Source organism: Streptomyces spiroverticillatus, from assembly GCA_014650415.1.
Classification (GTDB): Bacteria; Actinomycetota; Actinomycetes; order Streptomycetales; family Streptomycetaceae; genus Streptomyces; species Streptomyces spiroverticillatus.
In genome coordinates, this window is sequence record BMUX01000016.1 from 169074 (window position 1) to 225284 (window position 56211).

53 protein-coding genes (1 of these 53 cut by a window edge) are annotated in these 56211 nt (G+C 71.3%); 28 read left to right on the forward strand and 25 right to left on the reverse strand.

Annotated features, from left to right (window positions below; translation table 11 throughout):
• Positions 1-86: 86 nt before the first annotated feature.
• The 3 genes from IE269_RS33090 to IE269_RS33100 are packed head-to-tail and all read right to left on the reverse strand — an operon-like array spanning position 87 to position 1976.
• Positions 87-539, reverse strand: coding sequence for a nuclear transport factor 2 family protein (locus tag IE269_RS33090; protein ID WP_189826936.1), 453 nt, complete (start codon positions 537-539; stop codon positions 87-89).
• Complete coding sequence (gene folP / locus IE269_RS33095) at positions 536-1474, reverse strand: dihydropteroate synthase (protein ID WP_189826937.1); 939 nt, start codon at positions 1472-1474, stop codon at positions 536-538. Before folP ends, IE269_RS33090 begins: the two co-directional genes overlap by 4 nt.
• Positions 1475-1490: 16 nt before the next feature.
• Entirely contained in the window at positions 1491-1976 is a 486-nt protein-coding gene (locus tag IE269_RS33100; protein ID WP_189826938.1) for a MarR family winged helix-turn-helix transcriptional regulator, read from the reverse strand.
• A 174-nt stretch (positions 1977-2150) separates the two neighbouring features.
• On the opposite strand from IE269_RS33100, the gene IE269_RS33105 reads away from it, so the two are divergent.
• A complete protein-coding gene (locus IE269_RS33105) occupies positions 2151-3077 on the forward strand; it encodes an NADP-dependent oxidoreductase (RefSeq protein ID WP_189826939.1) in 927 nt (308 codons plus the stop codon).
• A gap of 69 nt (positions 3078-3146) precedes the next feature.
• Here the strand turns inward: IE269_RS33105 and IE269_RS33110 are convergent, their stop codons facing one another.
• Positions 3147-4994: a phosphatidylglycerol lysyltransferase domain-containing protein gene (locus IE269_RS33110; protein WP_189826940.1), complete on the reverse strand. Its 1848-nt coding sequence runs from the start codon at positions 4992-4994 to the stop codon at positions 3147-3149.
• Positions 4995-5142: 148 nt separating this feature from the next.
• On the opposite strand from IE269_RS33110, the gene IE269_RS33115 reads away from it, so the two are divergent.
• Positions 5143-6258 carry an alpha/beta hydrolase gene (locus tag IE269_RS33115; RefSeq protein WP_189826941.1) on the forward strand — a complete coding sequence of 372 codons (1116 nt, stop codon included), beginning with the start codon at positions 5143-5145 and terminating at the stop codon, positions 6256-6258.
• Positions 6259-6271: 13 nt separating this feature from the next.
• Here IE269_RS33115 and IE269_RS33120 read toward each other — a convergent pair whose 3' ends face one another.
• Entirely contained in the window at positions 6272-7438 is a 1167-nt protein-coding gene (locus IE269_RS33120; RefSeq protein ID WP_189826942.1) for a betaine/proline/choline family ABC transporter ATP-binding protein, read from the reverse strand.
• 199 nt (positions 7439-7637) lie between these two features.
• On the opposite strand from IE269_RS33120, the gene IE269_RS33125 reads away from it, so the two are divergent.
• The 4 genes from IE269_RS33125 to IE269_RS33140 all read left to right on the forward strand — a co-directional run bounded on the left by IE269_RS33125 (position 7638) and on the right by IE269_RS33140 (position 11414).
• Positions 7638-8369, forward strand: coding sequence for an ABC transporter permease (locus IE269_RS33125; protein WP_229898412.1), 732 nt, complete (start codon positions 7638-7640; stop codon positions 8367-8369).
• 5 nt (positions 8370-8374) lie between these two features.
• Positions 8375-9043: an ABC transporter permease gene (locus tag IE269_RS33130; protein WP_189826943.1), complete on the forward strand. Its 669-nt coding sequence runs from the start codon at positions 8375-8377 to the stop codon at positions 9041-9043.
• 72 nt (positions 9044-9115) lie between these two features.
• The gene (locus IE269_RS33135; protein ID WP_189826944.1) at positions 9116-10120 is read left to right on the forward strand and encodes an ABC transporter substrate-binding protein; all 1005 of its coding nucleotides are present in this window, start codon (positions 9116-9118) and stop codon (positions 10118-10120) included.
• A 151-nt stretch (positions 10121-10271) separates the two neighbouring features.
• Positions 10272-11414 (forward strand): hypothetical protein, encoded by a 1143-nt coding sequence (locus IE269_RS33140; protein ID WP_189826945.1) that lies wholly within the window; start codon positions 10272-10274, stop codon positions 11412-11414.
• 46 nt (positions 11415-11460) lie between these two features.
• On the opposite strand, the gene IE269_RS33145 is transcribed toward IE269_RS33140, so the two are convergent.
• Together IE269_RS33145 and IE269_RS33150 are read right to left on the reverse strand one after the other, a co-directional pair.
• Complete coding sequence (locus IE269_RS33145; RefSeq protein ID WP_189826946.1) at positions 11461-12621, reverse strand: NADH-quinone oxidoreductase subunit D; 1161 nt, start codon at positions 12619-12621, stop codon at positions 11461-11463.
• A gap of 281 nt (positions 12622-12902) precedes the next feature.
• Positions 12903-13928: an SAM-dependent methyltransferase gene (locus IE269_RS33150; RefSeq protein ID WP_229898413.1), complete on the reverse strand. Its 1026-nt coding sequence runs from the start codon at positions 13926-13928 to the stop codon at positions 12903-12905.
• Positions 13929-14033: 105 nt separating this feature from the next.
• Here IE269_RS33150 and IE269_RS33155 point away from each other — a divergent pair, with 105 nt between their 5' ends.
• Together IE269_RS33155 and IE269_RS33160 are read left to right on the forward strand one after the other, a co-directional pair.
• Complete coding sequence (locus IE269_RS33155) at positions 14034-15227, forward strand: sensor histidine kinase (RefSeq protein ID WP_189826948.1); 1194 nt, start codon at positions 14034-14036, stop codon at positions 15225-15227.
• A 24-nt stretch (positions 15228-15251) separates the two neighbouring features.
• Positions 15252-15935, forward strand: a complete 684-nt coding sequence (locus IE269_RS33160; protein ID WP_189826949.1) for a response regulator transcription factor — start codon at positions 15252-15254, stop codon at positions 15933-15935.
• A 10-nt stretch (positions 15936-15945) separates the two neighbouring features.
• On the opposite strand, the gene IE269_RS33165 is transcribed toward IE269_RS33160, so the two are convergent.
• On the reverse strand, positions 15946-17064 hold the full coding sequence (locus tag IE269_RS33165) for a DUF5937 family protein (protein WP_189826950.1): 1119 nt from the start codon (positions 17062-17064) through the stop codon (positions 15946-15948).
• A 132-nt stretch (positions 17065-17196) separates the two neighbouring features.
• On the opposite strand from IE269_RS33165, the gene IE269_RS33170 reads away from it, so the two are divergent.
• Positions 17197-17478, forward strand: a complete 282-nt coding sequence (locus IE269_RS33170; RefSeq protein ID WP_229898414.1) for a hypothetical protein — start codon at positions 17197-17199, stop codon at positions 17476-17478.
• Here the strand turns inward: IE269_RS33170 and IE269_RS33175 are convergent.
• Positions 17475-18662, reverse strand: a complete 1188-nt coding sequence (locus IE269_RS33175; protein ID WP_189826951.1) for a threonine aldolase family protein — start codon at positions 18660-18662, stop codon at positions 17475-17477. The genes IE269_RS33170 and IE269_RS33175 overlap by 4 nt on opposite strands.
• A gap of 159 nt (positions 18663-18821) precedes the next feature.
• Between IE269_RS33175 and IE269_RS33180 the strand changes: the two genes are divergently transcribed.
• The 10 genes from IE269_RS33180 (at position 18822) to IE269_RS33225 (ending at position 27020) form a co-directional block, all read left to right on the forward strand.
• Positions 18822-19742, forward strand: coding sequence for a Rossmann-like and DUF2520 domain-containing protein (locus IE269_RS33180; protein WP_189826952.1), 921 nt, complete (start codon positions 18822-18824; stop codon positions 19740-19742).
• Positions 19739-20662, forward strand: a complete 924-nt coding sequence (gene panC, locus IE269_RS33185; protein ID WP_189826953.1) for a pantoate--beta-alanine ligase — start codon at positions 19739-19741, stop codon at positions 20660-20662. The genes IE269_RS33180 and panC overlap by 4 nt, the downstream gene beginning before the upstream one ends.
• The gene (locus IE269_RS33190; protein WP_189826954.1) at positions 20659-22359 is read left to right on the forward strand and encodes an L-aspartate oxidase; all 1701 of its coding nucleotides are present in this window, start codon (positions 20659-20661) and stop codon (positions 22357-22359) included. Before panC ends, IE269_RS33190 begins: the two co-directional genes overlap by 4 nt.
• Positions 22356-23378, forward strand: coding sequence for a carboxylating nicotinate-nucleotide diphosphorylase (nadC, locus tag IE269_RS33195; protein ID WP_189826955.1), 1023 nt, complete (start codon positions 22356-22358; stop codon positions 23376-23378). Before IE269_RS33190 ends, nadC begins: the two co-directional genes overlap by 4 nt.
• Entirely contained in the window at positions 23378-24178 is an 801-nt protein-coding gene (locus IE269_RS33200) for a type III pantothenate kinase (protein ID WP_189826956.1), read from the forward strand. Before nadC ends, IE269_RS33200 begins: the two co-directional genes overlap by 1 nt.
• Positions 24179-24611: 433 nt before the next feature.
• The gene (locus tag IE269_RS33205) at positions 24612-25202 is read left to right on the forward strand and encodes a hypothetical protein (protein WP_189827005.1); all 591 of its coding nucleotides are present in this window, start codon (positions 24612-24614) and stop codon (positions 25200-25202) included.
• 13 nt (positions 25203-25215) lie between these two features.
• On the forward strand, positions 25216-25410 hold the full coding sequence (locus IE269_RS33210) for a hypothetical protein (RefSeq protein ID WP_189826957.1): 195 nt from the start codon (positions 25216-25218) through the stop codon (positions 25408-25410).
• A 123-nt stretch (positions 25411-25533) separates the two neighbouring features.
• The gene (locus IE269_RS33215) at positions 25534-25977 is read left to right on the forward strand and encodes a BlaI/MecI/CopY family transcriptional regulator (protein WP_229898415.1); all 444 of its coding nucleotides are present in this window, start codon (positions 25534-25536) and stop codon (positions 25975-25977) included.
• Between the two features lie 9 nt (positions 25978-25986).
• Positions 25987-26541 (forward strand): amino-acid N-acetyltransferase, encoded by a 555-nt coding sequence (locus tag IE269_RS33220; protein WP_189826958.1) that lies wholly within the window; start codon positions 25987-25989, stop codon positions 26539-26541.
• 146 nt (positions 26542-26687) lie between these two features.
• On the forward strand, positions 26688-27020 hold the full coding sequence (locus IE269_RS33225) for a histone-like nucleoid-structuring protein Lsr2 (protein ID WP_189826959.1): 333 nt from the start codon (positions 26688-26690) through the stop codon (positions 27018-27020).
• On the opposite strand, the gene IE269_RS33230 is transcribed toward IE269_RS33225, so the two are convergent.
• The gene (locus IE269_RS33230; protein ID WP_229898416.1) at positions 26999-27625 is read right to left on the reverse strand and encodes an SCO3374 family protein; all 627 of its coding nucleotides are present in this window, start codon (positions 27623-27625) and stop codon (positions 26999-27001) included. The genes IE269_RS33225 and IE269_RS33230 overlap by 22 nt on opposite strands.
• Before the next feature lie 430 nt (positions 27626-28055).
• Between IE269_RS33230 and IE269_RS33235 the strand changes: the two genes are divergently transcribed.
• Positions 28056-30581 (forward strand): ATP-dependent Clp protease ATP-binding subunit, encoded by a 2526-nt coding sequence (locus IE269_RS33235; RefSeq protein ID WP_189826960.1) that lies wholly within the window; start codon positions 28056-28058, stop codon positions 30579-30581.
• Positions 30582-30689: 108 nt separating this feature from the next.
• Here IE269_RS33235 and IE269_RS33240 read toward each other — a convergent pair whose 3' ends face one another.
• The 4 genes from IE269_RS33240 to IE269_RS33255 all read right to left on the reverse strand — a co-directional run bounded on the left by IE269_RS33240 (position 30690) and on the right by IE269_RS33255 (position 34210).
• Positions 30690-33143, reverse strand: coding sequence for an NACHT domain-containing protein (locus IE269_RS33240; RefSeq protein ID WP_189826961.1), 2454 nt, complete (start codon positions 33141-33143; stop codon positions 30690-30692).
• A 100-nt stretch (positions 33144-33243) separates the two neighbouring features.
• Positions 33244-33588 carry a trypco2 family protein gene (locus tag IE269_RS33245; RefSeq protein WP_189826962.1) on the reverse strand — a complete coding sequence of 115 codons (345 nt, stop codon included), beginning with the start codon at positions 33586-33588 and terminating at the stop codon, positions 33244-33246.
• 80 nt (positions 33589-33668) lie between these two features.
• Positions 33669-33914 (reverse strand): hypothetical protein, encoded by a 246-nt coding sequence (locus IE269_RS33250; protein WP_189826963.1) that lies wholly within the window; start codon positions 33912-33914, stop codon positions 33669-33671.
• Entirely contained in the window at positions 33911-34210 is a 300-nt protein-coding gene (locus tag IE269_RS33255) for a hypothetical protein (RefSeq protein WP_189826964.1), read from the reverse strand. The genes IE269_RS33250 and IE269_RS33255 overlap by 4 nt, the downstream gene beginning before the upstream one ends.
• Before the next feature lie 552 nt (positions 34211-34762).
• On the opposite strand from IE269_RS33255, the gene IE269_RS33260 reads away from it, so the two are divergent.
• Entirely contained in the window at positions 34763-35365 is a 603-nt protein-coding gene (locus IE269_RS33260; RefSeq protein WP_189826965.1) for a M23 family metallopeptidase, read from the forward strand.
• A 33-nt stretch (positions 35366-35398) separates the two neighbouring features.
• Here the strand turns inward: IE269_RS33260 and IE269_RS33265 are convergent, their stop codons facing one another.
• Positions 35399-35983 (reverse strand): TetR/AcrR family transcriptional regulator, encoded by a 585-nt coding sequence (locus IE269_RS33265; RefSeq protein WP_189826966.1) that lies wholly within the window; start codon positions 35981-35983, stop codon positions 35399-35401.
• A gap of 125 nt (positions 35984-36108) precedes the next feature.
• On the opposite strand from IE269_RS33265, the gene IE269_RS33270 reads away from it, so the two are divergent.
• Positions 36109-37707, forward strand: a complete 1599-nt coding sequence (locus IE269_RS33270) for an MDR family MFS transporter (RefSeq protein ID WP_189826967.1) — start codon at positions 36109-36111, stop codon at positions 37705-37707.
• Positions 37708-37813: 106 nt separating this feature from the next.
• Here IE269_RS33270 and cseC read toward each other — a convergent pair whose 3' ends face one another.
• The 6 genes from cseC to IE269_RS33300 form a co-directional block, all read right to left on the reverse strand.
• Positions 37814-39118: a two-component system sensor histidine kinase CseC gene (gene cseC, locus IE269_RS33275; RefSeq protein WP_189826968.1), complete on the reverse strand. Its 1305-nt coding sequence runs from the start codon at positions 39116-39118 to the stop codon at positions 37814-37816.
• 71 nt (positions 39119-39189) lie between these two features.
• Complete coding sequence (cseB, locus tag IE269_RS33280; RefSeq protein WP_189826969.1) at positions 39190-39888, reverse strand: two-component system response regulator CseB; 699 nt, start codon at positions 39886-39888, stop codon at positions 39190-39192.
• A gap of 94 nt (positions 39889-39982) precedes the next feature.
• On the reverse strand, positions 39983-40720 hold the full coding sequence (locus IE269_RS33285; RefSeq protein WP_229898420.1) for a hypothetical protein: 738 nt from the start codon (positions 40718-40720) through the stop codon (positions 39983-39985).
• Positions 40721-40839: 119 nt separating this feature from the next.
• Positions 40840-41409 (reverse strand): SigE family RNA polymerase sigma factor, encoded by a 570-nt coding sequence (locus IE269_RS33290; RefSeq protein ID WP_189826970.1) that lies wholly within the window; start codon positions 41407-41409, stop codon positions 40840-40842.
• 167 nt (positions 41410-41576) lie between these two features.
• Positions 41577-42551: an HhH-GPD family protein gene (locus IE269_RS33295; RefSeq protein WP_189826971.1), complete on the reverse strand. Its 975-nt coding sequence runs from the start codon at positions 42549-42551 to the stop codon at positions 41577-41579.
• A gap of 159 nt (positions 42552-42710) precedes the next feature.
• Complete coding sequence (locus IE269_RS33300) at positions 42711-43337, reverse strand: phosphatase PAP2 family protein (RefSeq protein ID WP_189826972.1); 627 nt, start codon at positions 43335-43337, stop codon at positions 42711-42713.
• 184 nt (positions 43338-43521) lie between these two features.
• Here IE269_RS33300 and IE269_RS33305 point away from each other — a divergent pair, with 184 nt between their 5' ends.
• Positions 43522-44376 carry a hypothetical protein gene (locus IE269_RS33305; protein WP_189826973.1) on the forward strand — a complete coding sequence of 285 codons (855 nt, stop codon included), beginning with the start codon at positions 43522-43524 and terminating at the stop codon, positions 44374-44376.
• Positions 44377-44449: 73 nt separating this feature from the next.
• On the opposite strand, the gene disA is transcribed toward IE269_RS33305, so the two are convergent.
• Positions 44450-45589, reverse strand: a complete 1140-nt coding sequence (gene disA, locus IE269_RS33310) for a DNA integrity scanning diadenylate cyclase DisA (protein ID WP_189826974.1) — start codon at positions 45587-45589, stop codon at positions 44450-44452.
• A 102-nt stretch (positions 45590-45691) separates the two neighbouring features.
• Positions 45692-47104, reverse strand: a complete 1413-nt coding sequence (gene radA, locus IE269_RS33315; RefSeq protein ID WP_189826975.1) for a DNA repair protein RadA — start codon at positions 47102-47104, stop codon at positions 45692-45694.
• A 198-nt stretch (positions 47105-47302) separates the two neighbouring features.
• On the opposite strand from radA, the gene IE269_RS33320 reads away from it, so the two are divergent.
• On the forward strand, positions 47303-49099 hold the full coding sequence (locus tag IE269_RS33320) for a sigma-70 family RNA polymerase sigma factor (protein WP_229898417.1): 1797 nt from the start codon (positions 47303-47305) through the stop codon (positions 49097-49099).
• A gap of 181 nt (positions 49100-49280) precedes the next feature.
• Here IE269_RS33320 and IE269_RS33325 read toward each other — a convergent pair whose 3' ends face one another.
• On the reverse strand, positions 49281-50120 hold the full coding sequence (locus IE269_RS33325; protein ID WP_189826976.1) for a DUF3109 family protein: 840 nt from the start codon (positions 50118-50120) through the stop codon (positions 49281-49283).
• Between the two features lie 54 nt (positions 50121-50174).
• Here IE269_RS33325 and IE269_RS33330 point away from each other — a divergent pair, with 54 nt between their 5' ends.
• The 4 genes from IE269_RS33330 (at position 50175) to ilvD (ending at position 54651) form a co-directional block, all read left to right on the forward strand.
• The gene (locus tag IE269_RS33330) at positions 50175-51107 is read left to right on the forward strand and encodes a Ppx/GppA family phosphatase (protein ID WP_189826977.1); all 933 of its coding nucleotides are present in this window, start codon (positions 50175-50177) and stop codon (positions 51105-51107) included.
• Between the two features lie 63 nt (positions 51108-51170).
• Entirely contained in the window at positions 51171-52037 is an 867-nt protein-coding gene (locus IE269_RS33335; protein ID WP_229898421.1) for a sugar phosphate isomerase/epimerase family protein, read from the forward strand.
• Positions 52034-52651 carry a TetR/AcrR family transcriptional regulator gene (locus IE269_RS33340; protein WP_189826978.1) on the forward strand — a complete coding sequence of 206 codons (618 nt, stop codon included), beginning with the start codon at positions 52034-52036 and terminating at the stop codon, positions 52649-52651. The genes IE269_RS33335 and IE269_RS33340 overlap by 4 nt, the downstream gene beginning before the upstream one ends.
• A gap of 149 nt (positions 52652-52800) precedes the next feature.
• Complete coding sequence (gene ilvD / locus IE269_RS33345; RefSeq protein WP_189826979.1) at positions 52801-54651, forward strand: dihydroxy-acid dehydratase; 1851 nt, start codon at positions 52801-52803, stop codon at positions 54649-54651.
• 52 nt (positions 54652-54703) lie between these two features.
• On the opposite strand, the gene IE269_RS33350 is transcribed toward ilvD, so the two are convergent.
• Positions 54704-56211, reverse strand: partial view of a protein kinase domain-containing protein gene (locus tag IE269_RS33350; RefSeq protein WP_268253638.1) — the 3' portion only. 787 nt of this gene lie beyond the right edge of the window; 1508 of the gene's 2295 nt are visible here — the last part of the coding sequence; its start codon lies beyond the right edge, outside the window; the stop codon is at positions 54704-54706.

Below are 56211 nucleotides of genomic sequence, written 5' to 3' on the forward strand. Positions count from 1 at the left end.
CTTCTACCCACGCTTTGTGTGGATTCGCCGTCCCTCGGGAGGAGGAATCGAAGGGAGGGGGTTTCACCGGGTCGTGCCGTGGAGCCTCAGGAGTCGTCGGCGCCCTCGTCGTCATCCGCGTCGGCCAGCACGGGCGAGCCGTGGTGCGCCCACAGCCGCCAGCCGTCCGGGGTGCGCCGGAAGGCGTTGGTGGCGACCACCAGCTGGCCGACCAGCGGACCCAGCTCGCCGCTCTCCTCGTCGGCGGGGCCGCCGCTGAGGATGTTCTCGGTGCAGGTCACCAGGGCCGTGTCGGCCATCACGGAGACCTTCACGTCGGTGAGGAAGAACTGGATGTAGTCCGTGTGCGCCATGATCAGCGCGTACGAGCGGAGGACTTCGCCGCGCCCGGAGAGCACCGGCCAGCCGGGGTGCACGCAGGAGATCTCGTCGTCCAGCCAGAGCGCGGACAGCTCCTCGAAGTCACCGCGCTCCAGGCATTCGTAGAACGCCGTGTTGGCCAGCTCGACCTGCTCGATGTCGGTGCCTCGGGGGGTCACCGGGGGCCTGCCGCTGATGTGCTCGTACGTTGCCGACGGGCGCCGGCGACGGCGCGTGCGACCCGGACCGCGTCGGCGGTGGCCCGCACCTCGTGCACCCGCACCGCCCAGGCGCCCTCGTGCGCGGCGATGGCGGAGACGGCGGCGGTGGCGGCGTCGCGTTCACGGGCGGGCGGCGGGGCGGCGCCCTCGCCGGCCAGGACGTGGCCGAGGAAGCGCTTGCGGGAGGCGGCGACCAGCAGGGGCAGGCCCAGGGTGCGCAGGTCGCCGAGGTGGGCGAGGAGGGCGAGGTCGTGTTCGGCCTGCTTGGCGAAGCCGAGGCCGGGGTCGACGACGATGCGGCTCGGGTCGATGCCGCCCGCGACGACGGCGTCCACCCGGGTGCGGAGTTCGGCGAGGACTTCGGCGACGACGTCCTCGTACACCGCGAGGCTGTTCATGTTCTCGCTGAAGCCGCGCCAGTGCATGACGACGAAGGGGGCTCCGGTGGCGGCGACGGCCGGGATCATGGCCGGGTCGGCGAGGCCGCCGCTGACGTCGTTGACCAGCACCGCGCCGGCGGCGACGGCCTGTTCGGCGACGGTGGCGCGCATGGTGTCGACGGAGACGGTCACGCCCTCGGAGACCAGGCCGCGCACCACGGGCACGACCCGCTTCAGCTCCTCGTCGGCGTCGACGCGGCTGGCTCCGGGGCGGGTGGACTCGCCGCCCACGTCGACCAGGTCGGCGCCCTCCGCGACCAGGGCGAGGCCGCGCTTGACGGCCGCGGCGGTGTCGAACCAGCGGCCGCCGTCGGAGAAGGAGTCCGGCGTGACGTTGACGACCCCCATGACCGCGCAGCGGTCCCACTGGGGAAGACCCGTGGGAGAGGCCGCGGAGCCCTCGGGGAGTCCTTCCGGCAGTCCATCGGCGGGGCGCGTGCGCAACGTACTCATGCGCCAAGCGTAGGCGTCAGCGGGTGTTCTCCGGACCGCTCCTGCCGTCGGGGAAAACCCGGCCCAGGAGTGTGAAGAGGGCGGTGCGCTCCGAGTCGTCCAGGGTGTCCAGGGCGTCCAGTGTGGTGTGCATGCGGGCGCGGATGGCGTCGATGGTGACCTCGCCGGCGACGGTCAGGACGACGTTCTTGACGCGGCGGTCGGTGGGGCTGGGCTCGCGGCGCACCAGTTCGCGCTTCTCCAGCCGGTCGACGATGCCGGTGATGTTGGAGGCGTCACAGGCCAGCAGTGTGGCGAGGGCGCGCATCGGGGCAGGCGAGTAGCGCAGCACGCTGAGTGCCTTGGCCTGGCTGGGGGTGAGTGACTCGGTGGCGGCGGCGAGGGTGAAGTCGCCGTAGTAGAGGCCGAAGGCCCCGGCCAGCCGGTCGACGAGCTCGGCCTTGCTGGGCGGGGTGGTTCCGTCCTGGGATGCGGGGGCCGGGTGCGGCGGGTTGGCTGGCATGGCAATGAGTGTACGCCGGGAAACTTGACCATCTCAATGATTGAGGCTTACCGTTCCAGGTATTGCTTGAGATGCTCAAGTGTTGAGATCGCGGAGTTTCGTGGATGCGGAGCTTCGGCATCGTGGAGTTTCGCGACAGCGGAGTTTCGCGACAGCAGAGTTTGGAGTCATTCGATGAAGGCCATTACGTACAGCTCCTACGGCAGCCCCGACGTCCTGGAGTACGTCGAGCGGCCCGAGCCCAAGCTGGGCCCGGACTCCGTGCTGATCAAGGTCAAGGCGGCCTCGGTCAACCCGGTCGACTGGAAGATCCTCGGCGGCTACCTGGATCCGGTGCTGGACGCCGTTTTCCCGGTCGTGCCCGGCTGGGACGTGGCGGGAGTCGTCGAGAAGGCCGGTGCGGCGGTGACCGAGTACGCGGCGGGGGACGAGGTCGTCGGTTACGTACGGGAGGACCTCGTGGGACGGGGCACCTTCGCGGAGTACGTGGCGGCCCCCGTGCGGACGCTGGCGCGCAAGCCGGCGAACGTGAGCTTCGAGGAGGCGGCCGGGCTGCCGCTGGCCGGGCTCACGGCGTACCAGGCGCTGGTGAAGAGCCTGAAGGTGAAGTCAGGGGAGACCGTGCTGGTGCACGCGGCGGCCGGCGGCGTCGGCTCGCTGGCGGTGCAGATCGCGCGGGCGCTCGGGGTGAAGGTCGTCGGTACCGCGAGCGAGCGCAACCACGACTACCTGCGGTCGCTCGGCGCGGTTCCCGTCGCGTACGGGGACGGGCTGGAGGAGCGGGTGCGGGAGGTCGCGCCCGGCGGGGTGGACGCGGTGCTCGACCTGGTGGGCGGGGAGGCGCTCCAGGTGTCGCCGTCGCTGCTGGCCGAGGGCGGGCGGCTGGCGTCCATCGCGGACGGCGCGGTGACCGGGCTGGGCGGGACGTACGTCTTCGTCCGGCCGGACACGGCGGACCTCACCGAGCTGGGGGCGCTCGTGGAGCGGGGAGAGCTGAAGATCGAGGTGGCGTCGGTGTACCCGCTGGAGAGGGCCGCGGACGCCTTCAGGGAGAGCATGGGCGGGCACACGCGGGGGAAGATCGCGATTCGGGTGGCGTAGGGCCCGTACGACAGTGGCCGGGAACGGGACCGCACCTCGGTGCGGTCCCGTTCCCGGCCAGTTGTCGCCCTACGCGACCCGTTCCACCTCGCGGACCGGCTGGGCCGGTACATGGGCGCACGGCTGGGGGCCGCGGCGGACCGATGCCTTGCGGCGCAGGAAGCCGGGGAGGGCGAGGGTGACGAAGCCCTCCGCCTGCATCGCGGCGAAGCCGATGCGGGGCAGGTCCCGCGTGGTGCGGAAGACCACGAAGCGGGGCTCCCAGCGGGGGCGGAACTTCGCGTTGAACTTGTACAGGGACTCGATCTGGAACCAGCGGGACAGGAAGACGAGCAGGCCGCGCCAGCCCCGCAGGACCGGTCCCGCGCCCAGCTTCTCGCCGCGGGCCAGGGCCGAGCGGAACATCGCGAAGTTCAGCGAGACCTTCCTGATGCCGAGGGAGGGGGCGGCGGTCAGGGAGGCGACGATGAGGAGTTCGTTCATGCCCGGGTCGGCGCTGCGGTCGCGGCGCATCAGGTCCAGGGACATGCCGTCGGGGCCCCAGGGGACGAAGTGCAGGACGGCCTTCAGGTCGCCGTAGGGGCCGGGCTCGGCGCCCTCCTCGTCGGCCTTGTGGGCGGTGGCGATGAAGCAGTCCTCGTCGCCCGGCTCACCCACGCGGCCCAGCGCCATCGAGAAACCGCGCTCCGTCTCCGTACCGCGCCAGTCGGCGGCGGCGCGGCGGATGCGGATCAGCTCTTCCTCGTCCAGGTCGCCGACGCGGCGTACGCGGGTCTCGTAGCCGTTGCGCTCGATGCGCTTGACCATCTGGCGCACGTTGCGCATCGCGCGGCCGGTGAGGGAGAAGTCGGGGACGTCGACGATCGCCTCGTCGCCCAGCTCCAGGGCGTCCAGGCCCGTCTCGCGGGTCCAGACCTCGCCGCCCGTCTCCGAGCAGCCCATCACGGCCGGCGTCCAGGAGTGGGCCTTGGCCTCCTCCATGAAGCGCTCGATGGCGCCCGGCCAGGCCTCGACGTCGCCGATCGGGTCGCCGCTGGCCAGCATCACGCCGGAGACCACCCGGTAGGTGACGGCCGCCTTGCCCGAGGGGGAGAAGACCGCCGCCTTGTCGTGGCGCAGCGCGAAGTGGCCGAGAGAGTCGCGGTCACCGTGCTTGGCGAGCAGGGCGCGCAGCTGCGTCTCGTCCTCCTCGGTGAGGCGGGCGGCCGGGTGCTCGGGGCGGAAGGCCAGGTAGACCGTGGTGATCGCGGTGATCCAGCCGAGCGCGCCGAGGGAGTAGCCGACCGTCCAGGAGACCTGTCCGCCGTACGACAGCGGCCCCTCGAAGCCCACCAGCCCGTACAGCACGTGCTCCAGGCGCTCCAGCAGGCTCGGGTCGCCGATCAGCTTCCTCGGGTGCGAACTGACGATCAGCAGGCCCAGTGCGAGGGAGCCGATCAGCATCACGACGAAGTTGGTGAGCGCCTTCCAGCGGCTGCGCGGGTCCGGCAGCGCGGCGAATTCACTCCGATGGACTATCAGCAGCGCCAGGAGTGCGAGGGCGATCAGCACACCGAGGACGGAGTGCCGGTACGTGTACTGGGCGACCGCTCCGACGGGCAGCAGGAACACCACCGAGCGCCAGGCCCGGCGCTTGCGCCGCTTGAGCCCGTGCGCCAGCAGCAGGAGCAGCACGCCCACGGTGAGCGAGAACGCGGCCGCGAACGGCCCGAACGTCCCCGGCAGCACCTCGGCCAGGCTGTGCATGCGGCTGTGCCGGAAACGGGGGAAGACCCCGGCGGCGATGTCGAGCAGGCCCACGATCATGACGGCCGCGCCCACCAGCGAAGGGACCGACTCGGGACGGGGTCCGCGCAGGACCCGCCGAACCCGATCCGGAACCGCTCCGGACTTATCCCCATCTATTCTGATTGACATCGCTTCCCGAGGTTCCGCGAGAGGTTTTGTGCCCGTGGAACCTGGAGAAGGTCCGTCCGGACATTGTGCGTTCACTAGGACGGCGCTTGCGGGAGGTGGGTTCACTCAGCTCTCAGGAAATTCTCAGCCAGGAAGTAACGATCTCGACATGGGTCTCACCAGTACCAAGGTTCTCCTGCTCGCCGTTGTGGTGGCCGTACTGCTCTTCGCCGCCACGATCTGGCTCTGGCCGCGCCTGTCGGGGCGTACCTGGCGTTCCGTACTGGGCAGGATCGGCATGCTGCTGGCGACCCAGCTCGCACTGTTCGCAGCGGTCGGCCTCGCCGCGAACAAGTCGTTCCTCTTCTACGGCTCCTGGGCTGACCTCTTCGGGCAGGAGGACCAGATGGGTGTCGTCGTCGACCACGCGAGCGGCGGCGGCAGCAAGGAGGCCCAGCTCATCGGCACCCAGGCGATGGACGTGCCCGGCGGCAACAAGCCGGCCGTCGGCGGTCAGATACAGGAGGTGCGGATCGAGGGCCGCGCCTCCAAGATCGTCAGCCCGGCGTACGTCTACCTGCCGCCGGAGTACTTCCAGCCGGAGTTCAAGAAGAAGCAGTTCCCCGCCACGGTCGTGCTCACCGGCTACCCGGGCATCGCGATGAACCTGATCAAAGGGCTCCGCTACCCCCAGACCGCTCTGATGCAGGCCCGCGCGGGCAAGGCACAGCCGATGATCATGGTTCTGATGCGGCCGACCGTCGCACCGCCGCGCGACACCAACTGCGTGAACATCCCGAACGGCCCGCAGACCGAGACGTTCTTCGCCCAGGACCTGCCGCAGGCGATCTCCGCCTCGTACCGCGTGGGCACGAAGCCGCAGAACTGGGGCTTCATGGGGAACTCCACCGGCGGCTACTGCGCCCTGAAGATCGCCATGGCGCACCCGGACAAGTTCGCCGCGGGCGCCGGTCTCTCCCCGGACTACAAGGCGGCCGACGACCCCACGACCGGTGACCTCTTCGGCGGCGACGAGAACCTGAAGAAGCGCGCCAACCTGATCTGGGCGCTCGACCACCTGCCCGCGCCCAAGGTCTCCCTGCTGGTCACCACCAGCAAGAAGGGCGAGAGCAACAAGAAGCCGACGGCGGAGTTCATCAGCAAGGTGAAGCCGCCGACGAAGGTCTCCTCGATCACGCTCAACAGCGGCGGCCACAACTTCAACACCTGGAAGCGGGAGATCCCCGCCGTCATCGAGTGGATGAGCAAGAAGCTCACCGCCTGACGGACGTGAGGGGTCACCCCACCGTTTCCACTTCCACTTCCCTGCGGGAGACCCTGCGCCCGTCCGCGTCGATGGACCGGCGCAGGGCTTCGTGCAGCCGGGCCGGGGTGAGCACCCCGAGGAACCGGCCCTCGCCCGCATCGTCGATCACCGCGATCCATCCGGCGTCGTGCTGGAGCATCGTCGAGAACGCCTGCTTCAGCGAGGCCCCCACCGGCAGCCAGGCCTCCATCCGGCGCGCGTGCTCGCGCACGGTGCCGTCCTTGCCCCTCTGGTTCGCGGATTCGGCCGGGATCCAGCCGTGCAGGTTGTCCTCCCCGTCCAGTACGACGGCCCAGCGCGCCCCCTGGTCGGCGAGCCGCTGTGCGGCGGTGCGCATCGGGTCGTCCAGGTGCACCACCGGCGGCTGCTCCAGGTCGCTCTCCTCGATCGGTGTCACCGAGAGCCTCTTGAGGCCGCGGTCCGCGCCGACGAAGTCCGCGACGTACGGGGTGGCGGGTGCGCCCAGCACCACGGCCGGTGCGTCGAACTGCTCGATGGTGCCCTGCCCGTAGACGGCGATGCGGTCGCCGAGGCGGACCGCCTCCTCGATGTCGTGCGTCACGAACAGCACCGTCTTGCGGACCTGCGACTGGAGCTTCAGGAACTCGTTCTGGAGGCGTTCGCGGACCACCGGGTCGACCGCGCCGAAGGGCTCGTCCATGAGCAGTACGGGCGGGTCGGCGGCCAGCGCCCGGGCGACGCCGACGCGCTGGCGCTGGCCGCCGGAGAGCTGTTCCGGGTAGCGGGAGCCGTAGACCTTGGGGTCGAGGCCGACCAGGTCGAGGAGTTCGGCGGCCCGCAGGCGGGCCTCGGACTTCTTCACGCCGAGCAGGTGCGGGACCGTGGCGGTGTTGTCGAGGACGGTCTTGTGCGGGAAGAGGCCGACCTGCTGGATGACGTACCCGATCCGGCGACGCAGTTCGACGGGGTCGACCCCGGATATGTCCTCGCCGTCCAGGAATATCCGGCCGTCGGTGGGCTCGATGAGGCGGTTGACCATCTTCATGGTGGTGGTCTTGCCGCAGCCCGACGGGCCGACGAGCGTGACGAGTTCACCTGCGGCGACCTCGAAGGACAGGTCGTCGACGGCGGTCGTTCCGTCGGCGTAGCGCTTGGTGACGTGCTCGAACCGGATCATGGGTCCCCATTGTGGCGGCTGGTGGCGGGTGTTGTGTGAAGAGCGTGTTGCCGGGATGTGGCGGGCCGAACCGGGCCGAGTTCGTTGTCAGTGGTCGGCGCTATGGTCCTTCCACAGGCTTTGAACATACGTTCCCCGTCGGGGTATCGGTTCGGTCACCGGTCGTGTGGAACGGCCGGAGCGGGGGAGGTGGGGACGCGTGAGCGAGCAGAACTGTCTGGTGACGAACGACTGGATATGCGGGGAGTACCTGCGTTCCCGCAGCCAGGAGTTGACCGACGCGACCCTCCAGCACGTGGGGATCACGGTGGCGTCGGTGCTGATCGGACTGGCCGTGGCGCTTCCGCTGGCCGTCCTCGCACGGCGGCACAAGCGCTTCGCCGGACCCGTCCTCGGGCTGACCACGATCCTGTACACGGTGCCGTCGCTGGCGATGTTCTCGCTGCTGCTGCCGCTGTTCGGGCTGTCCTCGGCGCTGGTGATCACGGGCCTGGTGCTGTACTCGCTGACGATCCTGGTGCGGAACATCCTGGCGGGCCTGGAGGCCGTGCCGGAGGAGGCCAGGGAAGCGGCGCGCGGGATGGGGTACGGGCCGTGGCGGCTGTTGTGGGAGGTGGAGCTGCCGCTCTCGCTGCCCGCGTTGATGGCCGGGGTGCGCATCGCGACCGTCTCCACGGTGGCGCTGACCACGGTCGGCTCCATCGTCGGGCGCGGCGGCCTCGGCAACCTCATCGAGGACGCGCTGCCCACGTTCTTCAAGGCGCAGGTGCTCGCCGCCTCCGTGCTGTGCGTGCTGCTGGCGCTGCTCGCCGACCTGCTGCTGCTCGGGCTGCAACGGCTGCTGACGCCGTGGACGCGGGTGCCGAAGGCCCGGCGGGAGCCGCTTCGGGACCGAATACGCAAGTCTTCTGCGGCTGTTGAGGCGGGCTGATCGCGATGGGTGTGCTCGGTGATGCCTGGACCTGGCTGGTCACGGGCTCCAACTGGTCCGGCGAGGGCGGGATCTGGACCCGGCTGACGGAGCATCTGTACGTCAGCGGGGTCGCGCTCGGCATCGCGTGCCTGATCGCGCTGCCGGTGGCCTTCCTGCTCGGGCACCTCGGCAAGGGGGGTGCGCTCGCGGTCAACGTCTCCAACATCGGGCGGGCCGTGCCGGTGTTCGCGGTGCTGGCGATCTTCATGGTCTCGCCGCTGCGCTCCGCCGGGTACGTGCCGACGATCGTCGCGCTGGTGCTGTTCGCGGTGCCGCCGCTGCTGACCAACGCCTACGTGGGGATGCGGGAGGTGGACCGGGCCGTCGTCGAGGCCGCGCGCGGCATGGGCATGAGCGGCCCGCAGCTCTTCCTGCGGGTCGAACTGCCCCTCGCGTACCCCCTGGTGATGACCGGTCTGCGCTCGGCCGCCGTGCAGGTGGTGGCCACCGCCTCGATCGCCGCGATGGTCGGGCAGGGCGGGCTCGGGCGGATCATCACCGCCGGCTTCAACACGTACGACACCGCCCAGGTCGTGGCGGGGGCGGTGCTGGTGGCGCTGCTCGCGCTGGTGGTGGAGGGGGCGCTGGTGCTGCTCGGCCGGGTCTGCTCGCCGCTGCGGAAGTCGGCGTGAGGTGGGTTTCGTAATGCTGTGTCCTCTCGTTCTGTTCCCGCACTTTGTGCATCTCACGGATGGTGAATCCTCATGACCAAGACCTCACGCCTCGCGGGCGCGGTAGTCGGCCTGGTGGCCCTGACCGGTTCGCTCGCCGCGTGCGGCGGCGACAGCCTGGAGAAGGAGAAGCCGGGCGCGGGCGGGGCCTCCGCCGGTGCCGGTTCCGCATCCGGTTCCGGCGGCGGCAAGAAGGGCGAGCTCGTGGTGGGCGCCGCCGCCTTCACCGAGTCCAAGGTGCTGGCGGAGATGTACGCGCAGGTGCTCAAGGACGCCGGGTTCACCACCTCGGTGACCGTCGTCAAGAACCGTGAGCTGTACGAACCCTCCCTGGTGAAGGGCGACATAGACGTCGTACCGGAATACGCGGCGACGCTCGCGGAATTCGTCAACGCCAAGTACCGCGGCCCCAAGGAGGCCGAGAAGAATCCGGTGGCCTCGCCCGATGTCGAGGCCACGGTCAAGGGGCTGAAGGAGCTGGCCGAGCCGGTCGGGATGATAGTCCTGCCGCACGGCGAGGCCGTCGACCAGAACGCCTTCGCGGTGACCAAGGAATTCGCCGAGAAGAACAAGCTCAAGACCCTTTCCGACCTCGGCAAGTCCAAGATCAAGGTCAAGATCGCGGCGGGCGACGAGTGCGCGATCCGGCCGTTCTGCGCTCCGGGTCTGAAGAAGAAGTACGGCATCGACGTCGCGGGAATCGACCCCAAGGGCGTCGGCACCCCGCAGGCCAAGCAGGCCGTGAAGGACGGTGAGGACCAGCTCGTCCTCACCACCACGACCGACGCCACGATCGACAGCTTCGGCCTGGTCTTCCTGGAGGACGACAAGAAGCTCCAGAACGCCGACAACGTGCTGCCCGTGCTCAGTGCCAAGGGCGCGAGCGACCCGGCGATAGCCGAGGCGCTGAACAAGCTCACCAAGGTGCTCACCACGGCCGACCTCGGTGAACTGAACCGCAAGGTCGACATCGAGCGGGCCAAGGAGGCCGACGTGGCAAAGGCCTATTTGGAGTCGAAGGGGCTCCTCAAGAAGTAGCGGAAGAAGCATCAGGAGACGGCCGGAGGGGCGTCAAGAAGCGGCCGAAGTGGAATGTGGGGTACCGCTCGACGTGTTCACCGCGTAACGGGCGGGAACAGATTTACGGGTGGTACCCCATACGTGTCGCGCACACGGTAAATTTCAAGCCATGCCACGTGGACGCCACCGCCATTCCCCACCCCTGCACAAACTGCTGCCGCCTTCGACGGTCGCGGGCGCCTCGCTCGTGATCGCCGGTGGGGCCTGGTTCGTGGCGGAACCTCTGGTGCTGCGGATCCTGGTCGCCGCAGCCGCAGCGGCGGCCGTCACCGGGGCCGCCCTCATGCGCAGTTGGGACCGCACGGCCGGCCGCAAGGTCGCCGAGCTGAACCGCGCCCGCGAGGCCGACGTATGGAAGGCCGAGGAGCGGGTCGCCGATCTGGAGGGCGACCTGGAGGAATCCCGCGCCCTGCGCATCCGGCTGGAGAACAAACTGCGCGCCAAGCGCATCGAGCTGGCCGGGCTGCGCAACGAGCACGCCGCGCTGCTGCGCCGGTACGCGACCGCCGAGACCGAGCGGGCCACCGCGCTGGAGCGCCGCCGTCTGCTGGAGCTGGAGGCGGCGTCCACCGCGCCCAAGGAGCTGACCGCCGCCGCCTCCACGCCGACCCCGGCCGCCTATGCGCGGGCGGCTGCGGCGCTGGAGAAGCTGGCGTCGGGTGCGGGGCGCGAGGTGGAGGTGCGGGCCGTGGCCCAGGCGCCGGCGCGGGTGGAGGAGAAGCCGCAGGACGAGACCCCGGCGGCCGAAGAGGCCCAGGGGCGCACGGGGGCCACGGGGCCCACGGGCTCCACGGGCGTGGAGGCGCTGGCTCCGGTTCCGGCGCCGACCCCGGCGAGTGCGGCGAAGCCGCCCGTACGGACGCCCCAGGTGCCCCAGGTGCCCCAGGCACAGCAGACCCCCCAGGCCCGTCAGACCCCCCAGGCCCCCGTCCCGACCCGCGAACTGCGGGAGCACATGCGCCCGTCCGCCGCGCTCGCCCCGTACGCACCCCAGAACCTGCCCGCCGTCCGCAAGCAGGGCGGATTCGACTTCTTCGGCACGGGCAAGGGAGCCGGCACCCCGGCCGAGCGGGCCGTGCAGGAGGCCGACCGTTCCGACCTGGCCGATGTCGTCGGCGAGGAGGCGCTCGCCGAGCACCGCAGCGCCCGGGGCGTCGACGGGGACGCGGTCGGCGAGGTCATCGACCTCACCGCGCACGACGAGACGGAGCAGCTGGACGTGGTGGGGCTCAGGAGCGTCGCCGGGTCCTGAAACCCCGTACAGCAACCCCCGTACACCAACCCCCGTACGGCATGCCCTACTTGTCGATGTCGCCGACGACGAAGAACAGCGACCCGAGGATTGCGACCATGTCGGCGACCAGCGTGCCGGGCAGCAGCTCGGTCAGCGCCTGGATGTTGTTGAAGGACGCCGACCGCAGCTTGAGGCGGTACGGCGTCTTCTCGCCCTTGGACACCAGGTAGTAGCCGTTGATGCCGAGGGGGTTCTCGGTCCAGGCGTACGTGTGGCCCTCGGGGGCCTTGAGGACCTTCGGCAGGCGCTGGTTGATCGGGCCCGGCGGCAGGTCGGCGATCCGGGTCAGGCAGGCGTCGGCCAGGTCGAGGGCGTTGTGGGTCTGTTCGAGGAGGCACTCGAAGCGGGCCAGGCAGTCGCCCTCGGTGCGGGTGACGACCTTCAGGGTGTCCTGGAGGTCCCCGTACGCGAGGTACGGCTCGTCGCGGCGCAGGTCGAAGTCGACACCGGAGGCACGGGCGATCGGCCCGGAGACGCCGTACGCGTGGACGGCCTCGGCTGACAGGACGCCGACGTTCCGGGTGCGGCCGCGGAAGATCTCGTTGCCGAGGACCAGGTCGTCGTAGATGTTCATCCGGGAGCGGACCGAGGCGACGGCGTCGCGCACCCGGCCCAGCCAGCCCGCCGGGAGGTCCTCCTTGAGGCCGCCGACGCGGTTGAACATGTAGTGCATGCGCCCGCCCGAGACCTCCTCCATCACGTGCTGGAGTTCCTCGCGCTCGCGGAAGGCGTGGAAGACCGGGGTGATGCCGCCGAGTTCGAGGGGGTACGAGCCCAGGAACATCAGGTGGTTGAGGACCCGGTTCAGCTCGGCGAGCAGGGTGCGGGTCCACACCGCGCGCTCGGGGACCTCCATGCCGAGCATGCGCTCCACGGCCATGACGACGCCGAGCTCGTTGGAGAACGCGGAGAGCCAGTCGTGGCGGTTGGCCAGCATGACGATCTGGCGGTAGTCGCGGGCCTCGAAGAGCTTCTCCGCGCCGCGGTGCATGTAGCCGATGACCGGCTCGGCGTGCTGGATGCGTTCGCCGTCGAGGACGAGCTTGAGGCGCAGGACGCCGTGGGTGGAGGGGTGCTGGGGGCCGATGTTCAGCACCATGTCGGTGGATTCGGCGGCACCGCCGATGCCGACGGTGGTCGTCTGCGGGGGCGTCTGCGGTGTCATGGGGGTCAGTATCTCTCGCCTGCGGGGCGGGTGGGGGTGCGGTGCCTGTGCCTGTGCCTGTGCCCGTGCCCGTGCCGGGGGTGTTCGGCGTGGGACCTGGTTCCGTGCCGGGGGTGTTCGGCGTGCGGCCCGGTTTCGGGTCGTACCCGGTACGGCGGGCGCCTGCGGCGGGCTTTCTCCCCGCCCCGCCCCTTCCCGTAAGCGCTCGCCGCACGGCTGGGTGGGGGGGCCGGTGTTTTGCGCAGTTCCCCGCGCCCCTGGAAGCGCCCCTAACAGCGGCCCTAACAGCGGCCCACCCTCTGCTCCAGCCACCCGAAGTCGCCCAGGCCGCCCCGGGCCAGCAGTTCTCCGGCGCTGCTCGCTGCCGAGAGGGCCCGGACGTACGCCGCCGGATCCGTCGACGCCAGCGTCAGCGGGGGACGGGCCCCCGTCACTCCGAGCCGGGTCAGCGCCTCCCGCTGTGTGAGGAGCTCCGTGTGCGCCGCGCCGGGGACGGCCGCCGCGCACGCGTCCAGCGCCACATGCGCCGTCACGTCGCACGACCCGTCCGGAACCGGCCGCACCTCCTGGCCCCCGGCGAATCCGCTCAGCGTGCCGAACGGCGGCCGGGCGTCGAGCGAGTGCGCGTAGTCCACCGCCACCGCCAGGCCCTCCGCCAGCGTGCCCACCGCCGCCGCCCAGGCCTCGTCCCTCGGGCGTCCGATCTCCGCCCGGTGACCGGGCTGTCCGGCCAGCGGCCACCACCGTTCCAGCCATCGCGCGTCCTCGCCCGCGACCGGCGTCCCCAGGCGTTCGGCGCCGTCGTCGGTGCGCACCTCGACGTACCGGGGGACACCCGCCGGGTCCGCCTCCGCGACGTCCGCGGGGACGTTGTCCAGCCACTCGTTGGAGAAGACCAGACCCCGCACCCCCCGGGGCGGCTCCGCGCACCACTCGATGCGGTGGTCGAGCCCGGGCGGGCGGGGCGCCTTCTCGACACCGTACGGGTGTACTTCGACGTCCGGAGGGAGCGCCGCCAGCACCCCCGTCAGCAGCTCCCCGCGACCGGCGCCGATGTCGACCAGGTCGATGCGGGCGAGACGGCGCGGGCCGCCCAGCTCCTCGTACGTCCGCAGCAGGAGCCGTGCGACGGCCTGAGCGAAGAGCGGCGAGGCGTGCACCGACGTACGGAAATGGCCCGCCGGGCCCTCGGGGCGCAGGTAGAAGCCGCCGGGACCGTACAGCGCGCGCTCGGTCGCCGTACGCCAGCCGTGCCACTCGGCGGCGTCCGCGCCGCCCTGCCTGGAAGGTGAAGAACCGTCTCTCACCCGGCAAGTCTCCCCTGCGTCTCCACCTTGGGGAGTAGGGGCCGCACTCTCGGATCGCTCCTCCGGTTGACCCTTCGACCTCTGCTGTTTCCCTACGCTGGACATGTGCAGCGCCTCTACGACTTCATCCGCAGACACCCGACGAGCGTCGACAGCTTCTGGGCTGTGATTCTCTTCGGGATGTCCGCGTTGTCGGAGGGCACGGCCTGGGACGGGCACAGCGTCTCGCTGGGCCTGCTCAGCGTGCTGGTGATGTGTCTGGTGCTGGCACTGCGCCGGCGCTTCCCGGAGCGGATGCTGCTGCTCGCCGTCGCGTGCGGGCTGGGACAGGTGGCGCTGGGCATCGAGCCGCACCTGGCGAACTTCGCCATGTTCATCATCGTCTACACCGTGGCCGCCAACGGGGCCCGCTGGGCCTCCCGGCTGGCGCTCGGCGGCTCCCTGCTGGCGGCGACGATCTCGCAGCTCCGTTGGCCGGTGGACAAGGGCGACGCGGTCGCACCCATCGCGTACGCGGTCTTCCTGACCATCCCCTTCCTCCTCGCCTGGGTGCTCGGCGACTCGCTGCGCACCCGGCGCGCCTACTTCGCGCAGCTGGAGGAGCGGGCGTCACGGCTGGAGCGGGAGCGCGAGGCGCAGGCCAAGGTCGCCGTCGCCGCCGAACGCGCCCGTATCGCCCGCGAACTGCACGACGTCGTCGCGCACAACGTGTCCGTGATGATCGTCCAGGCCGACGGTGCCGCGTACGTCATGGACTCCTCGCCCGACCAGGCCAAGCAGGCGCTGGAGACGATCTCCACGACCGGGCGTCAGGCGCTCGCCGAGATGCGCCGGCTGCTGGGCGTGCTGCGCAGCGGGGAGGCGCCGGAGAGCGGCGAGTACGTGCCGCAGCCCGACGTCCAGCAGATCGAGGACCTGATCGAGCAGGTACGGACGGCCGGGCTCACCGTCGACTTCCGCGTCGAGGGCACCGCCCGCCCGCTGCCCAGCGGCGTCGAGCTGACGGCGTACCGGATCGTGCAGGAGGCCCTCACCAACACCCGCAAGCACGGCGGCCCCGACGCCGGTGCGAGCGTGCGGCTGGTGTACTTCGACGACGGGCTCGGCCTGCTCGTCGAGGACGACGGCCGGGGCGCCGCGCACGAGCTGTACGAGGACGGCGGCGCGGACGGCCAGGGCCACGGGCTGATCGGCATGCGCGAGCGGGTCGGTATGGTCGGCGGCACGCTGGACGCGGGCCCGCGTCCTGGCGGAGGCTTCCGGATCAGCGCGCTGCTGCCGCTCAAGCCCGCACACTGACACCCCTCTGGAAGGTCTCCTCTTATGCCGCCGATCCGCGTGATGCTCGTCGACGACCAGATGCTGCTGCGCACCGGATTCCGCATGGTGCTGGCCGCCCAGCCCGACATGGAGGTCGTCGCCGAGGCGGGCGACGGGCAGGAGGCGCTGGACGTCCTGCGCACCACCGCCGTGGACGTCGTCCTGATGGACGTGCGCATGCCGAGGCTGGACGGGGTGGAGGCGACCCGGCGGATCTGCGCGCAGGAGGATGCGCCGCGGGTGCTCATCCTGACCACCTTCGACCTGGACGAGTACGCCTTCTCCGGGCTCCAGGCGGGGGCCAGCGGCTTCATGCTCAAGGACGTGCCCCCGGCCGAACTGCTGGCCGCGATCCGCTCCGTGCACAGTGGCGACGCGGTCGTCGCGCCGTCCACCACCCGGCGTCTGCTGGACCGCTTCTCGCCGATGCTGCCGAGCACCGGCAAGGAGCCGCAGCACAAGGAGATCGAGAAGCTCACCGACCGCGAGCGCGAGGTGATGCTGCTCGTCGCGCAGGGCCTGTCGAACGGCGAGATCGCCGCCCGCCTCGTCCTCTCCGAGGCCACCGTGAAGACCCACGTGGGCCGCATCCTGACCAAGCTGGGGCTGCGCGACCGGGTGCAGGTGGTCGTGCTGGCGTACGAGACGGGTCTGGTCCGGGCCGGGGGCTCGCCCGGCATCGCCTAGCGCGCGCCGCCTACCGCAGCACCCCCTCCAGGAAGTCGCTGCCGAGGCGGGCCACCACCGTGGTGTCCAGGTGGTGCAGGACGTACCGGCCGCGGCGGCGGGTGGTGAGCAGGCCGGCCTTCTTCAGGACGCCCAGGTGCCGCGACACCTCGGGAGCGGTGATCCCGAGCGTGTCCGCCAGCTCGCCCGTCGTGTACGGAGTCCGGGCCAGGAACCGGCACAGCCGCATCCGCATCGGGTGGGCCAGCGCCTCCAGCCGCTGCTGCAACAGCTGTACGGAAGCGGGCGAGGGCAGCTCGGGGGCGCCCACCGGGTAGTGGATCACCGGCCGCCAGCCGGGGGCGTGCAGCACCAGCAGGTGCGGCCAGCCGAAGCTGCTCGGCATGACGGTCAGACCCGCGCCGACCTCCGGGTCCACCGCGGTGGTGTGGCCCTCGGCGAGCTTGTCGGCCCGTATGCGGTGGGCGCTCTCGTCCAGGGTGAGCGCGGGAGACACCGCGTGCAGCGCCTCGGCCAGGCCCCGGCGCTGGAGCAGGTCGTGCTTGTGCCGGGCGTCGGCGGCGAGCTGGACCCGGACCCGGTTCCAGGTGTCGGCGAAGAAGGCTTCGTTGCAGTCCTCGAACAGCCGCCGCAGCCAGACGCGGACGCAGCCGGGGTCGGAGAGCAGTCGCTCGGTGAAGTCCAGCTGCTTGGGGCCGCGGGCCGCCGCCAGGTCCAGCGAGCGGCCGCGCAGCGACGCGTCCGTCAGCGGCGAGGGGCCGCCCAGCGCGTACATGCTGGAGCAGGTGAACTCCAGGGCCGCCGACACGAACGCCTCGTCGTCCAGCCGGTCCAGGAGGTCCAGGTCCTCGGCGAGCGTCGCACCGGGCCTGCCCGGCCCGCCCTTGACGCCCGCGAAGGGCTGGAACACGTCCGAGAACGTCGTGCGCCACAGGAAGTCGGCCTCGGTGAGCCGGTCTGCCAGGTCCGGCTTGAGCGCGGAGGCGGTCGCCGTCGCCCAGCCGTGCAGGCCCGGGTGGTGGCCCGGCTCGGACAGGGCGTGCAGCGCCATGCCCAGCTCGCCCAGCGGCGAGATCGCGAAGTCGATCCGCTCGGGCGGGAGACCGGTGATGTCCACGGAGACGCTCATGGCCCCATGGTGCACGCCCCCACTGACAATCGGTCCTTCGATTGACGGCGGCCGTCAATCGACGGCGATCCAATTGGCGGGTCCCGTCAATCGGTTGTGCGCGGCGGCGGGGACCGGCGCAGCGTGAGGGACATGACCGCATCCCAGCAGCACCTCTTCGACGCCTACCGTGCCGCCCAGCAGGGCGCCCCGACCCCGCCCGCCCCCGGCCGGCACGACTGGCGGACCGTCCGCGAACTGCGCGACACCGTCCGCGACGACCTCCGCTTCCGCGCGGTCGTCGCCGAGCGGCCCGCCGGGTCGTACGTCCGGGCCGCCCTCGCGCGGGTCGTGACCCGTTTCCGTACGGTACGGAGCAGGCCCGCGACCCCTGCCGCACGGCCCGCCCGTACCCGTACCGCCGACTGCAACTAGCAGCCGGCAGCCAGCAACCAGCCGATACGGCCGAGGAAGCCGGCCAGCGCCTCCCGTACGTCCTCCGCGCTCCACTCCAGCCCCTGCGACGCCACCGTCACCTCGGTCACCGCCACCCCCGGAGGGCCCTCCGGGGCGGTGAACCACCGCTGGAACAGCGCCACTCCGCTCTCCTCCGCCTGCCGCACCGCCGCCTCCGTCAGCGCGTCCGCGTCGTACGGCAGCCACACCTGGAACTGGTGCGTGTGCGGCACCTCGGGATGCACCCGGAACCACGGCGTCCCCGCCTCCCGGAAACCCTCCTCCAGCGCCTGCGCCACCACCTTCGCGTGCGCCACGTACTCGGGCAGCCGGGGCAGCGCCTGCTCCAGGCCGATCAGCGCGCTCAGTGCCGCCGGGTACTGCTGGAACAGGGTGCCCCCGTAGCGGTGCCGCCAGGTGCGCGCCTCGTCGACCAGCGTCGCGGGACCCGCGAGCACCGCACCGGACATCCCTTCCAGCGACTTGTAGAACGACACGTACACCGTGTCGGCGAGCGCCGCGATCTCCTCAAGAGGGCGCTCGAAATGCCCGGTGCACTCCCACAGCCGTGCCCCGTCGAAATGCACCACCGCGTCCCGCTCCCGGGCCGCCTCCACCACCTCCGTCAGCTCCTCCCACGACGGGAGGACGAAACCGGCCTCCCGCAGCGGCAGTTCGAGCATCAGCGTGCCGAAGGGCTCCTCGAAATCGCGCACCTCGTCGGCGTTCGGCAGCCGCGGCTCGCCGGTCGGGTGCACGGTGCGCAAACCGCTCACCTCATGGAAGGCGTTGCGTTCGTGCAGCTCCGGGTGCGCGCGGGGGTGCAGGGCGACGGTGTTGTTCCCGGTGCGCGCCGCCCAGCACCGGAGCGCGATCTGCTGCGCCATGGTGCCGGTGGGGAAGAACACGGCGGCCTCCTTGCCCAGCAGCCGTGCGGTGCGCCGCTCCAGCTCCGCCACGACGCCGTCGCCGTAGATGTCGGCGCCGGCGTCGAGGTCGTACACACTGCCCGCGTGGGCGCTCAGGTGTGCCAGCTGCTCCCCGATCCGGTGCTGGGCGGAGTGCCGGGCGAGCACCCTCTTGGCGCTGTGGAAGGCCGCGCGCCTGCGCTCCTGCGGGTCCGTGTCCGGGGCCGTGCTCGCGTCGTTCGCTTCGTCGCTCATCCGCCGATGATCGCGTACGTCGCGCAAGGGCGTCACCGGGGTTTTCCACCGCCTGTGGACAGGGAACGGCTCACCCAGAGAGGGGCCCGAAACGCTGGCGTAGCATGACGAGCAATCGTCCGGTACCCCCTGCGGACTGGAACGGAAGGCCGTTTCCGCGTGAACCCAACTCCCCATTTTGGCTCTCCCGACCCCGCCGACCGACCCGCCCGGCTCACCGTCGGCGTCGTCGGAGCGGGCCGCGTCGGCTCCGCCCTCGCCGCCGCCCTGCGCCAGGCGGGACACCGCCCGGTCGCCGCCTCCGGTGTCTCCGACGCCTCCGTGCGCCGCGCCGCCACCCTGCTGCCCGAGGTCCCCCTGGTCACCCCCGCCGAGGTGCTGGCCCGCGCCGACCTCGTCCTGCTGACCGTCCCCGACGACGCCCTGCCCGGCCTCGTCGAGGGCCTCGCCGACACCGGTGCGATCCGCCCCGGCCAGCTCCTGGTGCACACCTCCGGGCGGTACGGAACGGACGTCCTGACCCCCGCCCTGCGCGCCGGGGCGCTGCCGCTGGCCCTGCACCCGGTGATGACCTTCACCGGCACCTCCGTGGACGTCCAGCGCCTCGCCGGGTGCTCCTTCGGGATCACCGCCCCCGAGGAGCTGCGGCTCGCCGCCGAGGCCCTGGTCATCGAGATGGGCGGCGAGCCCGAGTGGATCGCCGAAGAAGCCCGCCCGCTCTACCACGCGGCCCTCGCCCTCGGCGCGAACCACCTGGTCACCCTGGTCGCCCAGTCCATGGAACTGCTCCGCACCGCAGGCGTCGAGGCCCCCGACCGGATGCTCGGCCCGCTCCTGGGCGCCGCCCTGGACAACGCCCTGCGCTCCGGCGACGCTGCCCTCACCGGGCCCGTCGCACGCGGCGACGCGGGCACCGTCGCCGCGCACGTCTCCGAACTGCGCAAGCACGCCCCGCAGACCGTCGCCGGCTACCTCGCGATGGCCCGCACCACCGCCGACCGCGCCCTCGCGCACGGCCTCCTCAAGCCCGAACTCGCCGAAGACCTGCTGGGCGTCCTGGCCGAAGGGGACCTGCGATGACCGTTCTCGTCCGTACGGCCACCGAACTGGCCGCACTCGCGCGCACCGGCCGCCGCTGCGTCGTCATGACCATGGGCGCCCTGCACGACGGGCACGCCACCTTGATCCGTACCGCCAGGGAGCGCGCGGGAGCCGAGGGCCAGGTCATCGTCACCGTCTTCGTCAACCCCCTCCAGTTCGGCGCGAACGAGGACCTCGACCGCTACCCGCGCACCCTGGACGCCGACTTCGCCCTCGCCCGGGAGGCGGGCGCGGACGCCGTGTTCGCCCCCGCCGTCGACGAGGTCTACCCCGGCGGCGACCCCCAGGTGCGGCTGTCCGCCGGACCCATGGGCGAACGCCTCGAAGGCGCCACCAGGCCCGGGCACTTCGACGGCATGCTCACCGTCGTCGCCAAGCTGCTCCACCTGACCGCGCCCGACCTGGCCTTCTTCGGCCAGAAGGACGCCCAGCAACTCGCCCTGATCCGGCGCATGGTCCTCGACCTGAACTTCCCCGTCGAGATCGTCGCCGTACCTACTGTGCGCGAGGCCGACGGCCTGGCCCGCTCCAGCAGAAACCGCTACCTGTCACCGCAGGAGCGCACGGCCGCCCTCGCACTGTCGCAGGCACTGTTCGCGGGTGCGCGCGAGACGACTCCCACAGCGGTACGGGAAACCGCGCACCGTCTCCTCAAAGAGGCACCGGGACTGGAGCTCGACTACGTGGCACTGGTGGACCCCTCCGACTTCACCGACGCCGGTGACGGGCACCAGGGCGACGCGGTCCTCGCCGTCGCCGCCCGGGTCGGCTCCACCCGGCTCATCGACAACCTGCCGCTGACCTTCGGCGACGTACCGCAGGACGCCCCAGACGTACCGCAGGACGACACCGACGTACCGCAGCACTCGCAGCAGCACACCCCTGGAGCAGCACCGTGACCGGCATACGTCTCGCCGCCCCCGCCCCCGGCTGGTCCATCGACGCCGACGTCGTGATCGTTGGCTCCGGCGTCGCGGGCCTCACCTGCGCCCTGCGCTGCACCGCCGCGGGCCTGCGCACCGTCGTCGTCACCAAGGCCCGCCTGGACGACGGCTCCACCCGCTGGGCACAGGGCGGCATCGCCGCCGCCCTCGGCGACGGCGACACCCCCGAACAGCACCTGGACGACACCCTGGTCGCCGGCGCCGGTCTCTGCGACGAGACAGCCGTACGCACCCTGGTCACCGAAGGCCCCGACGCCGTACGGCGGTTGATCGCCACCGGGGCGCACTTCGACACCGACCCCGACAGCGGTGCCATCCAGCTCACCCGCGAAGGCGGCCACCACCGCCGGCGCATCGCGCACGCGGGAGGTGACGCCACCGGTGCGGAGATCTCCCGCGCACTGGTGGACGCCGTGCGCGCACAGGCGGTGGAGTTCATCGAGAACGCCCTCGTCCTCGACCTCCTGCGCGACGCACAGGGGCACACCGCCGGTGTCACCCTGCACGTCATGGGCGAGGGCCAGCACGACGGCGTCGGCGCGGTCAACGCCCCCGCCGTCGTCCTCGCCACCGGCGGCATGGGCCAGGTGTTCGCCGCCACCACCAACCCCGCCGTCTCCACCGGCGACGGTGTCGCGCTCGCCCTGCGCGCGGGCGCGGAGGTCTCCGACCTCGAATTCGTCCAGTTCCACCCGACGGTGCTCTTCCTGGGCGCGGGCGCGGAGGGCCAGCAGCCGCTGGTGTCCGAAGCGGTGCGCGGCGAGGGCGCGCACCTCGTCGACGCCGACGGCGTGCGCTTCATGCTCGGCCAGCACGAACTCGCCGAACTCGCCCCCCGCGACATCGTCGCCAAGGCGATCATGCGCCGGATGCAGGAGCAGGGCGCCGCCCACATGTACCTGGACGGGCGGCACTTCGGCGCGGACATGTGGGAGAACCGCTTCCCGACCATCCTGGCCGCCTGCCGCTCCCACGGCATCGACCCGGTGACCGAGCCGATCCCGGTGGCCCCGGCCGCGCACTACGCCTCCGGCGGCATCCGCACCGACCTGCACGGCCGCACCACCGTGCCCGGCCTGTACGCGTGCGGCGAGGTCGCCTGCACCGGTGTGCACGGCGCGAACCGGCTCGCCTCCAACTCCCTCCTGGAGGGACTGGTGTTCGCCGAGCGCATCGCCGCCGACCTCGTCGAGGCCGCCGGCCGTACCCCCGGTGTCCCCACCGAACCCGCCACCGTCCTCCCGCTCATCGCCCCCGACGCCCGCCACGGCATCCAGCAGACGATGTCGCAGGGCGCGGGCGTCCTGCGCTCGGCCCAGAGCCTGGGCGACGCCGCGGACGCCCTGGAGGCCGTGCACCTGGGCGCCCGGCACGACGCCGCAGGTTCCGGCAAGTCCGCCGAACCCGGCGTCGAGTCCTGGGAGACCACGAACCTGCTGTGCGTCTCGCGCGTACTGGTCGCCGCCGCCCAGGAGCGCGAGGAGACCCGCGGCTGCCACTGGCGCGAGGACCACGCCGACCGCGACGACGCCCAGTGGCAGCGCCACCTCGTCGTACGGCTCACCGACGACCACCGCCTGGTGGTGTGCCGGACCGACACCGCCGCATTCGAGCCCGTACAAGAAACCCTCCCGAAGGAGCAGCACCAGTGAGCACCCCCGAGAACCCCCAGCTCCTCCCGCAGGCGGGCGGCTGCGGCGACGCCTGCGGCTGTTCCGGTGGAGCAGCCCCCCAGGAGGACGGCACGTACGACCTCTCCGACTGCGGCCTGGACCCCCACCTCGCCCAGCTCCTCCTGGACTGCGGCCTGGACCCCATCGAGGTCGAGGACATCGCCAACGTCGCCCTCGCCGAGGACCTCGCGCACGGCGTCGACGTGACCACCGTGGCGACCGTCCCCGAAGAGGCCGTCGCCACCGGTGACTTCACCGCCCGCGAGGCGGGCACGGTCGCGGGCCTGCGCGTCGCCGAGACGGTGCTGTCCATCGTCTGCACCGAGGAGTTCGAGGTCGAGCGGCACGTCGAGGACGGCGACCGCGTGGAAGCCGGCCAGAAGCTCCTCACCGTCACCACCCGCACCCGCGACCTCCTGACGGCCGAACGCAGCGCCCTGAACCTCCTGTGCCGCCTCTCGGGCATCGCCACCGCCACGCGCGCCTGGGCGGACGTCCTGGAGGGCACCAACGCCAAGGTCCGCGACACCCGCAAGACCACCCCGGGCCTGCGCTCGCTGGAGAAGTTCGCGGTGCGCTGCGGCGGCGGCGTCAACCACCGCATGTCGCTCTCCGACGCCGCCCTGGTCAAGGACAACCACGTGGTGGCCGCCGGGGGAGTGGCCCAGGCCTTCAAGCTCGTACGGGACGCCTTCCCGGACCTCGCCATCGAGGTCGAGGTCGACACCCTCGCGCAGGTCACCGAGGTCCTGGAGGCGGGCGCCGACCTGATCCTGCTGGACAACTTCACCCCGGAGCAGACCGCCGAGGCCGTCGCCCTGGTCGCCGGCCGGGCCGCCCTGGAGTCCTCCGGCCGCCTCACCCTCGACACCGCGCGCGCGTACGCCGACACGGGCGTCGACTACCTCGCCGTGGGCGCGCTCACGCACTCCTCGCCGATCCTCGACATCGGCCTGGACCTGCGCGAGGCGCACACCGACACCGGGGTCGGCGTCTGATGCTCCTCACCATCGACGTCGGCAACACCCACACCGTCCTCGGCCTGTTCGACGGCGAGGAGATCGTCGAGCACTGGCGCATCTCCACCGACCCCCGCCGCACCGCCGACGAACTGGCCGTGCTGCTCCAGGGGTTGATGGGCATGCACCCCATGCTCGGCAACGAACTGGGCGACGGCATCGAGGGCATCGCCATCTGCGCCACCGTCCCCTCGGTCCTGCACGAGCTGCGCGAGGTCACCCGCCGCTACTACGGCGACGTCCCCGCCATCCTGGTGGAGCCGGGCGTCAAGACCGGTGTGCCGATCCTCATGGACAACCCCAAGGAGGTCGGCGCGGACCGCATCGTCAACGCGGTCGCCGCCGTCGAGCTGTACGGCGGCCCGGCGATCGTCGTCGACTTCGGTACGGCCACCACCTTCGACGCGGTCTCCGCCAAGGGCGAGTACGTCGGCGGCGTCATCGCCCCCGGCATCGAGATCTCGGTGGACGCCCTCGGCGTCAAGGGCGCCCAGCTCCGCAAGATCGAGCTGGCCCGCCCGCGCAGCGTCATCGGCAAGAACACCGTCGAGGCCATGCAGTCGGGCATCGTGTACGGATTCGCCGGGCAGGTCGACGGGGTCGTCGCCCGCATGGCCCGCGAACTCTCCCCGCAGGACCCGGACGACGTCACCGTCATCGCCACCGGCGGCCTCGCCCCGATCATCCTCGGCGAGGCCACCGCGGTCGACGAGCACGAGCCCTGGCTCACGCTGATCGGCCTGCGCCTGGTGTACGAGCGCAACATCGCCCGTATGTGAGCCGGCTGCGCCCCGGCCGTGAGCCGACGGCGGTCCGACGCCCCCGGGACTTCCCCGCGAAGCCCCGGGGGCTTCCGCTTGTAAGGGAGCCGCGCAGCCCGCCCGCCCCTGTGCAACCCCCGCCCGCTCCTGCGGGTCGTACTCCGCATGGACCGCCGGACGCTCTTCCGCAGTACTTACTGTGCGAGGCCCCGCGCAACAGCGGCGACCGCAGCCGCCCGTCGGCAACGGCGGCCCCGACCCCGACCCGGCGAACAACTCCGCCCCGATCCGCGTCGAGGTCCTCCGGTGACCGCCGGATCGCGTCGAGGCCGCCCGACGGCCGTCCGTGCATTCCGCCCGGCAACGCGCCACCGATCACCCGATAAACGAAATTTGTCCGCTTAGCACTTAAAGTCACCACATGCCCACGCCATACGGTTCCCGCGGCGGCATGGCGTTCAGCGCAGACGAACTGCGTGTGCTCCGGCGCGCCCTCGCCCTCGCCCTCCACCCCGCCCCCCTTCCCTCCGACGAGGTGCGCGAGTGCCTGCGCCTGGCGGAGTCCGTCGACGAGGCCATCCGCGAGGCGGGCAGGCTGCGCGCCTTCCTGCTCGCCGACCTCGCCCGCTACCGGGCCGCCCTCCCCGGCTCCGCCACCGGCTACCTGGAGCTCCTCCAGGACGCCCTGGCGGCCGGCTACCGCCCCCAGCCCGACGACCTTGCCGCCCTGCGCAACCTGCGCAAGCTCCCGCTCGCCGCGGCCCTCCTCGGCCGCTGCCAGGGCATCGCGGAGCGTTCGGTACGGGCCAGGCTCGCCCGTACGAGCACTCCCTCGGTCACCCCCGCCGCCCCCGCACCCCGCACCCGCCTCACCGCCCTCCCGGGCGGCCGCGCCGACACCGGACCGGTGCGGCCCGCCGCCCCCAAGGAACCGGCACCGGCCGACACCCCCTCGCGGGGCCGCCCGATGCCCACCCCCTCCGAGGCCTTCCCGCCCCGCAAGCGGCCCGCGCCCCCCGGGGAACGACGCGAAGCGAGCTAGCTACTCTGGAGGCATGGACTATGTCTCCGCGCTTCTGCCCCCGGTGGTGATGGCCGCCTTCTTCATCGGTCTCGTCGTGACGATCGTCAAGACGCAGGGCGGCGCCAACAAGACCAAGGAAGACCGCATCGCCGACGCCGCCGTCGCGGCCACCACGGCTCCCGGCCGGCCCGTCGACACCACGGCGAAGCGCGACAGCGACAGCTAGACCGTCAGCAGACGCACCGAAGAGGGGCGTGCGATCCGGAACTCACCGGACCGCACGCCCCTCTTTTCCTGCGCCCCGCCCGAATAGCCAGGAATTCCTGATATCTCCCACTAGGGTGGCGCTGTGCCACGCCGATTGGGAGAGCTGGAAGACGCCGTCATGACGCGCGTGTGGCAGTGGAACCGTCCGGTCACCGTGCGGGAAGTCCTCGAAGATCTTCAGAAGGACCGTTCCATCGCCTACACCACCGTGATGACCGTAATGGACAATCTCCATCAGAAGGGCTGGGTGCGCAGGGAAGTCGACGGCAGGGCCTATCGATATACCTCGGTCTCCACGCGCGCCGCCTACTCGGCCGCACTGATGAACGAAGCCTGGTCGACCAGTGACAACCCGGCGGCCGCCCTTGTCGCGTTCTTCGGGATGATGTCCGCCGAGCAGCGCGAAGCACTTCAGGACGCGATGCGCGTCGTGCGGCGCGACGACGACACGGAAGATTCGGCTCCAGTCCCGGATGTCCCGGAAACGGAACTCCCCAGTGAGGGTGCGAACCCGACGGGGCGATAGCGTCCGGACATGGCCCCAGATCGTATTGCGCCCGCAAAAACCGGCACGGCAGCCAAGCCGGAAGCCATCACCGTCCGCAGGGCGCGCACCAGTGATGTGCCGTCGATCCGCGCCCTTGTGGACGCCTACGCACGCCAGAGCATCCTGCTCGACAAAGCGAACGTGACCCTTTACGAGGACATCCAGGAGTTCTGGGTCGCCGAACGCGACGAGGACGCCCGGGTGATCGGCTGCGGCGCGCTGCACGTCATGTGGGAAGACCTCGCGGAAGTGCGCACTCTCGCCGTGGACCCCGACTTCAAGGGCGCGGGTGTGGGACATCGTGTGCTGGACAAACTTCTGCAGACCGCCCGCTGGATCGGAGTGCGCCGGGTATTCTGCCTGACCTTCGAAGTCCAGTTCTTCGCGAAGCACGGCTTCGTGGAGATCGGTGAGTCGCCGGTCGACGGAGATGTCTACAGCGAGCTGCTGCGTTCCCATGACGAGGGTGTGGCGGAGTTCCTCGGTCTCGAACGAGTGAAGCCCAACACCCTGGGCAACAGCCGGATGCTTCTGCACCTGTGAAGCGTCAGTAGTCGCCTGTTGTCCTATGTCCGAATCGCGCACGTTTCCCGTGTTCTTGCGGTACTGAACCTCCCACAGGGGTTTGTGTTTTCCCCGGAAAAGCGGTTTCCTTTCCGCGTACTGCATTTTCGATGAAAGGAAATCCGGTGGCGCAGAAGGTTCAGGTCCTTCTTGTTGACGACCTCGACGGCGTCGAGGCGAACGAGACGGTGACGTTCGCTCTGGACGGCAAGACCTATGAGATCGACCTCACCACCGCGAACGCGGAGAAGCTCCGCGGGCTGCTCGACCCGTACACCAAGAACGGCCGTCGCACGGGCGGCCGCAGCGCCGGCCGCGGCAAGGCGCGCGTTGTTTCCGGTGGTGCCCAGAACACGGCCGAGATCCGTAAGTGGGCGAAGGACAACGGCCACGATGTGAGTGCCCGCGGCCGTGTTCCCGCAGCGGTGCGCGAGGCCTACGAGAAGGCCAACGGCTGAGCCTGCCGCATTTTCGGCAGTCCCGTATTCAGGTCGAGGTCCTTGTCGTTCGCGTTGATCAATCGGGTCCGGTGGCATTCCGTCGCCGCCGCGGCCAGAAGGCGTACGAGATCGGGGGCATCCCCACTGCCCCCGATGCCGGCGAAGGCCGGAAGCGCCCGGGTTCCCCCGCACCCCGGCATTGGGGGCCGCAGCCACACGGCGGCCCCGTCCGCAGCCGGGGCGTCGAAGCCCGGCGGGGCGGGAGCGGCGATCAGGCCGCCCGTACCGGTCGCCCGCAGGTCCAGCGCGACGGAGCCCCACTCCAGCCAGTCCAGGAGTGACGGCACTTCGTCCGCGCTCCCCGCGGCGACCAGCAGCCGCATCCGCCGCCCCAGCAGGGCGACGGGCCCGGTGGGTCCGATCCGGCGCAGTACGGCGTACCCCGCTTCCGCGGGAAGTTCCAGTACGTCGAAATGCCTGCCGGTGGGCAGCAGAACCGGTTCTCCGGGGGCGTGGACGGTGGCCCAGCCGAGTTCCTCCTCGTACCAGAGGGCCAGCAGGGCCCGCTGTGCGTCGTCGCCGCAGGGCTGCGACGGGCGGGGGCGGGGAACGGAGGGGGCCATGCCCGGAGCAACTCCCGAACCGGCCGGTGGTTACGCTGAGTCCGTCACCGGATGCGCTCTGTGGGCGAAATGGGGGCGTGTGCGCGCATCCGACGGCGCAAGGATGTTCGCCCGTAGCTGAGGGAACCGGCGTGCGCCGCATGGAGTGTCAGTGCTTGCGGGTAAGACAGTCCTAGTGGGGAGGGGCGACACGCACGCAAAGCGGTCCCACGTTCGCCATCGGCGTAGTGGCGATAGGGGTAACTGCTTGGCCTGCGGGAACATCGTCTCGCACCATCGAGTTGAGGAAGTAGTCGGCTGTTCAGGCCGGGAGGCAAGAACGGGTGTCGGCAGTTGGAATGAGCTGTCCCGCCCCGCGGGACTAGCATGCGGAAGGACAGGGAGGGGACCGACCCCTTAACTGCCCGACCGCTCTGAGGAGCGAATAACGATGTTCGAGAGGTTCACCGACCGCGCGCGGCGGGTTGTCGTCCTGGCTCAGGAAGAAGCCCGGATGCTCAACCACAACTACATCGGCACCGAGCACATCCTCCTGGGCTTGATCCACGAGGGTGAGGGTGTCGCCGCTAAGGCCCTGGAGAGCCTCGGCATTTCGCTTGAGGCGGTTCGCCAGCAGGTCGAGGAGATCATCGGTCAGGGGCAGCAGGCCCCGTCCGGTCACATTCCCTTCACCCCGCGTGCCAAGAAGGTCCTGGAGCTGTCGCTCCGCGAGGCCCTCCAGCTCGGCCACAACTACATCGGCACCGAGCACATCCTGCTCGGCCTGATTCGCGAGGGCGAGGGCGTCGCCGCCCAGGTCCTGGTGAAGCTGGGCGCCGATCTCAACCGGGTGCGGCAGCAGGTCATCCAGCTGCTCTCCGGATACTCGGGCAAGGAGACCGCCGCAGCCGGCGGCCCTGCGGAAGGCACGCCTTCCACGTCCCTGGTGCTCGACCAGTTCGGCCGGAACCTCACCCAGGCCGCTCGTGAGTCCAAGCTCGACCCGGTCATCGGGCGCGAGAAGGAGATCGAGCGGGTCATGCAGGTGCTGTCCCGCCGCACCAAGAACAACCCGGTCCTCATCGGCGAGCCCGGCGTCGGCAAGACCGCCGTCGTCGAGGGCCTCGCGCAGGCCATCGTCAAGGGCGAGGTGCCCGAGACCCTCAAGGACAAGCACCTCTACACCCTCGACCTCGGTGCGCTCGTCGCCGGTTCCCGCTACCGCGGTGACTTCGAGGAGCGGCTGAAGAAGGTCCTCAAGGAGATCCGCACCCGCGGCGACATCATCCTGTTCATCGACGAGCTGCACACGCTCGTGGGTGCGGGTGCCGCCGAGGGCGCCATCGACGCGGCCTCGATCCTGAAGCCGATGCTGGCCCGCGGTGAGCTCCAGACCATCGGTGCCACCACGCTCGACGAGTACCGCAAGCACCTGGAGAAGGACGCCGCTCTCGAGCGCCGCTTCCAGCCCATCCAGGTCGCGGAGCCGTCGCTGCCGCACACCATCGAGATCCTCAAGGGTCTGCGCGACCGGTACGAGGCCCACCACCGTGTCTCCATCACGGACGAGGCCCTCGTCCAGGCAGCGACGCTGGCGGACCGCTACATCTCGGACCGCTTCCTCCCGGACAAGGCGATCGACCTGATCGACGAGGCCGGATCCCGCATGCGCATCCGCCGGATGACCGCGCCGCCGGACCTCCGCGAGTTCGACGAGAAGATCGCGAACGTCCGCCGCGACAAGGAGTCGGCCATCGACTCCCAGGACTTCGAGAAGGCGGCCTCCCTCCGCGACAAGGAGAAGCAGCTGCTGGCGGCGAAGGCCAAGCGCGAGAAGGAGTGGAAGGCCGGCGACATGGACGTCGTCGCCGAGGTCGACGGCGAGCTCATCGCCGAGGTCCTCGCGACCGCGACCGGCATTCCCGTCTTCAAGCTGACGGAGGAGGAGTCCTCCCGTCTGCTGCGCATGGAGGACGAGCTGCACAAGCGCGTCATCGGCCAGAAGGACGCCATCAAGGCGCTCTCCCAGGCGATCCGGCGCACCCGTGCAGGCCTCAAGGACCCGAAGCGTCCCGGTGGCTCGTTCATCTTCGCCGGCCCGTCCGGTGTCGGTAAGACCGAGCTGTCCAAGACGCTCGCCGAGTTCCTCTTCGGCGACGAGGACGCGCTGATCTCCCTCGACATGTCGGAGTTCAGCGAGAAGCACACGGTCTCGCGTCTCTTCGGTTCGCCCCCCGGCTACGTGGGCTACGAAGAGGGCGGCCAGCTGACCGAGAAGGTCCGCCGCAAGCCGTTCTCCGTCGTCCTCTTCGACGAGGTGGAGAAGGCCCACCCGGACATCTTCAACTCGCTGCTGCAGATCCTGGAGGACGGTCGCCTGACCGACTCCCAGGGCCGCGTGGTCGACTTCAAGAACACCGTCATCATCATGACGACGAACCTCGGCACCCGGGACATCTCCAAGGGCTTCAACCTGGGCTTCGCCGCCCAGGGCGACGTCAAGACCGGGTACGAGCGGATGAAGAACAAGGTCAACGAAGAGCTCAAGCAGCACTTCCGCCCCGAGTTCCTCAACCGTGTCGACGACACGGTGGTCTTCCACCAGCTCAGCCAGGAAGACATCATCCAGATCGTCGACCTGATGATCGCCAAGGTGGACGAGCGCCTCAAGGACCGCGACATGGGCATCGAGCTCAGCGGTGACGCGAAGCAGCTCCTCGCCAAGAAGGGTTACGACCCGGTGATGGGCGCCCGGCCGCTGCGCCGGACGATCCAGCGCTCGATCGAGGACGTCCTCTCCGAGAAGATCCTCTTCGGCGAGCTGCGCCCCGGTCACATCGTGGTCGTCGGCACGGAGGGCGAGGGCGACGCGAAGGAGTTCACCTTCCGCGGCGAGGAGAAGGCGACCCTGCCGGACACCCCGCCGATCGAGTCCGCGGCCGGTGGCAACGGGCCGAACATGACCAAGGACGCGTGACGCTTGGCGCTTGCGTCGAGGTGAGTGCGTAGGGGTCGGCCCCGGAAACCTGACGGTTTCCGGGGCCGACCCCTTTGCGTTTGCCGGAGGCTCCTTGTGCCGCCGCCTTCACCCGGTGCCGGACCGCTGTGCCAGCGCCAACAGGAAGGACAGCTCCCTCCCTCGGTAGGTGCCGCCGGGTACGACCGCCTCGTGGTGCCGCTCCAGAAGAGGGAGCTGCGTGAGCTGCTCGGCTGTGCTGATGCGGAGTTCGTGCGGGGAGGACTGGAGTTCGGCGAGCACGGTCCGGGCGTACGCGTCGATCGGGAACATGGTCCAGACGTCCGTGAGGAACTGGGCGGTGTCCTCGTTCGCCACCCGGGCGAGTGAGGCGGCGTACGTCATGGCCTCCGGGCCGCCGATCCGGCCGAGCATGCGGACCGTGTAGTCGGCCTGGGTCATGCTCAACTCCCCGGGGGCGGGCAGCAGCGGGATGACGGACGGGCCCAGACGGGCGAGTTGCGCGGCGTGGTCCAGCCCGGCCGGCGGGACGACCGTGCGCAGGAGGTTGCGGATGTCGCGGGCCAGGGTCTCGTCCAGCCAGGTCGCGTGCTGCGCGCACAGGGCGGTGAGGACCGGGCGGCTGCCCACTTTCAGGAGGCCGCGCAGGAGTTCCGTCATGTCGCGACGGTTGCAGTGGCCGGCGGACAGGAGGATCACGTCCTCCCAGCGGGAGTCCTCGGCGTGGGTGAGGAGTTCCGGGAGGTGGCCGCCCTCGACGAATTCCTTGGCGGCGAGGAAATCCTGGAAAGTGCGGTGGGTGAATTGGAAGAAGTCGTCCACCCGCTCCTGGAGGAGCCCGGTCCGGTTCACCAGGTGATTGAGGATCTTGTCGGAGTCGGCCTGCTGCCGGATGCGTTCCATTCCGGCGAGGGCGGGCTGGATTTGGCGGATCGCCTGGAGCCGGGTGAATTCCGATTGGCCGCCCCTGACCTGCCACACCGCTATCCGCTGGAGGAGCTGGGTGTGTTCCTCGACGGTCATGTCGATGCCCTCGGGGCTGCCGATGCGGCGGCGTTTGTCGCGGTTGCCGAGGAGCATGTGGAGGGCGGACTGGTAGAGGGCCCAGCGGGTCTCCGGGAGGAAGCCCTGCCGGACGCGGTGCACGGCGCAGATCACCGCGCAGAGCAGTGGCGTACGGGCGAGGTCCGCGAGGGCGGGGTTCTGGCGGAACTGGTGGGAGAGGTCGTGTTCGAGGACGGGGAGGTCTTCGTGGGGGTCGGTGCTGCTGAGTGCGGCGGCCTTGTGCCAGGCGGCGACGAAGGACTGGATGTCGTTGTTCCGCATGGGGAGAAGGCGTAATTCTTCGAAGCCCTCGGAGCGGAGCCAGTCCGGGGCGACGGCCAGGGGGCGGGACGTGACGATGCAGCGGTTGTCGGGGAAGCGGGCCAGGAGATCCGCGAGCCAGGTGTGGGCGTCCTCGCGGTCGTCCTGCGAGACCTCGTCCAGGCCGTCCACCAGGATCAGCGCCCGGCCCGCCTTCAGGACCCGGCCCGCCCAGCCGTCCGGGGCCTCGTCGACCATCAGGCGGGAGGCGGAGGGCAGCCCGGCCGGGGTCGGGAAGGTGCGGCCCTGGGCGCGCAGCGTGCGCAGGGGGACGACGTACGGGACGAGGCCGTTGAGGTCGGCCAGCTCCGGGCTGAGCGTCCCGGCGGCGGCGTGCGCGGCGAGCCACCAGACGAGGGTGGTCTTGCCGGCTCCGGCGTCTCCGCGCAGGAGGACCCGGGGGCGCGAGGTGAGGAGGGTGTCGATGCGCTGCGGGGTGCGGGCGGACTCGGCGCCGGAGTGGGCCTCCAGGGTGAGGTAGGCGGTGTCCAGGTCCCATTCGGCGTCCTGCTTGCCGAGCTCGTCGAGGCCGAAGATCTTGGTCTTGCGGTAGGCGGCGCGGAGGGCGAGGGCGTATTCGCGTTCGTACGGGGGGTCTTCGGGGTGGGAGCCGGTGATGTGTTCAAGGGGCGGCAGCTCCCGGCCCGTGACCAGGCGGCACGCCTCGCGGAATCCCGCGCTCCCGGCGACCGACTCCAGCGGGACGCACAAGGCGCGGAGTCGCCCGCGGCCTCTCGGTACGGACTTGACCAGGCCGAGCAGATTGGCCCCGGAGAAGAGCGGAGCCCCGGAGAGCCCGGCCAGCGGCTCGGAGCCGTCCTCGCGGTCTTCCGCGGGCGGGCGGTCGAACTCGAAGACGAGGTCACGGTGGAGCAGACTGGCCGAAGGCAGGACCGTGCCGACGAAGTGGTCGGTGTCCAGCTTGTTGCCGTACCGGCTGATGTCGGGGAAGCCGACCACCTCGCAGTGGGGAAGCGACCGACTGGTGTCCAGAACGCTCAATCGGGTGCTGGACGGGGTCGTCGCGAGCCGCCGTTCCCGCAGGCCCGCCACGGACGTCGGCCGGCGCCACAGCAGCGCGGCGTCAATGTCCGCGTCATACCAGACGACCTTGAACAGGAGCGACTCGGCAGACCCGGGCCGCAGTATCCGTGCCTCCGCGTCAGGCTCACCGCCGACTATGTGTGCGCAGGTCAAGACCGTGTCCTCACCCAGGAGGATTCCGCTGCCCTGCCGACGCCCCAGAACGGCGACCAGGGACGGCCTCCGATGGATTCTGCCCATGGCTCTGTGCCTCTCAGCCCGCCTCGCCGGAGTTGCTCAGGTCCACCGGGGCGTCGTTGCCCACCTCCACCGGGTCGCCGGTCGAGGCGCGTTTGGGGGTGAGGGTCAGCGCCACCTTGTGCGTCCGTCCCGTCGCCGCGCCCACGTCCGTCCCCGCCTCCACCACCCACGCCTTGAACTTGGCCCCGCCCTTGGCTTCCCTGCGGAGCTCCACGAGGAACTCCATCTGGATGTCCCCCACGGCGAACGTGATGTCCTTGCCCGTCGCGCGTGCGGACGCGGCTAGCAACTGGTTGCGGACGGACTCCACCGCGTCCGCCAGTTCGATGCCGTCGTACGGGTGTGATGCGTCAGCCATTCCAGCCCCCAAGTGAAGACGAACCCTCCACCTTTACAACGGAGTTGGACGCTCCCCCGGTTCCCGCCCGCGCCCAGCGATCACGCGTGCACGATCCGCACCACCGTCACCACCAGCACCGCCGCACTCACGTAATAGACGACCACCGCCCCGCCCGCGACCCCCTGACGCCGGTCCTTCTCGCCCTTCACGTCACGCGTGCCCTGACCGTACGGATCACGCGCCAGTGCCCGCATCGCGTGCTCGAAGCGCTGGCGGAGGTCGGGGTGCATCGCGTGCCGGGCCGTCTCCGCGGCCGGGGCGTACTGGATGCGCAGACGGGTCATGAGGCTTCCGGTCGGGGCTCGTCGGACCCGGCGGACACGCAGTCGGAGAAGTCGCCCGAGGCCAGCCGGGCGAAGACCGCCTCGTCCTCCTCGGCGGCGTCCGTCGGCGCCAGCGCCCAGCGGGCCAGCACTAAGGGGAGGTCCAGGGCGGGGGTGCGGGCGATCTCGGCGTCCAGGTCGGCGGCCTGGGCGGGGGTGAGGGCGGCCCTGATGGTGGGGAGCGTGGCCGGCAGGTCGACGGCCCGGCCGCTCACCACCGTGTGCCACACGACGTCCGGTTCGCTGTTGTCGCCCATCCGGTGCCCCTCCCGCCCCGACGGCACTGCCCTCCGCCACCACCGTACGCCGACGCCCCTCATGCGGTTGAGACTTGCGCACGAGGGACGTGTGGGCGAGCGAAAGGACGAGGAGTCGTCCGTACGAGTGGGGCAGGCATGCCCGATTGACGCCGGATGTGCCCGTACGGAAAGGGAGACGCGGCCTGCTCGTGACAAGGCGCACAGGCCTTACGGGGCCTACTAGGGCCGGTAGTGGACCCTGCGGGGCCTTCGGCGGGACTTCGGGGGCGGCCGTGGAGTGACCTTCGGTCCGAGGGGAGGGGACCCTTCCCCGGCGAGGGTGAATGTCCGATTCAAGGTGCTCTGGCTAGGGCGTAAACCCGTTTCGCCGATGATTTTCCGGGTCGGCCGCAGGGGGTGCGAGGTCGTCAAGGGACCGAATTCCGGGGGTCTGGCTACGAGGCAGGGTCGTAGATGGGCCGTTTGGGGCTCCGTGGGGCAGCGGGTTACCAATGTGGAGCAAGCCCGGCGAACCCGCCGGGTTCTCCCGTCTCCGGAGGTTTCTCCCGTATGTCGAAGCTCGTGTCCCGCCGCGTCCGTAACGCCGTCGTCGCCGCCACGGTCGGCGCGGCGTGCGTGGCCGGAACCGGGAGCGCCTTCGCTGCGAGCGGCGCTCCGGTCAAGACCGCCCCCGCCAAGGCCGCAGCCGAGAAGAAGGCCCCCGCCGCCCAGGCGAAGGCCGCCAGGACCAAGCTCTGGGCCAAGCCCCTCCAGGGCGGCTACGCCCTCTCCGCCACCTTCGGCAAGGGCGGCAACATGTGGTCCCACAACCACTCCGGCCAGGACTTCGCCGTCCCCGTGGGCACCGTCGTGAAGGCCGCCTCCGCCGGCACCGTCGTCAAGGCCGGCCCCAACGGCGGCGGCGACGGCCCCGCGTACGGCAACGCGATCGTCGTCAAGCACACCAACGGCACGTACTCGCAGTACGCCCACCTGTCCCGCATCCAGGTCAAGATCGGCCAGCCGCTCGCCGCTGGCCAGCAGATAGCCCTCTCCGGCAACACCGGAAACTCCTCGGGCCCGCACCTGCACTTCGAGATCCGCACCACCCCGAACTACGGCTCCGCGGTCAACCCGGTCGCCTTCCTGCGCTCGGTCGGCGTCAACGTCTGACCCCGCGCGCGAAGAAAGCCCCGAAGGCCGTTCTCAGGACGCGTCCGCCTGTGTCACCAGGTCGATCGCGACTTCGAGGACGGCCTTCCGCTTGTCCTCCTCGTCGCCCTCGACCTCCTTCAGCGCGAACATCCCCGCGTGCATCGTGAACAGCGCGCTCATGCACCGCACCTGGTCGACCAGCGGCGCTTCCGGCTCCTTCATCAGGCCCATCATTTTGATCATCCGGCTCTTGAAGCTGTCGCCGATGCTCAGGTCCCGCACCGTCCCCTGGTTCTCCTGCATGAAGCGGAAGAGCGGGCCCGCGTTGGTCAGTGCGGCGCTGTAGCGGTTCAGCAGTTCCTTCTTGGTCTCCAGTGTGCGCGGCTGACCCTCGCCCCACTCGATCAGCTCGTCCATCGGCCGGGTCAGGTCCTGGAAGAGGCTGACCAGGATGTCTTCCTTGGTCTTGAAGTGGTAGTACAGCGCCGCCTTGGTGACGTCGAGTTCCTCGGCGATCTCCCGCAGCGAGGTCTTCTCGTACCCCTGCTCGCCGAACAGCCGCAGCGCCACGTCCTGGATGCGCTGGCGCGTGTCACCTCGGCGCTGCCGACCCGTTCCGCTGGCGCTGCTGGTCATCCTCGTACTCCCAAGGCTTGTTCAACTCACCGAAACTTACTTGACGACCGGCAAGTTAGCGGTCTACCTTCCTGAAGTGTAGCCAACTTGCCGGGCGGCAAGTAAGTACCCAAGGGGAGCGGAACATGACCACCACAGCGCCGCAAGCGGCGATACCAAAGCCTGAACAGGCGGGAAAGCAGCAGCGCAGCGTGCGTGTCGTGCTCCTCGCCCTCATGATCGCGATGTTGCTCGCGATGCTGGACAACATGATCATCGGCACCGCGATGCCGACCATCGTCGGCGAGCTGGGCGGCCTGGAGCACCTGTCCTGGGTGGTCACCGCCTACACCCTGACCACCGCCGCCTCCACCCCGATCTGGGGCAAGCTCGGCGACCTCTACGGCCGCAAGGGCATCTTCCTCACCTCGATCGTCGTCTTCGTCCTCGGCTCCGTGCTCAGCGGAATGGCCCAGGACATGGGCCAGCTGATCGGCTTCCGGGCCGTGCAGGGCCTCGGCGCGGGCGGTCTGATGGTCGGCGTCATGGCGATCATCGGCGACCTGATTCCGCCGCGTGAGCGCGGCAAGTACCAGGGCATGATGGCCGGCGTGATGGCGCTCGCCATGATCGGCGGCCCGCTGGTCGGCGGCGCGATCACCGACCACCTCGGCTGGCGCTGGTCCTTCTACATCAACGTGCCGCTCGGCGCGCTCGCCCTCGTCATGATCACCACCGTGCTGCACCTCCCGAAGAAGGAGCGCACCGGCAAGGGCTCGATCGACTACCTCGGCGCGGGCCTGCTGACCGTCGGCATCACCGCGATCGTGCTGGTCACCACCTGGGGCGGCACCGAGTACGCCTGGGGCTCCGGCCAGATCCTCGGCCTGATCGCCCTCGGCCTCCTCGCCATCGCGAGCTTCCTGTACGTGGAGACCAAGGCGGCGGAGCCCATCATCCCGCTGCACATCTTCCGCAACCGCAACTTCACCCTGATGTCCGTGATCGGCTTCATCGTCGGCTTCGTGATGTTCGGCGCGGTGCTTTACCTGCCGCTCTTCCAGCAGTCCGTGCAGGGCGCCTCGGCCACCAACTCCGGTCTGCTCCTGCTGCCGATGCTGCTGTCGATGATGGTCGTCTCGCTGGTCGTCGGCCGGGTCACCACCAACACCGGCAAGTACAAGCTGTTCCCGATCGCGGGCGGTGCGCTGATCACCGTCGGCCTGTTCCTGCTCGCCCAGATGGACACCGACACCTCGCGCCTGACCTCCGGCATCTACATGGCGGTGCTCGGCGCGGGCATGGGCTTCCTGATGCAGATCACGATGCTGGTCGCGCAGAACAGCGTCGAGCCCAAGGACATGGGCGTCGCGTCCTCGTCCACGACCCTTTTCCGTACGCTCGGCAGCTCCTTCGGCGTCTCGGTGATGGGCGCGCTGTTCACCGCCCGGGTCACCGACTCGATGGTCGCCCAGGGCGGCTCCACCGGCGGCATGTCCAAGGGTGCGGCGCTCGATGCCGCCAGCCTGGAGAAGCTGCCCGCCGCACTGCGGGAGATGTACCAGTTCGCCGTCTCCTCCGGCACGCACGGCGCGTTCCTGCTGGGGGCCGGCATCGCGGTGATCGCCCTGGTCGCGGCGTTCTTCGTCAAGGAGGTCGAGCTGAAGGGCGCCGGCCCGCAGAAGAAGGCCGACTCCGCCCCCGACGTCTCCCTGGAGAAGGACGCGGTGGCCGCCCAGGCGTAGGCGGTACGCCGCCCGGTTCAAGGGTTACGAGGAAGGGGCGTCCGGCACTCACCAGTGCCGGACGCCCCTTCCCCGTACCCGTACGAAGTCTCCGTACGAAGCCCGCTCAGCGCTTGCGCGGCGGCAGGTCCGCCAGGCTGACGATGGGGAAGCTGCCCGTCGCCGTCGGGGCGTGCTCCGGCAGCCACAGCACGGCGATCGCGCCCCCGTCCGCCTGCGCGTTGCGGAACGTCAGCCGCGCCCCCAGCACCTTCGCCTGGCCCGACGCGATGGTCAGCCCGAGGCCGTGCCCGTGGCCCGCGCGGTCGGTCGATCCGGTACGGAAACGGCTAGGCCCCTCCCGCAGCAGGTCCGCCGGGAAGCCCTTGCCGTGGTCACGGACCCGCACCACCCGGCCCTCGACGGTCACCTCGAACGGCGGCTTCCCGTGCTTGGCGGCATTGCCGAGGAGATTGCCGATGATGCGCTCCAGGCGGCGCGGATCGGTGTTGACCCAGCTCTCGTGCACCACCGTGACGACCGCGTCCGGATACAGCGACGCCACCCGCCGCGAGACGAACTCGCCCAGCGCGATCTCCTGCAGCTCCGCCCGCTCGGCGGCGCTGTCCAGCCGCGCCACCTCCAGCACGTCCTCCACCAGCGTCCGCAGCGCTTGCGCCCGGTCCCGCACCAACTCCGTCGGCCGGGACGGAGGCAGCAGTTCCGCCGCCGTGAGCAGGCCCGTCACCGGGGTGCGCAGTTCGTGCGCGATGTCGGCGGTGACCCGGCGCTCGGCCTCCACCCGCTCCTGGAGGGCATCGGTCAGCGCGTCCACCGCATGCGCCAGGTCGTCGGTCTCGTCCCGTACGACACCGCTGATCGCGTCCAGCACCCGTACCTGCGTATTGCCCTGCGCCACATCGGTGGCCGCGGAGGCGGCCCGGCGCAGGCGGCGCGAGATGGAGCCGCCGATGAGAATGCCCAGCGCCGTGCCGCCCACGACGACCGCGCTCGACGCGATGACCAGCGACCGGTCGAGGTCGTCGACGACGGCCGCGTTGTTCGGGAAGCGGGTGTGCAGGGAGAGGATGTCGCCGCCCGGGTAGGGGACCGCCGCCCACACCTCGGGCACGCCCTTCGGGTCCTCCTGGACATGGGTGGCGCGGCGGCCGTGCGCCAGCTTGGCGCGCAGTTCGGCGGGCAGGTCGGGGTCGTTCAGCTTGGAGCCGACCTTGGGGTCGCGGGAGGACTCGTACAGCCGCTGGGCGAACTGGAGGCGCTCCAGTTGCAGGTCACGGGCGTTGTCGAGCATGGAGACGCGCGCCGAGTTGTGCACGACGAGGCTCAGCAGCACGGCGATCAGGGCGCTCACGCCGGCGATCGCGAAGCTGATCTTCCAGCGGATGCCGGTGCGCAGGGCGAAACGTCTCATGCGGGGCTCTCCGCGCTTCACAGGCATGTCTTCACAGGCAGGACTTCACAGGCAGGTCTTCACAGAAGGGGTCAGGCCTTCAACTTGTAGCCGAAGCCGCGGACCGTCTCGATCCGGTCCTGGCCGATCTTCGTGCGCAGCCGCTGCACGTGGACGTCCACGACCCGGGTGTCGCCGCCCCAGCCGTAGTCCCAGACCCGCTCCAGCAGCTTGTCGCGGGAGAGCACGGTGCCGGGCGCCGAGGAGAACTCCAGCAGCAGCCGCATCTCGGTCGGGGTCAGCGCGACGGGCTCGCCGTTCTTGCGGACCTCCATGCCCTCGGTGTCGACCTCCAGCTCGCCGAAGGTCAGCACCCCGCCCTCGCCGCCCTCCACAGGCTCCGGAGCGCCCCCGCCCGACGCATGGCCGAAGCGGCGCAGCACCGCGCGGATGCGGGCGACCAGCACCGACCCGTCGAAGGGCTTGGTCACGTAGTCGTCGGCCCCGGCCTCCAGGCCCAGCACCACGTCGATGGAGTCGGCCCGCGCCGAGAGCATGATCACCGGCACGGTCGACTCGTCACGGATGCGCCGGCACAGGCTCACCCCGTCCATGCCCGGCAGCATCACGTCCAGCAGCGCGATGTCCGGCTGCTGCGCGCGGAAGGCCTCCAGGCCCGAGAGACCGTCGGGCATCGCGGTGACGGTGAACCCGTCCCGCTCCAGGGCGAGCTGGGTCGCCTCACGGATCACATCGTCGTCCTCGACGAACAGAACGTGCGTATCGGCCATGCGGTGCTCTCTGCTCTCTCGGTCCGGGCCTCTCGCGGTCCGGTCTCACTCGGCCCGGAGGCAGGGGTGATGTTCCACGTGAAACATCACCCGGTCAGCCCTCGGGGGACGGCGTGTCGTCGGCCCTGCCGGTCGGTTCGGTCGCGGCGGGGGTCGGGTCGGCCCGCCTCTTCTTCTCCTCGTCCTGGTCGGGGCTCTGCACCTCGCCCTGCTTGTCGCCGTTGCCGACGGCCTTGCTGTAGTTGTTCTCCACCTTGTCGTGCTCGACGAACTTCTGCCCCATCCAGCGGTACGTCACGATCACCTCGCCGGAGGGGAACGCCACCGCGTCGCCCTTCTTGTACTCCGGACGGGTCACCACCAGGTCGCCCCGGTCGATCGACGCGTACACCGCGGGCTCCTCGGCCACGAAGACGTTGGTGTAGCGGCCATTGTCCTCGCGGAAGACATAACTGCCGATCCCCACGGCATCCCCGCAGGTCATCACGTTCACGATGACATCGTCCGAGGTGTTGCCGGTGACCTTCCCGTAGGAGGCGTCGACCGGGTAGATGTCCTTCACACAGGGTTTGAGGTCGCGCTTGACCGTCTCGCTGACCTTCGGGTCGTTCTTCAGCAGCTCGACCGGGTCCATCCGGGCGGCCGGGACGGTCGAGGCCGGTGCGTCGGCCTCCGTGGAGGAGGTGGCCTGCGGCGTCGGGTCGACCTTGGCCGCGACCGGGTCACTGCGGGCCGGACCCTCGTCGCGCGTGCCGGTGCCGACCGCACTGCACGAGACTCCGAACAGGCCGACGGCGGCGAGGCCGGCCATCGCCGTTCCACTCACCGCCAGTACGTTCCGGTGGGACTTCTCCCGGTCCCGGGAACCGGATTTGTGCCCGATCGTGGTGCAGTCGTCGGGGGAGGCCCCTCGGCCGTCCCCCTCCGCCGTACCCAGATCGCTCCGCCTGCCTAGGCCGCGCACCGCTCCTGCCCCCGTTCGACCCGCACTCCGCCACGCATGTCTTCGCGCTCCAGGGCCCTGGCGTCCAGGTCCCTGCTCTCCAGTTCCTGCCGGAGCCGGGCGAGTGCCCGGTGCAGGGTGCTCTTGACCGTACCGGCAGACATGCCCAGTGCGGCAGCGGTCTCCTCGGTGCTCATCTGCTCCCAGTGCCGCAATACGACCACGCTGCGCTGCTTCGGCGCCAGCACCCCGAGGATGTCCATGAGCAGGGCGCGGTCGGCGCGCTGCTCCGTGCCGTCCTCGACGCGGGCGTCGGGCAGCTGCTCGGTGGGAACCTCGTCCAGCTTGCGGGCCCGCCACCACTCCGTACGCGTGTTGATCATGACACGTCGCAGGTAGGCGTCGGCCAGCGACTTGTCCTCGATGCCGTCCCAGCGGCCGTAGGTGCGGGCCAGCGCGGTCTGGAGGAGGTCCTGGGCGTCGACCGGGTCCGGGACGAGTCGGCGGGCACTGCGCAGCAGGGCCTCCTGCCGCGTGCGTACGTACTCCTCGAATCCGAGCACCTCGCCGTGCGCCATTCGAACCGCCTCCGTCCCGTCCCGTTTTCAGCCGGTGGTCAATTCCGGCTGCCGTTCCCCTGTGTCCATGAAGTTACGGAGGCGTTGTCACGGGGTTGTGCGGGTCAGCGCTCGGAGGGCGCACGGCTGTCCATCGGTTGTGTAACGACGGAACCCCTCCAGGAGGTTTAACTCTGCGGAAGCCGGTAAACGCCACCCTCCAGCGGCTCCACCAAACCGTCCGAAACCAGCCCGTCCAGGGCACGTGCCCGCTGCACCGGCTCATGCCACACGGCGTCAAGTTCCTTCTGCGGTACGGGAGTCACGGACTCCCGCAACACGGCCAGCAGCCGCCCGCGCACCTGACGGTCGGTACCGGCGTACGTCTGCGCCTTGCGCGCCGGGCCCTCGTGCGGAGGCTTGCCCGCCTGCAGCCAGGCGCACTTCGCGGAGATCGGACAGCGCCCGCACTCCGGGTTCTTCGCCGTGCACACCAGTGCGCCCAGCTCCATCGAGGACGCCGCCCAGCGGGCCGCGGTCTCCGTCTCCTCGGGCAGCAGCGCGCGGGCCAGCTTGCGCTCGGCGGCGGTGGTCGCGTTCGGCGGGTACTCGACGCCGGTCACCGCGCGGGCGATCACCCGGCGGACGTTGGTGTCCAGCACCGCGTGCCGCTGTCCGTACGCGAAGGAGGCCACGGCGGCGGCCGTGTACTCGCCGATGCCGGGCAGCGACAGGAGCTGTGCGTGCTCGGACGGTACGTCGCCGCCGTGCCGCTCCGTTATGGCGGTGGCCGCGCCGTGCAGCCGCAGCGCCCGGCGCGGGTAGCCGAGCCGGCCCCAGGCGCGGACGGCCTCGCCGGAGGGCTCGGCGGCCAGGTCGGCGGGGCGCGGCCAGCGGGCCAGCCACTGCTCGTACACCGGAAGCACCCGGCTGACGGGGGTCTGCTGGAGCATGAACTCGCTGACCATCACCCCCCACGGGCCCGCCTCGGGGCGCCGCCAGGGGAGGTCGCGGGCGTTGGCCGTAAACCAGAGGTTGACGTCGGGGTGGAGGACGGGCAGCTCGCCGCCGTGCTGGTCGGGCACGGTCGCGGCGGCCCTGGACGGGGTCGCGGACATGGGCTCGGACGGGGTCTGGGGCGTGAACTCAGTGGTCGCAGTCATGGCACTTCCGATCCTGGCACGAAACGGTGTGCGGACGGCCGAGGCGGGACACGGAACCGCCCGCCGATGTGAGCGCGCTCATGTCAGGTCCGCCGGTACGGGCCGTCGTCCCGGGGCCTTCGGCAAGGGCCCTCGTCCCGGGGCCTTCGGTACGGGCCCTCATGTCAGGCTCCTGGACCGGCGGGCCGCACCGGGCCCCGCGAACCACACCAGCAGGCCCAGGCTCGACGCCCGCATCCACATGATCGCGCCCTGTGCCAGCCGCGCCGACACCCACACCAGCACCGCCGCCCCGATCCCGCCGAACAGCAGCCCGACCAGCACGTCGTGCGGGTAGTGCACGCCGACGAACACCCGCGAGAACGCCATCAGCACCGCCATCGGCGCGACGAACACCGCGAGCCGGGGCCAGGCCAGGATCAGCCCGGCCGCCGCCGCGCCCGCGATCACCGAGTGGTTGCTCGGGAACGACCAGTCGCCCACCGCGGGGCACTCCACCAGCGGCTTCGCCGCCCGCGCCACCGCCCGGCAGGGCCGGTCCTCGTTGATGAACGACTTCAGCAGCTCGCTCGCCACGTACATCACCCCGGTCGCCAGCGGCGCGAGCACCGCGACCGCCACGGAGGCCGCGCTGTCGCCGCGCGAGCGCCACCACACGACGAGGAAGAGGCCGGCGAAGACCAGCAGCCCCAGCTCCGTCCATATCTCGGCGAGGAACTGGAACCAGCCGGGGGTGGAGTGCGCGAAGTTGAGGATGGCGCGGTAGAGCGCGCTGCTGGTTTCCATGCCCCCAGACGTTACGGAATGGACGGGCGGCGTTCACAATCGCCGATCGTCGACTCCTGTGCGTGACGGAGCATGACGAAAGTCGTGTGCGGGATCGTCAGCCAGGATGATGATCGGCAAAAGTTGTCGCGACAGCGGCGGGTGGGGCAGGAGTTGGGGCCTCTTCTCTCGTAGAGTTCGGGCCGTGGGATCTCTGCGTAATCCAGTCGGGCCGCTCCCCTCCTCCATTTACTGGCGACGGAGGGCCGTCGGGCTGTCCTTGCTGGCGCTGTTGGTGGTGCTGGTGCTGTGGATCGTGCTCTCCGGAGGGGGAGACGACGACAAGAACGGCAAGGGCAAGGGAGGTCCCTCGCCCGCCGCCTCCATCACCCCGGGCCCGTCGGCCACGGGGCCCGTCGTACCGGGCGAGCCGGGCGGACGCGACCAGCCGGGGGACGCCAACGGGGGTGCGGACGGCGGGAGTACGGGGTCCGGGTCGGGTTCCGCGGGCTCCGGCTCCGCGGGTTCCGGTTCTGCGGGTTCCGGCTCCGCTGGTACGGGGACGGGCGGGGCCGGTGGTGGCGCCGGTGCGGGCGGTGCGGGCGGTGCGTCCGGGGCGGGAGGTGCCGGGGGCAGCGGGCAGCAGGTTCCGGCGAATTCCTCCTTGCCCAACTGTGCTGCGGGGGCCGTCGAGTTGACGCTCAGCGCGGTCAAGGTTCAGGTGCCGGTGGACGAGCCCGCGAAGTTCATGGTGACCGCGAAGAACACGTCGGCGGCGGCCTGCAAGCTGGACCTCGGTCCCGAGGGCGCGGTCGTCACCGTGAAGAACGACTCCAGCGAGAAGGTCTGGTCCTCGAAGGACTGCGTCAAGGGCGCACGGAACGTCTTCTTCCAGCTTCCGGCGAAGGGGCAGGTCACGCAGGTCGTCACCTGGGACCGCAAGCCGAGCGACGCGGCGAAGTGCGACGTCCCGGCGGGCGGTCCGGTGGCGCCCGGCACCTATGTGGTGGAACTGGCCGGAGCCAAGTTCCCCGCCTCCGTCTCGCTCCAGAAGGACTGAGTCCCGCCGGAAGGGCTGAACCCCTCCTGAAGGACTGAGATCCCTTCAGGAGGACTGACCCCGGGCCGTCCCGCTAGACGTACCGCTCCAGGATCGAGGACTCGGCCAGGCGGGACAGGCCCTCGCGGACCGAGCGGGCGCGGGCCTCGCCGACGCCGTCGACCGTCTGGAGGTCGTCCACGCTCGCGGCCAGCAGCTTCTGGAGCCCGCCGAAGTGCTCGACCAGGCGCTCGATGATCGCGCCCGGCAGGCGCGGCACCTTGGCCAGGAGGCGGTAGCCGCGCGGGGAGACCGCCGAGTCGAGGGTCTCCGGGGAGCCGCTGTAGCCCAGGGCGCGGGCCACGATGGGCAGTTCGAGCAGCTCGCTGTGGGAGAGGGCGTCCAGCTCGGTGAGGGCTTCGGCCACCGTGCGGGAGCGTTTCGCCGTGGGCTCGGGGACGTAGTCCCGTACGACCAGTTCGCGTTCCGGCTCGACGCCCGCGATCAGCTCGTCCAGCTGGAGCGAGAGCAGACGGCCGTCGGTGCCCAACTCGACGACGTACTCGGCGATTTCGGTGGCGATCCGGCGGACCATTTCGAGGCGCTGGGCTACCGCCGTCACGTCGCGGACCGTGACCAGGTCCTCGATCTCCAGGGCGGAGAGGGTGCCGGCGACCTCGTCCAGGCGGAGCTTGTAGCGCTCCAGGGTGGCCAGCGCCTGGTTGGCGCGGGAGAGGATCGCGGCCGACTCCTCCAGGACGCGGCGCTCGCCGTTCACGTACAGGGCGATCAGGCGCATCGACTGGGAGACCGAGACGACGGGGAAGTGGCACTGCTTGGAGACGCGGTCCGCCGTGCGGTGGCGGGTGCCGGTCTCCTCGGTGGGGATGGAGGCGTCCGGCACCAGCTGCACGCCCGCGCGCAGGATCTTGGTGATGTCCTTGTCGAGGATGAGCGCGCCGTCGAGCTTGCACAGCTCGCGCAGACGGGTCGCGGTGAACTCGACGTCCAGCACGAAGCCGCCCGTGCACATCGACTCGACGGTCTTGTCCATGCCGAGGACGATCAGCCCGCCGGTGTTGCCGCGCAGGATGCGCTCCAGGCCGTCGCGGAGGGCCTGCCCGGGGGCGACGGCGCTCAGCGAGGCACGGATCTGGGCCTCGTTGCCAGAGCCGGAGTTGCTGGAGCCTCCGCCGGACTTTCCGGGTGATGAGGCCCGGTCGTTGGCTGCCACTGCACTCCTCCGGATACGGGGGTCACGGGTCGGGGCCGCCCCTGGCAGGGGCGGTCAACTTCGCCTCGCGTACGCGGTGGACAGGCGAGACCAGGGCAAAGTCTACCGGCGCTCCTCCTCGCTCCGTGGGGCCTGTGCGCGAGACCGGCGCGGAAGGGCCAGCAGAGCGGCTCCCATGTCGGCGACTTCGGTCACCTTCATGCCCGCCGGAACCTTGCCCGGATCGGTCGGGACCAGGGCATGGGTGAAGCCGAGGCGGTGGGCTTCGGCCAGGCGCCGCTGGACGCCGGTGACCCGGCGGATCTCCCCGGCCAGACCCACTTCGCCGATCGCGACCAGGTTCTTGGGGAGCGGGGTGTCGGACGCGGCGGAGGCCAGGGCGAGGGCGACGGCCAGGTCGGAGGCGGGCTCGGTCAGCTTCACGCCGCCCACCGTCGCGCAGTAGATGTCGCGCTTGCCGAGCGCGCTGATCTTCCCGCGCTGCTCCAGCACCGCCAGCATCATCGAGACGCGGGAGGTCTCCAGGCCGGAGGTGGTGCGCCGGGGGGAGGGGATCTGCGAGTCGACCGTGAGCGCCTGGACCTCGGTGACCAGGGGGCGGCGGCCCTCCAGGGTGACCGTCAGACAGGTGCCGGGGACGGCGACGTCGCGGCGGGTGAGGAAGAGGCCGGAGGGGTCGGCGAGGCCCGTGATGCCCTCGTCGTGCAGCTCGAAGCAGCCGACCTCGTCGGTGGCCCCGTACCGGTTCTTGACGCCCCGGACCAGGCGGAGGCGGGCGTGCCGGTCGCCCTCGAAGGACAGGACGACGTCGACCAGGTGCTCCAGCAGGCGGGGGCCCGCGATATTGCCGTCCTTGGTGACGTGGCCGACGAGCAGGGTCGCCATGCCGCGTTCCTTGGAGGCCCGGATGAGGGCCGCCGTGACCTCCCTGATCTGGGCCACGCCGCCGGGCGCGCCGTCGAGCTCGGCGGAGGCGACGGTCTGCACGGAGTCGAGGATGAGGAGGGTGGGCTTGACCGCGTCGAGGTGGCCCAGCACGGCGGCGAGGTCGGTCTCGGCCGCCAGGTAGAGGTGGTCGCTGACCGCCTTGATCCGGTCCGCGCGCAGCCGGACCTGGCTCGCGGACTCCTCCGCCGTGACGTACAGCGTGCGGTGCTCGTCGTCGGCGGCCTTCGCGGCGACGTCGAGCAGCAGCGTCGACTTGCCGACGCCCGGCTCGCCCGCCACCAGGACCACCGCGCCGGGCACCAGCCCGCCGCCGAGCACCCGGTCCAGCTCGGGCACGCCGGTGGAGCGGGCGGTGGCGGTGCGGACGTCGACCTGGCCGATGGGGAGCGCGGCCGTGGAGACCCGGCCGGCCGCGGTCGTACGGACCGCGGGCGCGCCGCCGTACTCCTCGACCGTGCCCCAGGCCTGGCACTCGGGGCAGCGGCCGAGCCACTTGACGGCCGTCCAGCCGCATTCGGTGCAGCGGTAGGACGGCCGGTCCTTCGCGGATTTCGTACGGGCAGCCATGGCGTCACCGTACAGAGGGGGTCTGACAATGCGCCCCGGGCACCGCCACGGGGTGTGAGGGCATAGGCCAGTGGTACGGGACAGAACATGGCGGAATGAGGGATTCCTGTCCCCTTTTGAGGGATCTGTTCACCCGTACGGATTAAAAGGGCTCAAGGGAAGCGAGGGGGCGGGCGTACCGCCCCTACGGTCGGCCGGGTGACGACCAGCAGGCGGGAGCAGAACCCCACGCGCCCCACACGCCCCACACCACCCACCGGTGCCGCCGGTGGCGCGGGCGCGTCCGGCGGCAGCACCGGCGCGCACCGGTCCCACCGGCGCGCCCCCCGCACGCTGACCCAGCGGCCCCCGAGCCGCTACGAGCCGTACCTCGACGGCCTGTTCACCTACGCCCTGTCCGTCCTGCGCGACCACGACGTCGCGACCGCCGTGCTCGGTGACGTCCTGGCCCTCTCCGAGCGCAGCTTCTCGCGCAGCCCCGCCGGTGAACCGGAACGCCGGGCCTGGCTCTACGCCCTCGCCCGCTGGTCCTGCCTGCGCCGCCTCGCCGACGAGAAGCGCCGCCGCCAGGCCTCGCACGGCGGCCACCAGGCCCACCGCCCGCCCTCGGCCGTACCGGAACCGGAACTCCCCGTCGAGGAGAGCGTGGCGCGGGCCCGCCACGCCGACCTGGCCCGGCTCGCCTGGCCCGAGGCCGCCGGAACCTCGCCGGAGCAGCGGGAAGCCCTGGAACTGGCGGTACGCCACGGGCTCGGCGCCCGGCAGGTCGCGGCCGTGCTGGGCCTCGACTACCCGGCGGCCCGCGAACTCCTCGCCGCCGCGGCCTGCGAGGTCGAACGGACCCGGGCGGCGCTGCTGGTCGTCGAGAGCGGGGCCTGCCCCACCGTGACCCGGCTGACCGGGGACGACCAGGTGCTGCTCAGCACGGCCCTGCGCGCGGAGCTCGTACGACATGTGGACGAGTGCCCCCTGTGCCGGCGGGCCGCCGAACGGGCCGGGGCGGGCGGGCCCTGGCCGGGCACCGGCGCGTCCCCGGGGCGGCTCCCGCTGGTCGAGGCGCCGCGCTCGGCCGCGTACATGGCGATGCTGCACGCACCGAGGGTGCCGCGCGGCGGCACACCGCGCTTCGACCGCGACGGCTTCCCGCTCGACCCCAAGGACCGGGCGGCGCGGCGCGAACGGCTGCGGACCCGGGCCGTGACGACCACCGTGGTGGCCACCGTCGTGGCCGCGCCGGTGCTGGCGCTGTGGGCGGCGTACCGGGCACCCGCCACGGGGGAGGGGCACCGGGGCGCGTCCGTCACCGCGAGCGAGGACGAAGGCGCGGTGGGCCGGCACGGCTCGCCTTACGAGAACGCGGGGAGCGCGCGGGGCAGGCCCGACAGCGGGGCGCGGGACGTCGCGGTGAAGGTGCTCACACCCGGGCGGACGGCGGCGCCCGGCGCGGGGCGGCTCGCGATCACGGCGGAGTCGTCGGGCGGGGCGACCGTGGTGCGGCTGAGTGCGTCGGGGGATGCGGCGGTGACGTGGTCGATGTGGGCCAACGTGCCGTGGCTGCACCTGAGTCGGGGGGCGGGGGTGCTGGCGCCGGGGGAGTCGGTGGCGGTGTACGTGATCGTGGACAGGGAGAAGGAACCCCGGGAGGCGTGGACGGCGCGGGTGGGGGTGGCGCCGTGCGGGGCGGTGGTGTCGGTGAGCGGGAGGGGGGCGGGGGCGTCGGTTCCGGTGCCGGGGTCGGGGGGCGGGGAGCCGACGGAGGGGCCGTCGGCGCTGCCCACCGGGCCGCCCACGCAGCCTCCGACCGTGCCGCCGACGGCACCCCCGACGCAGCCGCCGACCTCGCCGCCCACGGAGCAGCCCTCCACGCCACCGCCGAGCGCTCCGCCCACGGAGCCGACCGGAGAGCCTTCGTCGCCGGGGCCGACGGGGGAGCCCAGCCCATCTGCCCCGCCGTCGGAGCCGGTGCCCTCGGCGAGCGCGCAGCCGTCGCCCTAGGCGGTCCCAGGGGTGCCCCCGGTGTCGCCCGGCCCGCTGGGGCGGGGGCTCTTTCGGGCCTTGCCCGGTGCTCCGGTTGCCTGCGGCGCTCGCCCCGGTCCCGCCCCTTCACCTAAACCCGCGGGGCAATGGACGGTTCCGTGCGGGTTCGTTGTGGCTGGTCGCGCAGTTCCCCGCGCCCCTATACCTCCGGGTCCGCCGGATGCGGGGCCACCAGGGGGAGTTGGGAGGCCAGGCGGGCCTCGCAGAGTTCCGCCAGCTTCGCGTAGCCACCTGCGCCCATCAGCTCCGTGAGCTCCGGGCGGTAGGAGACGTACACCGGGTCGCCCGCGCCGTGGGCGGAGGTCGCCGAGGTGCACCACCAGTGCAGGTCGTGGCCGCCCGGGCCCCAGCCGCGCCGGTCGTACTCGCCGATGGTGACCATCAGGATCTTCGTGTCGTCCGGGCGCTCGACCCAGTCGTACGTGCGGCGCACCGGCAGCTGCCAGCACACGTCCGGCTTCGTCTCCAGGGGTTCCTTGCCCTCGCGCAGGGCCAGGATGTGCAGGGAGCAGCCCGCCCCGCCCGCGAAGCCCGGACGGTTCTGGAAGATGCAGGAGCCCTCCCAGCGGCGCGTCTGGCGGTCGCCGTCCTCGTCCTGCTGGACCCAGCCGCCGTTCGGGCCCTTGACGCCCTTCGAGGTCTGCGCGACGTCGTGGAACTGCCAGATGTCGGGGGTGAGGCGCGCCACGTGGCCCGCGACCCGCTTCTCGTCGTCCTCGTCGGAGAAGTGCGCCCCGAGCGTGCAGCAGCCGTCGTCCGCGCGGCCCAGCTTGATGCCCTGGCAGCCGCTGCCGAAGATGCACGTCCACTTCGACGTCAGCCAGGTCAGGTCGCAGCGGAAGACCTGCTCCTCGTCCTCCGGGTCCGGGAACTCCACCCACGCACGGGCGAAGTCCAGACCCTGCTCGTCATCCACCGCCGCGCCCGCTTGCGATCGGTTCGTGGCTTTTCCCGGCTTCGCCTTTTTCGTCTTTGGCACGGGGCAAGGGTAGGCGCAGGAACCTGTGCGCCGCGCCGCAGTAGCGTTCCGTACATGAGACTCGGAGTCCTCGACGTCGGTTCGAACACAGTGCACCTGCTCGTGGTGGACGCCCATCGCGGCGCCCGCCCCCTCCCCGCGCACTCCTACAAGGAGGAGCTGCGCCTCGCGGAGCTGCTCGACGGGGACGGGGCGGTCGCCCCCGAAGGGATAAACCGGCTGGTCAGTACCGTCGGGCAGGCCATGCAGGCCGCCGAGGACAAGGGGTGCGAGGAGGTCATCGCCTTCGCCACGTCCGCCGTGCGGGAGGCGAGCAACGCCGACCACGTCCTCGCGCGGGTGCGGGAGGAGACCGGCGTCGACCTGAAGGTGCTGTCGGGGGAGGACGAGGCCCGGCTCACCTTCCTCGCCGCCCGCCGCTGGTTCGGCTGGTCCGCCGGAAAGCTGCTGCTGCTCGACATCGGCGGCGGCTCGCTGGAGATCGCGTACGGCATCGACGAGGACCCGGACGCCGCCGTCAGCCTGCCGCTCGGCGCCGGCCGTCTCACCGCAGGCCACCTGCCCGGCGACCCGCCGGACGCCCAGGACGTGCGGGCCCTGCGCAAGCACGTACGGGCCGAAATCGCTCGTACGGTCGGGGAGTTCGCCCGCTTCGGGCCGCCGGACCACGTGGTGGCGACCTCGAAGACCTTCCGTCAGCTCGCCCGGATCGGCGGGGCCGCACGCTCGGCCGAAGGCCTGTACGTACAACGTGATCTGAGTCGCAGTTCGCTCCAGGAATGGGTGCCGAAACTGGCCGCCATGACCGCCGAGCAGCGCACCCACCTGCCCGGCGTCTCCGCCGACCGCGCGCCCCAACTGCTGGCGGGAGCCCTGGTCGCGGAGGGGGCGATGGACCTGTTCGAGGTGCCCGTGCTGGAGATCTGTCCGTGGGCGCTGCGGGAGGGCGTCATCCTGCGGCGGCTGGATCGGCTCGCTCCGTCCTGACGGTCCGGGCCCCTCGCCGTACCCCGGCGGGAGGAGGACCGTACGCTGTCCTTCGTGGCAGAAGTGGCGAACCCCCCGGAACCTTCGGCGGTACCGGCCGTACCGGCCGTGCGCATCCCCGATGCGAAGGTCGCGCTGTCCACCGCCTCCGTCTACCCGGAGTCGACGGCGACGGCCTTCGAGATCGCGGCACGCCTCGGCTACGACGGCGTCGAGGTCATGGTGTGGACGGACCCCGTCAGCCAGGACGTCGAAGCCCTGCGCAGACTCTCCGACCACCACGGCGTGCCGATCCTCGCCGTGCACGCGCCCTGCCTGCTGATCACGCAGCGCGTCTGGTCGACGGACCCGTGGGTCAAGCTCCAGCGGGCCCAGGCGGCGGCGGAGAAGCTCGGTGCGTCGACGGTCGTGGTCCATCCGCCGTTCCGCTGGCAGCGGGGGTACGCGAGGGACTTCGTCACCGGGATCTGGCGGATGGCGGAGGAGACGGACGTCCGCTTCGCCGTCGAGAACATGTACCCGTGGCGCTACAAGGACCGCGAAATGCTCGCGTACGCGCCCGAGTGGGACGTGACGAAGGACGACTACCGGCACTTCACCGTCGACCTCTCGCACACCGCCACCGCCCGCACCGACGCCATGGCCATGATCGACCGCATGGGCGACCGGCTCGGCCACGTCCACCTCGCCGACGGCAAGGGCTCCGCCAAGGACGAGCACCTGGTCCCCGGGCGCGGCACCCAGCCCTGCGCCGAGCTGCTGGAACGGCTGGCCGCCACCGGCTTCGACGGGCACGTCGTCGTCGAGGTCAACACGCGCCGGGCCATGTCCTCCGCCGAGCGCGAGGCCGACCTCGCCGAGGCCCTGGCCTTCACGCGGCTGCACCTGGCGTCCGCCCCGGCCTCCCCGACGGGCGTGCGGGGCGCATGACGGGCGGCCCGGCGGGTCCGCGCCGTCGCGGGCGCCCTTCCCGTACGGAGTCGGACGCGGCGCCCGCCGCCCGCGACCGCATCCTGGACGCGGCCCGCGCCGAATTCGCCGAACGCGGGTACGACAAGACCTCCGTGCGGGGGATCGCACGGGCCGCCGGAGTCGACTCCGCCCTCGTCCACCACTACTTCGGTACGAAGGACGAGATCTTCGCGGCATCCGTCGAGGTGTCCTTCGAACCCGCACTGGCGATGGAAGCCCTCGTCGGGCAGGGCCCGGACGGCATCGGCGAGCGCATCGCCCGCTACTTCTTCTCCGTCTGGGAGAACCCGGCGACCCGGGGGCCGCTCCTCGCCGTCGTCCGCTCGGCGCTCACGCACGAGGCGGCGGCGAAGGTGCTGCGGGGGTTCGTGCTCCGCCGCCTCCTGGAGCGGATCGCGGAGGACCTGGACGTACCGGACCCGACCTTCCGGGCGGAGCTGGCGGTGTCCCACATGGTCGGCATCGCCGTCGTCCGCTACGCCCTGCGCGTCGAGCCGCTGGCCTCCGCCCCCGTGGACGACATCGTGGCGCTGGTGGCCCCGACCCTCCAGCGCTACCTGACCGAGCAGTAGTCGGGACCGGCCCCGGAGCCTCGTTCCCCCCGAACACCCGTCCCGCGATCCGGACCCCCCGTCCACATCCCGGAATCTAGGCGTACGCTCGACGCCAGTCGTACCGTACGTAGACACAGCCACCCCGTACTCCTGGGAAGTGAACCCCGATGCCCGAGCTGAGGTCCCGCACCGTCACCCACGGCCGCAACATGGCAGGCGCCCGCGCGCTCATGCGCGCCTCCGGTGTAGCGAGCGAGGACATCGGCAAGCCGATCATCGCCGTCGCCAACTCCTTCACCGAGTTCGTGCCGGGGCACACCCACCTCGCCCCCGTCGGCCGCATCGTCTCCGAGGCGATCCAGGCCGCCGGCGCCGTCCCCCGCGAGTTCAACACCATCGCGGTCGACGACGGCATCGCGATGGGCCACGGCGGAATGCTGTACTCCCTCCCCTCCCGCGACCTCATCGCGGACAGCGTCGAGTACATGGTCGAGGCCCACTGCGCCGACGCCCTGATCTGCATCTCCAACTGCGACAAGATCACCCCCGGCATGCTGATGGCGGCCATGCGCCTCAACATCCCGACGATCTTCGTCTCCGGCGGCCCGATGGAGTCCGGCAAGGCCACCCTGGTCGACGGCACCGTCCGCACGCTCGACCTGGTCGACGCCATGTCGGACGCCGTCAACGACAAGATCTCCGACGCGGACATGCTCCGTATCGAGGAGAACGCCTGTCCCACCTGCGGTTCCTGCTCCGGCATGTTCACCGCCAACTCCATGAACTGCCTCGCCGAGGCCATCGGCCTCGCCCTCCCGGGCAACGGCTCCACCCTCGCGACGCACACCGCCCGCCGCGCCCTGTACGAGAACGCCGGCCGCACCATCGTCGAGATCACCAAGCGGCACTACGAGCAGGACGACGCCACCGTCCTCCCGCGCTCCATCGCCACCTACGCCGCGTTCGAGAACGCCATGGCCCTCGACATCGCCATGGGCGGCTCCACCAACACGATCCTGCACCTCCTCGCCGCCGCCCAGGAGGCCGGAGTCGGCTACGGGCTCCCGGAGATGGACGAGATCTCGCGCCGCGTCCCGTGCCTGGCCAAGGTCGCGCCCAACGTCGGCAAGAACCGTACGTACTACATGGAGGACGTCCACCGGGCCGGCGGCATCCCCGCCATCCTCGGCGAACTCCACCGCGGCGGACTCCTCAACGAGGACGTCCACTCCGTCCACTCCGACTCCCTCGCCGAGTGGCTCAAGAACTGGGACGTCCGCGGCGGCTCCCCCGCCCCCGAGGCCGTCGAGCTGTGGCACGCCGCCCCCGGCTGCGTCCGCTCCGCCACCGCCTTCTCGCAGTCCGAGCGCTGGGACACCCTCGACACGGACGCCGAGGAAGGATGCATCCGCTCGGTCGAGCACGCGTACTCCAAGGACGGCGGCCTCGCGGTCCTGCGCGGCAACCTCGCCGTCGACGGCTGCGTCGTGAAGACGGCGGGCGTCGACGAGTCGATCTGGACCTTCGAGGGCCCGGCCGTCGTCTGCGAGTCGCAGGAGCAGGCCGTCGAGAAGATCCTCCTCAAGGAGGTCAAGGCGGGCGACGTGGTCGTCATCCGGTACGAGGGCCCCAAGGGCGGCCCCGGCATGCAGGAGATGCTCTACCCGACCTCGTACCTGAAGGGCACCGGGCTCGGCAAGCAGTGCGCGCTGATCACCGACGGCCGCTTCTCCGGCGGCACTTCGGGCCTCTCCATCGGCCACGCGTCCCCCGAGGCGGCCTCCGGCGGCACCATCGCCCTGGTCCAGGACGGCGACCGCATCCGCATCGACATCCCCAACCGCACCATCGAACTCCTGGTGTCCGACCAGGAGTTGGCGGAGCGCGACGCGGCCCTCGGCGGCGTCTACGCGCCGAAGAACCGCGAGCGCAAGGTCTCCCAGGCCCTGCGTGCGTACGCCGCGATGGCCACCAGCGCCGACAAGGGCGCGGTCCGCGACGTGTCCAAGCTGGGCTAGCCGCACCCGTCGGCCCGGCGAGGCATGTCCGAGCCGGGCCGACCGGGTCGGGTCAACGGCCCCGGGGGCTGGGCGGGGGAGGGGGCGGCGGTCCGTCCGGGAACCCGCCCGACCCCGGCGGCTCGTCCCCGCCGGGACGCAGCCCCGGGTCGTGCGGGTCCATCGAGAACACCGCCCCGCCCGCCCCGGTGACGACGAGCGCGCCGCCCACCCGCAGCACGCTCGTGTCGTGGTACGCGGCCGGGGGCGCCCCGCGGTGCCCCGACCGCCATCTCTCCTCGCCCGTCCGGGAGTCGAGCGCCACCACCCGCCCGCTCAGGCTCGGCACGTACAGCGTGGTGCCCCGGGCGTCCGTCTCCGGCGCGCCCAGCCCGCGCACCCCGGTGTTCCGCGTCCACCGCGCGCCGCTGCCCCGGAGGTCGTACGCGGAGACCGTCCCCCAGTGGTGCACGAAGAACACCGTGTCGCCCCGCAGCACCGGCCGCCCCTGCGGCGTACCGGAGAGCCGGACCGTGCGCGGGGCGCGCACGCCCTTCGGGTCGACCAGGACGAGCGCGGAGTAGCTGCCCTCGTGGTGCTCGTGCTCGGCGACGTCACCCGCCCTGCCCCACTGCGCGAAGACCAACCACCCGCCGCTTACCCCGAGTTGGTCGTGATCCCGGCCGCGCCGGGTGACGACGGTCCGGCCGCCGTCCCCGCTCGCGTACCGGACGTACGTACGCGTCCCGCCCTCCTCGTCGGGGTCCGTGCACACCCCGTACAGCACGCCGTCCATCTCGTACGGAACGCACTCCAGCCCCGCCGGATTCGGCGAGGTCCACCGGGTGTCGCCGGTCGCGGTGTCCCGGGCGACGACGGCGCGCAGATCGGCGGAGGGGGCGACGACGAGCGCGCCGAGCACCGCGGGCTCCCGGTCGGCCTTCCCGACGGGCCGGTGCCACAGGCGGCGGCCGTCCCGGGAGTCGAGCGCGACCAGCCGGTGCGCGGTGTCCGACAGCGTCTCCACCACGAACACGGCCTTCCCGCCCGCGAGCCGGGAGGTCGACGAGTCGCCGATCTCGCGGGTTCCCGGGGCGGTCGGCGGCTGCGGGGCCCGCCACAGCACGGTTCCGGTCGCCGCGTCCAGCCGTACCGTACGCACCGAACCGCCCCCGCAGTGCACGGCCACCGTGCCGTCCGCCGTGCACCGCACCGACTCGACGGGACCGGTCGCCCCGACGGTCGCGGGCGGCAGCACCGCCTGCCAGGACCGCCACCCGGCGGGCAGCGCCTCCCCGGACCGCAGGGGCTGCTGCTGCCCGGGCCGGGGCGCGGGAGGCACGGCCGTGCCGTCCTCGGACTCCGGCAGCAGGAGTACGAGTCCGCCGGCGCCGGCGACGAGCAGCAGGGCGGCGAGGGCGACGGCCCACGGGCGCCGGGGGCGGGTGGCGGGGGAGAGGGGGTCGTTGCGGCGGCGTACGACCATGGTGTCGGGGTCGGGGTCGGGGGCGGCGGCGTCCTTCGCCTGCGCGGCGCCATCGGCCCCGTCGGCACCGGTCCGGCCTGGCCGCCACTTCCGTA

Excerpts from the sequence above, each read along its gene's own strand:
- IE269_RS33245 (WP_189826962.1), bottom strand. The coding sequence starts at position 33,588 with ATGGCTGACGCATCACACCCGTACGACGGCATCGAACTGGCGGACGCG.
- IE269_RS33105 (WP_189826939.1), top strand. The coding sequence starts at position 2,151 with ATGAAGGCCATTACGTACAGCTCCTACGGCAGCCCCGACGTCCTGGAG.
- IE269_RS33255 (WP_189826964.1), bottom strand. The coding sequence starts at position 34,210 with ATGGGCGACAACAGCGAACCGGACGTCGTGTGGCACACGGTGGTGAGC.
- IE269_RS33265 (WP_189826966.1), bottom strand. The coding sequence starts at position 35,983 with ATGACCAGCAGCGCCAGCGGAACGGGTCGGCAGCGCCGAGGTGACACG.
- IE269_RS33115 (WP_189826941.1), top strand. The coding sequence starts at position 5,143 with ATGGGTCTCACCAGTACCAAGGTTCTCCTGCTCGCCGTTGTGGTGGCC.
- IE269_RS33170 (WP_229898414.1), top strand. The coding sequence starts at position 17,197 with ATGACCGCATCCCAGCAGCACCTCTTCGACGCCTACCGTGCCGCCCAG.
- IE269_RS33230 (WP_229898416.1), bottom strand. The coding sequence starts at position 27,625 with ATGGCCCCCTCCGTTCCCCGCCCCCGCCCGTCGCAGCCCTGCGGCGAC.
- IE269_RS33175 (WP_189826951.1), bottom strand. The coding sequence starts at position 18,662 with ATGAGCGACGAAGCGAACGACGCGAGCACGGCCCCGGACACGGACCCG.
- IE269_RS33165 (WP_189826950.1), bottom strand. The coding sequence starts at position 17,064 with ATGAGCGTCTCCGTGGACATCACCGGTCTCCCGCCCGAGCGGATCGAC.
- folP (WP_189826937.1), bottom strand. The coding sequence starts at position 1,474 with ATGAGTACGTTGCGCACGCGCCCCGCCGATGGACTGCCGGAAGGACTC.
- IE269_RS33145 (WP_189826946.1), bottom strand. The coding sequence starts at position 12,621 with ATGACACCGCAGACGCCCCCGCAGACGACCACCGTCGGCATCGGCGGT.
- IE269_RS33205 (WP_189827005.1), top strand. The coding sequence starts at position 24,612 with ATGGCGTTCAGCGCAGACGAACTGCGTGTGCTCCGGCGCGCCCTCGCC.
- IE269_RS33295 (WP_189826971.1), bottom strand. The coding sequence starts at position 42,551 with ATGACTGCGACCACTGAGTTCACGCCCCAGACCCCGTCCGAGCCCATG.
- IE269_RS33340 (WP_189826978.1), top strand. The coding sequence starts at position 52,034 with ATGACGGGCGGCCCGGCGGGTCCGCGCCGTCGCGGGCGCCCTTCCCGT.
- IE269_RS33220 (WP_189826958.1), top strand. The coding sequence starts at position 25,987 with ATGGCCCCAGATCGTATTGCGCCCGCAAAAACCGGCACGGCAGCCAAG.
- cseC (WP_189826968.1), bottom strand. The coding sequence starts at position 39,118 with ATGAGACGTTTCGCCCTGCGCACCGGCATCCGCTGGAAGATCAGCTTC.
- IE269_RS33130 (WP_189826943.1), top strand. The coding sequence starts at position 8,375 with ATGGGTGTGCTCGGTGATGCCTGGACCTGGCTGGTCACGGGCTCCAAC.
- IE269_RS33210 (WP_189826957.1), top strand. The coding sequence starts at position 25,216 with ATGGACTATGTCTCCGCGCTTCTGCCCCCGGTGGTGATGGCCGCCTTC.
- IE269_RS33270 (WP_189826967.1), top strand. The coding sequence starts at position 36,109 with ATGACCACCACAGCGCCGCAAGCGGCGATACCAAAGCCTGAACAGGCG.
- IE269_RS33235 (WP_189826960.1), top strand. The coding sequence starts at position 28,056 with ATGTTCGAGAGGTTCACCGACCGCGCGCGGCGGGTTGTCGTCCTGGCT.
- IE269_RS33260 (WP_189826965.1), top strand. The coding sequence starts at position 34,763 with ATGTCGAAGCTCGTGTCCCGCCGCGTCCGTAACGCCGTCGTCGCCGCC.
- IE269_RS33140 (WP_189826945.1), top strand. The coding sequence starts at position 10,272 with ATGCCACGTGGACGCCACCGCCATTCCCCACCCCTGCACAAACTGCTG.
- IE269_RS33120 (WP_189826942.1), bottom strand. The coding sequence starts at position 7,438 with ATGATCCGGTTCGAGCACGTCACCAAGCGCTACGCCGACGGAACGACC.
- radA (WP_189826975.1), bottom strand. The coding sequence starts at position 47,104 with ATGGCTGCCCGTACGAAATCCGCGAAGGACCGGCCGTCCTACCGCTGC.
- IE269_RS33100 (WP_189826938.1), bottom strand. The coding sequence starts at position 1,976 with ATGCCAGCCAACCCGCCGCACCCGGCCCCCGCATCCCAGGACGGAACC.
- panC (WP_189826953.1), top strand. The coding sequence starts at position 19,739 with ATGACCGTTCTCGTCCGTACGGCCACCGAACTGGCCGCACTCGCGCGC.
- IE269_RS33160 (WP_189826949.1), top strand. The coding sequence starts at position 15,252 with ATGCCGCCGATCCGCGTGATGCTCGTCGACGACCAGATGCTGCTGCGC.
- IE269_RS33110 (WP_189826940.1), bottom strand. The coding sequence starts at position 4,994 with ATGTCAATCAGAATAGATGGGGATAAGTCCGGAGCGGTTCCGGATCGG.
- IE269_RS33300 (WP_189826972.1), bottom strand. The coding sequence starts at position 43,337 with ATGGAAACCAGCAGCGCGCTCTACCGCGCCATCCTCAACTTCGCGCAC.
- IE269_RS33290 (WP_189826970.1), bottom strand. The coding sequence starts at position 41,409 with ATGGCGCACGGCGAGGTGCTCGGATTCGAGGAGTACGTACGCACGCGG.
- IE269_RS33200 (WP_189826956.1), top strand. The coding sequence starts at position 23,378 with ATGCTCCTCACCATCGACGTCGGCAACACCCACACCGTCCTCGGCCTG.
- IE269_RS33135 (WP_189826944.1), top strand. The coding sequence starts at position 9,116 with ATGACCAAGACCTCACGCCTCGCGGGCGCGGTAGTCGGCCTGGTGGCC.
- cseB (WP_189826969.1), bottom strand. The coding sequence starts at position 39,888 with ATGGCCGATACGCACGTTCTGTTCGTCGAGGACGACGATGTGATCCGT.
- IE269_RS33330 (WP_189826977.1), top strand. The coding sequence starts at position 50,175 with ATGAGACTCGGAGTCCTCGACGTCGGTTCGAACACAGTGCACCTGCTC.
- IE269_RS33250 (WP_189826963.1), bottom strand. The coding sequence starts at position 33,914 with ATGACCCGTCTGCGCATCCAGTACGCCCCGGCCGCGGAGACGGCCCGG.
- ilvD (WP_189826979.1), top strand. The coding sequence starts at position 52,801 with ATGCCCGAGCTGAGGTCCCGCACCGTCACCCACGGCCGCAACATGGCA.